Source organism: Halomonas sp. IOP_14 (genome assembly GCF_021021315.1).
Lineage (GTDB): Bacteria > Pseudomonadota > Gammaproteobacteria > Pseudomonadales > Halomonadaceae > Vreelandella > Vreelandella titanicae.
On the sequence record NZ_JAINWD010000013.1, the window covers coordinates 115,344 to 161,306 of the forward strand.

Annotated in this window: 39 protein-coding genes (1 of these 39 cut by a window edge); 15 read left to right on the top strand and 24 right to left on the bottom strand. The window is 54.3% G+C overall.

The features are described 5' to 3' along the window. On the top strand, nt 1-662 hold the 3' portion of the coding sequence (locus tag K7H09_RS11790) for an alkene reductase (protein WP_138799634.1). It extends 439 nt beyond the left edge of the window; 662 of the gene's 1,101 nt are visible here — the last part of the coding sequence; its start codon lies off the left edge, out of view; it ends in the stop codon at nt 660-662. Nucleotides 663-1,162: 500 nt separating this feature from the next. Here K7H09_RS11790 and K7H09_RS11795 read toward each other — a convergent pair whose 3' ends face one another. Beyond that, a complete protein-coding gene (locus K7H09_RS11795; RefSeq protein WP_230804751.1) occupies nt 1,163-1,339 on the bottom strand; it encodes a hypothetical protein in 177 nt (58 codons plus the stop codon). A gap of 457 nt (nt 1,340-1,796) precedes the next feature. Between K7H09_RS11795 and K7H09_RS11800 the strand changes: the two genes are divergently transcribed. Then, nucleotides 1,797-2,978 carry an AAA family ATPase gene (locus K7H09_RS11800; RefSeq protein ID WP_230804800.1) on the top strand — a complete coding sequence of 394 codons (1,182 nt, stop codon included), beginning with the start codon at nt 1,797-1,799 and terminating at the stop codon, nt 2,976-2,978. Between the two features lie 71 nt (nt 2,979-3,049). On the opposite strand, the gene K7H09_RS11805 is transcribed toward K7H09_RS11800, so the two are convergent. Further along, the gene (locus K7H09_RS11805; RefSeq protein ID WP_230804753.1) at nt 3,050-4,162 is read right to left on the bottom strand and encodes an MFS transporter; all 1,113 of its coding nucleotides are present in this window, start codon (nt 4,160-4,162) and stop codon (nt 3,050-3,052) included. A 587-nt stretch (nt 4,163-4,749) separates the two neighbouring features. Between K7H09_RS11805 and K7H09_RS11810 the strand changes: the two genes are divergently transcribed. Together K7H09_RS11810 and K7H09_RS11815 are read left to right on the top strand one after the other, a co-directional pair. Further along, entirely contained in the window at nt 4,750-5,256 is a 507-nt protein-coding gene (locus K7H09_RS11810) for a hypothetical protein (RefSeq protein WP_039858840.1), read from the top strand. Between the two features lie 119 nt (nt 5,257-5,375). Further along, nucleotides 5,376-5,672: a DUF1330 domain-containing protein gene (locus K7H09_RS11815; RefSeq protein ID WP_230804755.1), complete on the top strand. Its 297-nt coding sequence runs from the start codon at nt 5,376-5,378 to the stop codon at nt 5,670-5,672. Between the two features lie 80 nt (nt 5,673-5,752). Here K7H09_RS11815 and K7H09_RS11820 read toward each other — a convergent pair whose 3' ends face one another. Further along, nucleotides 5,753-7,879, bottom strand: a complete 2,127-nt coding sequence (locus K7H09_RS11820) for a TonB-dependent siderophore receptor (RefSeq protein WP_230804757.1) — start codon at nt 7,877-7,879, stop codon at nt 5,753-5,755. Between the two features lie 292 nt (nt 7,880-8,171). Then, nucleotides 8,172-9,371 (bottom strand): Bcr/CflA family efflux MFS transporter, encoded by a 1,200-nt coding sequence (locus K7H09_RS11825; RefSeq protein WP_230804759.1) that lies wholly within the window; start codon nt 9,369-9,371, stop codon nt 8,172-8,174. A gap of 210 nt (nt 9,372-9,581) precedes the next feature. Between K7H09_RS11825 and K7H09_RS11830 the strand changes: the two genes are divergently transcribed. Together K7H09_RS11830 and K7H09_RS11835 are read left to right on the top strand one after the other, a co-directional pair. Beyond that, entirely contained in the window at nt 9,582-10,100 is a 519-nt protein-coding gene (locus K7H09_RS11830) for a cupin domain-containing protein (RefSeq protein ID WP_230804764.1), read from the top strand. 317 nt (nt 10,101-10,417) lie between these two features. Further along, nucleotides 10,418-11,347: a LysR family transcriptional regulator gene (locus K7H09_RS11835; RefSeq protein ID WP_190373893.1), complete on the top strand. Its 930-nt coding sequence runs from the start codon at nt 10,418-10,420 to the stop codon at nt 11,345-11,347. Here the strand turns inward: K7H09_RS11835 and K7H09_RS11840 are convergent. The 4 genes from K7H09_RS11840 to K7H09_RS11855 all read right to left on the bottom strand — a co-directional run bounded on the left by K7H09_RS11840 (nt 11,344) and on the right by K7H09_RS11855 (nt 16,773). Further along, entirely contained in the window at nt 11,344-12,759 is a 1,416-nt protein-coding gene (locus tag K7H09_RS11840; protein WP_190373894.1) for a YfcC family protein, read from the bottom strand. The genes K7H09_RS11835 and K7H09_RS11840 overlap by 4 nt on opposite strands. A 55-nt stretch (nt 12,760-12,814) precedes the next feature. Next, nucleotides 12,815-13,996, bottom strand: coding sequence for a M24 family metallopeptidase (locus K7H09_RS11845; protein ID WP_159176158.1), 1,182 nt, complete (start codon nt 13,994-13,996; stop codon nt 12,815-12,817). 187 nt (nt 13,997-14,183) lie between these two features. Continuing rightward, a complete protein-coding gene (locus K7H09_RS11850) occupies nt 14,184-15,578 on the bottom strand; it encodes a YfcC family protein (protein ID WP_230804765.1) in 1,395 nt (464 codons plus the stop codon). A gap of 70 nt (nt 15,579-15,648) precedes the next feature. Beyond that, a complete protein-coding gene (locus K7H09_RS11855; RefSeq protein ID WP_138801309.1) occupies nt 15,649-16,773 on the bottom strand; it encodes a M20 family metallopeptidase in 1,125 nt (374 codons plus the stop codon). A gap of 172 nt (nt 16,774-16,945) precedes the next feature. Between K7H09_RS11855 and K7H09_RS11860 the strand changes: the two genes are divergently transcribed. Then, nucleotides 16,946-17,881, top strand: coding sequence for a LysR family transcriptional regulator (locus K7H09_RS11860; RefSeq protein ID WP_190373896.1), 936 nt, complete (start codon nt 16,946-16,948; stop codon nt 17,879-17,881). Between the two features lie 133 nt (nt 17,882-18,014). Here K7H09_RS11860 and K7H09_RS11865 read toward each other — a convergent pair whose 3' ends face one another. From K7H09_RS11865 to K7H09_RS11875, 3 genes are all read right to left on the bottom strand, one after another. Further along, nucleotides 18,015-19,529, bottom strand: a complete 1,515-nt coding sequence (locus K7H09_RS11865) for an MFS transporter (protein ID WP_230804771.1) — start codon at nt 19,527-19,529, stop codon at nt 18,015-18,017. 116 nt (nt 19,530-19,645) lie between these two features. Beyond that, on the bottom strand, nt 19,646-22,792 hold the full coding sequence (locus K7H09_RS11870; protein WP_230804773.1) for a multidrug efflux RND transporter permease subunit: 3,147 nt from the start codon (nt 22,790-22,792) through the stop codon (nt 19,646-19,648). Nucleotides 22,793-22,814: 22 nt separating this feature from the next. Beyond that, nucleotides 22,815-23,972, bottom strand: coding sequence for an efflux RND transporter periplasmic adaptor subunit (locus K7H09_RS11875; RefSeq protein WP_230804775.1), 1,158 nt, complete (start codon nt 23,970-23,972; stop codon nt 22,815-22,817). A 130-nt stretch (nt 23,973-24,102) separates the two neighbouring features. Here K7H09_RS11875 and K7H09_RS11880 point away from each other — a divergent pair, with 130 nt between their 5' ends. Together K7H09_RS11880 and K7H09_RS11885 are read left to right on the top strand one after the other, a co-directional pair. Next, nucleotides 24,103-24,876: a response regulator gene (locus K7H09_RS11880; RefSeq protein WP_230804777.1), complete on the top strand. Its 774-nt coding sequence runs from the start codon at nt 24,103-24,105 to the stop codon at nt 24,874-24,876. A gap of 35 nt (nt 24,877-24,911) precedes the next feature. Then, a complete protein-coding gene (locus K7H09_RS11885; protein ID WP_230804779.1) occupies nt 24,912-25,940 on the top strand; it encodes an ATP-binding protein in 1,029 nt (342 codons plus the stop codon). Nucleotides 25,941-26,225: 285 nt separating this feature from the next. Here the strand turns inward: K7H09_RS11885 and K7H09_RS11890 are convergent, their stop codons facing one another. Then, a complete protein-coding gene (locus tag K7H09_RS11890) occupies nt 26,226-26,663 on the bottom strand; it encodes a VapA/VapB family virulence-associated protein (RefSeq protein ID WP_171051213.1) in 438 nt (145 codons plus the stop codon). Between the two features lie 241 nt (nt 26,664-26,904). Between K7H09_RS11890 and K7H09_RS11895 the strand changes: the two genes are divergently transcribed. After that, nucleotides 26,905-28,536 carry an FAD-dependent oxidoreductase gene (locus tag K7H09_RS11895; RefSeq protein WP_230804780.1) on the top strand — a complete coding sequence of 544 codons (1,632 nt, stop codon included), beginning with the start codon at nt 26,905-26,907 and terminating at the stop codon, nt 28,534-28,536. A 16-nt stretch (nt 28,537-28,552) separates the two neighbouring features. Here K7H09_RS11895 and K7H09_RS11900 read toward each other — a convergent pair whose 3' ends face one another. Further along, the gene (locus K7H09_RS11900; RefSeq protein WP_230804782.1) at nt 28,553-31,699 is read right to left on the bottom strand and encodes an ATP-binding protein; all 3,147 of its coding nucleotides are present in this window, start codon (nt 31,697-31,699) and stop codon (nt 28,553-28,555) included. A 751-nt stretch (nt 31,700-32,450) separates the two neighbouring features. Next, nucleotides 32,451-32,858: a GNAT family N-acetyltransferase gene (locus K7H09_RS11905; protein ID WP_230804784.1), complete on the bottom strand. Its 408-nt coding sequence runs from the start codon at nt 32,856-32,858 to the stop codon at nt 32,451-32,453. Between the two features lie 69 nt (nt 32,859-32,927). On the opposite strand from K7H09_RS11905, the gene istA reads away from it, so the two are divergent. Together istA and istB are read left to right on the top strand one after the other, a co-directional pair. Then, nucleotides 32,928-34,109: an IS21 family transposase gene (gene istA, locus K7H09_RS11910; RefSeq protein WP_230804786.1), complete on the top strand. Its 1,182-nt coding sequence runs from the start codon at nt 32,928-32,930 to the stop codon at nt 34,107-34,109. Beyond that, nucleotides 34,106-34,912 carry an IS21-like element helper ATPase IstB gene (gene istB / locus K7H09_RS11915; protein WP_141224426.1) on the top strand — a complete coding sequence of 269 codons (807 nt, stop codon included), beginning with the start codon at nt 34,106-34,108 and terminating at the stop codon, nt 34,910-34,912. The genes istA and istB overlap by 4 nt, the downstream gene beginning before the upstream one ends. 15 nt (nt 34,913-34,927) lie before the next feature. On the opposite strand, the gene K7H09_RS11920 is transcribed toward istB, so the two are convergent. Both K7H09_RS11920 and K7H09_RS11925 read right to left on the bottom strand, forming a co-directional pair. Beyond that, nucleotides 34,928-35,521, bottom strand: coding sequence for a MarR family winged helix-turn-helix transcriptional regulator (locus tag K7H09_RS11920; RefSeq protein WP_230804788.1), 594 nt, complete (start codon nt 35,519-35,521; stop codon nt 34,928-34,930). Nucleotides 35,522-35,696: 175 nt separating this feature from the next. After that, nucleotides 35,697-36,506, bottom strand: a complete 810-nt coding sequence (locus K7H09_RS11925; RefSeq protein ID WP_230804790.1) for a sulfite exporter TauE/SafE family protein — start codon at nt 36,504-36,506, stop codon at nt 35,697-35,699. Between the two features lie 107 nt (nt 36,507-36,613). On the opposite strand from K7H09_RS11925, the gene K7H09_RS11930 reads away from it, so the two are divergent. Continuing rightward, complete coding sequence (locus tag K7H09_RS11930) at nt 36,614-37,453, top strand: AraC family transcriptional regulator (protein WP_022519735.1); 840 nt, start codon at nt 36,614-36,616, stop codon at nt 37,451-37,453. 37 nt (nt 37,454-37,490) lie between these two features. On the opposite strand, the gene K7H09_RS11935 is transcribed toward K7H09_RS11930, so the two are convergent. The 7 genes from K7H09_RS11935 to K7H09_RS11965 form a co-directional block, all read right to left on the bottom strand. Next, complete coding sequence (locus K7H09_RS11935; protein ID WP_230804792.1) at nt 37,491-38,177, bottom strand: TetR/AcrR family transcriptional regulator; 687 nt, start codon at nt 38,175-38,177, stop codon at nt 37,491-37,493. A 25-nt stretch (nt 38,178-38,202) separates the two neighbouring features. Continuing rightward, a complete protein-coding gene (gene ggt / locus K7H09_RS11940) occupies nt 38,203-39,801 on the bottom strand; it encodes a gamma-glutamyltransferase (protein ID WP_230804794.1) in 1,599 nt (532 codons plus the stop codon). A gap of 24 nt (nt 39,802-39,825) precedes the next feature. Then, entirely contained in the window at nt 39,826-41,106 is a 1,281-nt protein-coding gene (locus K7H09_RS11945) for a TRAP transporter large permease (protein WP_230804796.1), read from the bottom strand. A gap of 4 nt (nt 41,107-41,110) precedes the next feature. After that, entirely contained in the window at nt 41,111-41,614 is a 504-nt protein-coding gene (locus K7H09_RS11950; protein WP_230804797.1) for a TRAP transporter small permease, read from the bottom strand. 84 nt (nt 41,615-41,698) lie between these two features. Continuing rightward, complete coding sequence (locus K7H09_RS11955; protein WP_035576900.1) at nt 41,699-42,709, bottom strand: TRAP transporter substrate-binding protein; 1,011 nt, start codon at nt 42,707-42,709, stop codon at nt 41,699-41,701. A gap of 539 nt (nt 42,710-43,248) precedes the next feature. Then, nucleotides 43,249-43,665: a type II toxin-antitoxin system VapC family toxin gene (locus K7H09_RS11960; protein ID WP_022519783.1), complete on the bottom strand. Its 417-nt coding sequence runs from the start codon at nt 43,663-43,665 to the stop codon at nt 43,249-43,251. Beyond that, complete coding sequence (locus tag K7H09_RS11965; protein ID WP_022519784.1) at nt 43,662-43,916, bottom strand: FitA-like ribbon-helix-helix domain-containing protein; 255 nt, start codon at nt 43,914-43,916, stop codon at nt 43,662-43,664. The genes K7H09_RS11960 and K7H09_RS11965 overlap by 4 nt, the downstream gene beginning before the upstream one ends. Before the next feature lie 110 nt (nt 43,917-44,026). Here K7H09_RS11965 and K7H09_RS11970 point away from each other — a divergent pair, with 110 nt between their 5' ends. Both K7H09_RS11970 and K7H09_RS11975 read left to right on the top strand, forming a co-directional pair. Continuing rightward, complete coding sequence (locus K7H09_RS11970) at nt 44,027-44,332, top strand: hypothetical protein (RefSeq protein WP_022519785.1); 306 nt, start codon at nt 44,027-44,029, stop codon at nt 44,330-44,332. Between the two features lie 383 nt (nt 44,333-44,715). Then, nucleotides 44,716-45,024, top strand: a complete 309-nt coding sequence (locus tag K7H09_RS11975; protein WP_230804798.1) for a hypothetical protein — start codon at nt 44,716-44,718, stop codon at nt 45,022-45,024. Between the two features lie 352 nt (nt 45,025-45,376). On the opposite strand, the gene K7H09_RS11980 is transcribed toward K7H09_RS11975, so the two are convergent. Next, nucleotides 45,377-45,963 (bottom strand): DUF808 family protein (locus K7H09_RS11980; RefSeq protein WP_230804799.1); only part of this gene is annotated, 587 nt, incomplete at its 5' end.

Below are 45,963 nucleotides of genomic sequence, written 5' to 3' on the forward strand. Positions count from 1 at the left end.
TGACGCTCGGGGATATAGAACGTACGATTGAGGATTATGCTCGCGCGACCCGTCTCGCTCAGCAGGCAGGGTTCGACGGTGTCGAACTGCATGGAACCGTCGGCTTTCTGATTCCTCAATTCCTGAGTGACAAGTTTAATCTTCGTGATGATGAATACGGTGGAAGTGTCGAGAATCGGATCCGCTTTCCCCTAGAGGTTCTGGAGGCCATGATTTCTGAATGGCGCCCGGGAAGAGTTGGTTTGAAGCTGAGTCCAGCGGTTGGTATGGGAGACCTGCAGCCCACGGCGGCAACGCTGCCGACGTACGAGCGCCTTGTATCCCGGGTTTCCGCATTGAAGATCGCCTATCTCCAGCTCCAGGAGTCGCCCGAGGATTTGACCGGAACGCCGGCCGAGGCGTTGAACGAAGGAACCGCCAGACATTTCCGCCCGTTCTTCGATGGCTCCATAATTGCCAATGGCGGGCTGGACAAGGCTAGAGCTGAGGGGGTGATTGCGTCAGGTACCGCAGATGCAGCAGCGTTTGGGGGACTCTATTTATCTAACCCTGACCTTGTCGAGCGACTACAGCGTGGTGTTCCACTCGCGCCCGTGCCCTCACGAGAAACCTGGTATGGAGGTGGCGCGGCCGGATATGTGGATTACCCACGTGAAACGTGATGGTCGATTCGGTGATGGATTGGACACGGCAAGCCCATGCGTTGGCCGCCATTCATCACACAAACGAGAAAGGTAGCGTAAAACCTCAATCCTATTGAATCAAATAGAAGTCTGAAAATAAACGGGCGAGCCTAGGATCACTAGGCTCGCCCGTTTATTTTCCATATCAAAATCAATAGTTCGCTTTAAATTTTATAACCAGCGCATCAGATGATAAAAAAAACTTTCGCTTGCTGCGAAGACATTAACTCGAGATAAGCAATCTCTTTACCTTCACCGGAACCTCTCTCAACGGATGCTACACCTTAGAAAAGCACCAAGGTAAAAATTTAGGCTGCTTTTGAAATCTTCATAATTCACTCCTTATCCTTAAATAATTAGCCATCTCTCAATAAACCCAGTGACATGTGAGAAATTTAAATCTACATGCCACCGAGTAGTTTCAATGACTTTAAGTCACTTTAGAACACACTACCTACAACCGCCCCTATTAGGTTCGTTCAAGGGTTGTCAGCAAGTACCTGGGAGGCCGGAACATCCCGTGTTCCGCTGTCTGCACCTGTAGATTTCGATTCAGAATAAACAACCCCGTTATCTTCACCCGAGCCTCTTTCAGCGAGTGCTGCGCCTGAAGAAAGAATTAATGCAATGATTAAGGCCGCATTTAAAAGCTTCATGATTTACTCCTTACGTTTAACTAGCCATTCAACCTACTGAGCTGAAAAAGAAACTCATGGCTCGCTTTCTCTCCAACTTCCTACATGTTAGCTAATTAGCTCTTTTAGAGAATAAGGCTTGGTTTTCTAGTCGCTTCATCAGCACATGAATGATAGATTTAAAATGAACGGATCAGAATGCCAAATACTCTTTGTTTCTTGCCTGATCCAGTCTTTCTATATATTTCCGAGAATCTTTTAATATTGAGAAGAAGTGATGCCCGCCTGACACTCTCGTCAGACAGCTCGTACAGAATAAAGGCAACTACCGACCAAAACCCTCGCCGAAATCGCGGACATGAGCATTCTGCCCCTCAAGCGGCACTTAAAATCTCCAATTATCGATGTCTTCTAGTGAGGGTGCACTTGGGGCTAAACTGGTATTTCCACGATGCTAAGAGCAGCCAGCCCCAACGCTATGATCAACACCTTTGCCGTATCCAACTACCGCAGCCTGAAAAACATTGTCTCTCCCCTGTCGAGTCTCAATGTAATGACTGGGCCCAACGGTTGCGGCAAGTCCAATTTATACAAAGCGCTGCGATTATTGGCAGAAACAGCCAAAGGCAATCTTATCTCATCGATTGCTCAAGAAGGCGGGCTTGATAACACCTTCTGGGCTGGCCCGGAAAAACTCACCAAAGACATGAGAGAGGGCTCCACGGCCATTGAGGGCTCTGCCAAGAAAAACAGCCCCCGGCTTAGGCTGGGTTTTGTGGGTGAAGATTTCGGCTACGCCATTTCATTGGGGATGCCCGCCTCTCAGGGCTTTGCGGGCTACCAAGATCCCTCTATGTTCCAGTTCGACCCCGAGATCAAACGGGAATGCATTTGGGCAGGCGATGTTTACCGACCCAGTAGCTGTTTGGTTGACCGCGTTGGGTCTGTGGTCAAAGTGCGTGCTGGTCGTAAATGGCAGGTTTACGATGCCCACCTTAATAGCTACGAAAGCATTCTGAACGAAATCAGTGATCCGGTCGCCGTGCCTGAAGTCCATGCTGTTCGGCAAGCCATTCGTCATTGGCGCTTCTACGATCAGTTCCGAACCGACCCACACTCCCTCATCCGCACACCGCAAATCGGTACCCGCACCACGGTGCTGGATCACGATGGCCACAGCCTAGTGGCCGCATTGCGCACCATACACGAGATTGGCGACCGAAAGGCCTTGTATGAGGCAATTGAAGACGCCTTCCCCGGCGCAACGATTGATTTTGGGGCCGATGCGGGTAACCGTTTTGTACTACAGTTTCGACAGAAAGGCCTGTTGCGCCCCTTAAATCAGTCGGAACTATCAGACGGCACACTTCGCTACCTATTGCTGGTGGCGGCACTGCTCACACCCAGGCCGCCTTCCTTGCTAGTGCTAAATGAGCCGGAAACCAGCCTACACCCGGATTTGCTGCCCGCCCTGGGGCGCCTGATTATCCGTGCATCGCGGGAAACCCAGGTGTGGGTGGTCTCCCACGCACCGCGCCTGGTGGCGACACTGGAGCAAGATCAGGCCTGCAACTCTATCGCGCTGGATAAAGAGTTTGGCGAGACCGTTATCCTCGGTCAGGGATGGCTGGACGAGCCGCCCTGGCAGTGGACGGATTAAGCAGAACGCTAACGAACCGAGGACACTAGCGTTTCGTCTTTTCCATTTAGTTTGCCTAGAAGCCCTTTTCGCTAACTAAAGTGTAGCTGTTGGGGTGCTTTAGATTGATCAAAACGTAGGCTCATCACTATCAGCCCAATAAAAATCACCCCAAGCATCAGCCATGCCTGCTCAAACCCTCCCAGTAAGTCTTTTATCAACCCCGCCGCGATAGGTGCTAAAGAGGCGATGAGATAGCCGATCCCTTGTACCCAAGCAGCAAGCTGGCCCGCTAGCACGGGATCGTCTGAGTGATCCATAGTGATGATCAAGCTTAAGGGAAAAAGGCCTCCAATTCCTAACCCCAGCAGCGCGGTTGCCAACCAAGCCATTGTTTTAGGCATTAGCCCAAGAAGCAAAAAGCCCGCCACCGATAACAGAAGCACCAGCAATAACACCGGGCGACGGTCTTTCATCTGTTGAGCCAGTATGGGGAACGTTAGGCCAGCCATCACCTCAATGGCAGTTAGCCAACTAAGCGCCAGCCCCGCTTGCGTTTGAGACCAGCCTAAATTGATAAAGGTGGGCGGAATCCAAGCCAGAAGGCAGGTATAACCCGCCGTACCTAAACCAAAGAAAATCGCCAACGACCAAAACCGAGGCTGCCGAGCCATCGCTGAAAAAGCGATGCTAACACTGTTGTTTTGACTAGGGGCTGGCAGTACTCGCCTGCGCATCACCCAGCAAACGAGCCCTGCAAGTGCTAAAAGTCCCCATAACGCCAAGGCGCTCTGCCAGCCAATATAATCACTCACCACAGGTGTAATGGCAGAGGCGAGAGCCGCGCCCCCCATGATGGAGGCAATGTAGAACCCCATCACCATCGGGGTTTTCTCGCCTGCCGCCTGTTTTATCACCGCAGGAAGTGCCGCCTGGATAAAGGCTATGCCAATGCCGGCGCCCAGCGCGGCTGCCCATAAGCCTGTATACCCGAAGCCAAACCAGTGTAACGCGTCCGATAAAGCAATCGACGCAAGCGCCAGGGTAATCACGCTATTAAAGCCGATCCGCTTTGCAAGCAATGCGCTAACAAAACACCCTAACCCCATCGCTAGTACCGGTAACGTGGTTAAAAGCGACAGCTGTGTAAATGAAAGACTCACATCATACCGGATTGCCTCAACCAGCGGGCCAATAGCCGCCATGGATGGCCTCAGGTTGAGCCCAATCAGAATGATCAGAAGGATCGTTCTTACCAACGGTATTGATTTCGAATTGCCATTGCACATACCCACTGCCCACCCTTTATCGGCCATTGCTAAAATAAGAATCGGCGCTTACTTTAAAACCTCAGGTTAACTTGAGGTCAAGAGAAATGGAGGGTCGTCGCATAGCCCCTGGGAAGAGAGCATTGAGTGTGGACGAAGAAGAGAAAGAGCCGCTGAATGCCCTACCCCAACAAAGCCCCCCTTCTCAACAGGATTGGCAGGCGCGATAACTTGGCCAGGTATGGCTATGGTATTAATGACGGGTTTGATGGTATTGCGTCAAAACCGTCCCTAAAGAAACGACAGCGATTTATCATCGCATTGCCTATTCGCGTTGGATAACCGCCTGCCGATAACGTCGCTTAGTCCGGTAGCGGCGCTTAGGGCAAGATACGGAGGGTCAACTATACTCCGCCCTAACGTACATGATGTCGTTCCCTTGGCTGGTTTGTTCAGCCTGCCTAGGTAAATCAATGAGTTGGGACCGCATAAGGAGCTTGCCGTTCGTGAATAAAGGATCTTATATGATCGAGTCACTAGAAGAGCTCGAAGCCATTAAACAGTCATGCCGTTCGATGGTAACGAAGAGCTCAAGCCTGTCAGCTGGCACTGCGGTTATACCCATACCAGGCTTAGATATTGGCTCAGACGTCGCCATATTGATGCGGTTAATTCCCAAAATTAATGAAAAATTTGGGTTAACGCCTGAACAGATCGACAGCCTGGATACAGAATCCAAGCTTTTTGTGATGACGGTCATTTCAAATACCGGCAGCAAGATGGCGGGCAAATACATTACAAAAGCACTTATTATGACGCTGCTCAGCAGAATGGGTGTCAAGGTTGCTTCCAAAGGCGTTGCTAAGTTCGTCCCCTTCGTAGGTAGCGCTGTGGCAGGCAGCATTAGCTTCGCCGCCATGAAGTACATGGGTAACAGCCATGTTGAAGATTGTTATCAAATTGCCTTGGCAGCACTGGAAAAAGAGCGTCGGGAACATGAAATCGTGATTGAGTCAGAGCCAGGCGTATAACCCGCCCCTCACTGCCGAGATACTCAGTAAAGCTGAATAGCGGTCTTTCTAATGTGGCTCCGCTAGTGGGCGGTGATATGCTCTAGCTGATTTCTTAACGATTACATCAGGAGAATTTAATGCCCGCTTACGTCGTAATGACCCGCGAACATACCCACAACGCCCAGGAAATGGAGCGCTACAGCGAGAAAGCAAAAGCCGCTCGCGCAGGCCACGATCCGCAACCGCTCGCTTTTTATGGTGGTTTTGAAGTGCTCGAAGGTAGCGCTATGGAAGGTGCGGTGATTCTGCGCTTCCCGGATATGGCTGCCGCCCGCGCCTGGTACCAAAGCCCCGCCTACCAGGAAGCCCGCAAGCACCGCTTCCAAGGTGCCGACTACCGCGTGTTTATCGTTGATGGCCTAACAGAAGCCTAAATACCAAAACGCCCCGCTTTGAATGATCAAGTCGGGGCGTTTTGCCGTTGCTTTACCTCTGGGGTATAGGTGGCATTACATCACCAGCGATAGCTCACTTTCGCGCTGATCTCGCGACCCGGATTATAGTAATCGGCCGTGCTGGAACCGACCACGTGCTGCTCGTCGAGCAAGTTGCTGACATTGACGGCTAGGTCGGCGTCTTTAGTGAGCTGGTAGCTGAAGGCCGCGTCAAACAGCGTTGCCGCACTGCTCTTTGACGTATTGGCGACATCAAAGTAGTAGGAGCCAATGTAACGGGCGCCGAGACCAACGCTCATATCCTGGCTTGGCAAGGTATAGTAGCCCCACAGCGACGCCGTATGTTTGGGTGCTGCGGTGAACTCGTTACCCTCTCTGGCTGCGTTGCTGTCGCGCACCACTTCCGACTCCATATAGGAGTAACCACCGGCCACGCTAAGGCTATCGGTCAACTCAGCCTTCGCTTCCAGATCAAGACCCCGTACGCGGGACTCACCCACGGTTTCCCGCTCGATAACGCCATTGTCCTGTACAACCGAGATGGTGACGTCGTCCCTGGTTAGGTCATAGATGGCCGCCGAAAACAGCGCATTCGTACCAAAGGGAGAATATTTCGCACCAATTTCGTACTGCTCGCCCCGTTCGGGATCGACACCAATCGTGGGTGGTGCGACCGACTCCACCATGCTGACATAGGTGGAAATTTCGTCGGTGACCCGATAGGTCAGCGCACCGCGAAGTGAGGTCTCAGAGAAGTCATCGGAATCGGTAACGCCCGCCATGTTGGTGCTTGAGACATCCATCGAGTCGTTGCGCACACCCGCTGTCACGATGAATCGGTCATAGAAGGACAAATTCTGGGTCAGGAAAACCGACTCGGTGGTAAAGTCCTGCTTGTTACGGCTATAGACGTTCAGGCTACTCGGGGCACCGCTAAAGACGGGGTTTGCGATATCAATGGAGGTCGCATCCCCGTAAAACGAACGGTCTTCGGTGGAAGCATCGCGATACTCGACACCCACGAGCGTGCTGCTGTCGACCTGATCAAAGCGGGCGTCGTATTGCAGGATAGCGTTGCCGATCAACTCCTGGGCTTCGTTGTCCGTTCCAAAATAGTCGCGATCCACCACGCTGCCAACTCGCGCCGCGGAGTCAGTGATATAAACGTAGCCGAAGTCATCAGTCAGGTCGCTATAGCGCAGATTACCCCGCAGCGTCAGCCCGTTGTTGAAATCATGGGTGAGCTGTCCGGTAAGGCTGGTACGCTCGACGTCGTGATAATTAAAACCAGGCTCACCAAAGAACTCGCTGCGATCGTACTCCCGGTCGAGCGGATAACCACCGCTGTTGGGGGTGTCATCACGCTTCAAGTAATCGAAGATAACACTCGCTGAGGTGTAATCTGTCGGCTCCCAGGCCAAGCCACCCATCAGGAAGCCATTGTTGTCTTTGGAGTGATCGTATTCGCGGTCGCTGTCTCGGATGGTGCCGGTAAAGCGGTAGGCCACTGTCTCGTCAGCGTTCAGCGTGTCACCCACATCAACACCGGCTTCTTTTGCGTCAAATGAACCGTAGGAGAGATACCCCTCTCCAAAACGCTCAAAGCGTGGCCGCTTGCTCACGAAGTTGACCGAACCACCTGGATCCGCCGGGCCAAACAGGGTGGAGTTGGCCCCACGCAACACTTCAACGCGTTCGTAGGCGTAAGGCTCTTCGCGTACACCGCGCATTGAGCCTAGCGTAAGCCCGTCACGGTAGGTGGTGGCCTCGAATCCGCGAATTTTAAAATAGTCGTTACGGTCATCGGTGCCGTAATAATCAGTGAGGACGCCTGGCGTATATTGCAGCACTTCCTCGGTGGTAGAGGCGTTGCGCTGCTCAATTTCCTTCTCAGTGACGACCGACACGGAAGCGGGGGTATCAAGGATACTGGTAGCCACCTTACCGCCGACCCATAGCTCTTGGGCCACTATCGAGTTGGCATCATCATCAGCGTAAGCCTGAGCATTGACGATAATGGGAGCAAGGCGATAGCCCTCATTACCTTCACTGCTCTCGCCGGTTTCCTGGGCGTTCCCAATCATGGGAATAGTCACCAGCGTGGTGCCGCACAGAATGGCGGTAGTGGTCTGCTGCCACCGTAACCAACTTGCGTTGCGCCGGACTGTGCTACTGCTATCAGTCATGTTGAAGATCCCTTGAAATGATTAAACCGGCCCTGCTCGCCTTATGGTTTTCTTTTAAAAGGCCGTGAGAGTATCCAAAGGTGGCAGCACCTAGTCAATAGTAATAACACAAATCATAATCATTTATTTTGAACTTTAGTTCATGATTGCAATACACGTATGAGGTCATGCACCAACCGACTACCCGTCCTATATCTGCAGCGCTCGTGTACCAGCGGCATCTGATCAACAAATAAAAAAAGCCCCGTGTTATCCAAAACACGGGGCTTTTGACAAAGGAGTGTGGCCTGGCTCAGTGTGCCTCGACAGCGGCACGCCCTTTGATGATAGAGCGGGCAAGCATCAGATACGCCACCGAGCCACAGGCGGCCATGGCCAGAATGACCGCTTCAAGCGTATGCGGCAACATGGCGGACAATGCGCTCAGCAGCCCGGCGACACCGAACTGTGCTGCGCCCAGAAGCGCTGCGGCCGTCCCGCCACTGGTGGGAAAGAACTCCAAAAAGCAGGCCTGAATATTCGGAGAGATCGCCCCCACCGCGCCGATGGTCAGCATCATGGCGGCGAGGAAGGCGTAAAGCGACCAATCCATAAAGGCAGCCATCACCAGCAATACTATACCCACTGCCTGACAGCCCGTTGCCAACTGCAGGATACGCAGTGACGGTAGCCTGGAAAGCAACACTCGATTGAGAATGTTGAAAATAAGCATCGCGACGATATTCGCCGCAAACAGCATCGAAAAGCTTGAAGGCGACTGGCCGAAATGCCCCTGATAGATAAATGACGCATAGGTGATGAACATCATCAGAGTAGAAAACGAAGCAGCCTGCCAAACGATGAACGGCAGCGCCAGTTTTGTCGACAGTACCAGTTTGTAACGCGCCAGCAGGCTCATCTTAGGGCTTTTCGCGCGCGACACCTTTCCCGGGCCGGTAAACAGCACCCGCACCAGCAACGGCACCAGCAGCACCGCGTATACCGCCAAGGCAAAAAAGATATAGTGCCAGGAACCCAGCGCCAGAATCGCGCTGCCTACGCTCGGAGCGATTCCAGGTGCCAGCACCATGATAAAGCCCATCATCGAGAACAGTTTCGCGGCGTCGCGGCCCGCCACCCGGTCGCGCACCAGCGCCGGCACAGATACCAGGGTAAAACCGGCGCCAAGAGCCTGAACTGCCCGCCCGCCGAGCAGGGTGTTCAAAGAATCCGCCATACCAATGACGATGCTTGAGAGCGCAAAAATCGCCAGCCCGCTCATCAGCACCCGCTGGCGCCCGAAGCGGTCTGAAAGCGCACCGCCGATCAACTGGCCAAACGCCAACGCGAGTACATACACTGAAACGCTCAACGATACCGCCTGCTGAGAAATCCCCAGCGATTCACCAATAACCGGAAAAGCCGGCAGATACGTATCCATGGAAAACGGGCCCAGCATCATGGTCATTGCCAGGCTCAGCACCACAGTGAAGGGCGTTTTAGATTGGGTCATAGAAGCTCGCGGTAAAAGGGCGTAATGATGGACAACATCAACGATATGATACCGACTGATGCTATCAAGGCAATCGAACAGAAAACGAGGGATACGCTGCCGGGCGGTAATTGACAAAACACACAGCCAGTTTGTTATCGGTTAGCGCGGCTATGCAAAAGAGTGTGCTCAAAGCTATTTTAAAAACACACCCCCAACGAGGAGACCAGGATGTCTACCCCTCAGCCAGAACGACTCCATCTCGACAGCGATGCAGCGACCGGCTACCCCAACTCCCCTCTACCAGTGCTGGTTTATCGCCAGGTTCTCGATATCAGCAATGCAGAGGAGCGGGCCGATGCCTTTGAAAGCATGTTCAAACACCACGGTTGGCCGCCTGCGTGGCGCTACCACCTGTATGACTTTGATCACTTTCACTCCACCGCCCATGAAGCACTGGGCATCTTCCGTGGGCAGGCCCGGGCACGGCTAGGTGGCCCTAACGGCCAGGAGCTGATGCTTTACCCGGGCGATGTGCTGGTGCTGCCGGCAGGAGTTGGGCATGCCAGCCTGGAGGCGGACGATGATTTCTGCATGGTAGGCGCCTACCCACCAGGCCAAAAGCCGGAAATAGAGCGCGGTGATCCCGCACAACTTGCAGCAGCAAAAGCCCGAGTCGCTGCCGTTGCCTTACCCGAGGATTCCCCGGCAGGAGGTTCACTAGCGGAGCTGTGGCGGGAAGGCTCTTAGCAGGTGGAAGGCAATTGGCAAGCTCGACGATTAATTAGCTTTTCGACGAACCGGAGCAGTTTTTAACTATTTATGCATAATCTGACGCCTCACCTGAGGAGTTTTAACAATGTAAGTAATATCTTGGGGAAACGACCAATGTAATGTGTGAAATATCATTAAATAGGTCGTCGGAAAAAGAGTACTCTATAGCACCATATATTGCTAACATGGCTTATTCTCTGCATTTATACTATTTTTTTCTACATAAAATCGTGGTTTCTCAGCCAATACAGCAGCCTTTTTCAATAAATAAAAACCAGCACTAAAGGGAGCTCATGGAACTCAGACACTTAAGATACTACATTGTCGTCGCCGAACAACTTCACTTCGGGCGCGCGGCTAAATTACTTAATATATCGCAACCACCCCTAAGTAATCAGATAAAAAACCTTGAAGAAGAAATCGGCGTTCAGCTTCTTATTAGGAATAACAAGGAAGTCCGCATCACGCCAGCGGGTCAGCATTTTCTCGAAGCGGCAAGAAAGTGCATTGCGACGCTGGATAAGGAAATAGCCTTTACTCAAAGAATAGCACAAGGCAAGGAGGGATCTATTTCAATCGGATTTAGCGGTACTATGTCGTTTCACTTGATTCCATCTATCGTTAAAGACTTTAAAAGAAGCCATCCAGGTATCGACATACGTTTGCAACAACTTACCACTCACAATCAGATTGTCGGCTTGATACATGGGACAATTGATGTCGGATTTCTTGTCTCTCCTGTCTCAGACAAACGAATAGACAATATCACGATACTAGAAGAGCACTTCGTTGCCTGTCTTCCTAAAAGCCATTCACTAGCGACCACTAACCAGGAGGTCGACGTAAGTAAACTCAGTAATGAAAACTGGGTGATGACACCCCGAGAAGCAGGGCACGGTTACTATGATGCGATAATGGCTCTGTGTAAAGAACATGGCTTCAAGCCCAATGTCATTCAGACAGCTCAGGAGCAGCAAACACTGGTGGCACTCGTGGCCGCCGAAATGGGCGTTACGCTACTTCCCCACTCGGCCACCTACATAAAAAATGACCATGTGGTGTACAAGTCGATTAATTCAGATGTGCAAAAGGTCAGCTCGATGGCGTGGAATTCCAATTTATTGACTGATACGGCACGTTTCTTTATTCAGTATATTGAATCGAAGATAAATGAAGGCACGATCGAAAAGCCGATCGTGCCTAAAACTTATCTGCTTTCTTAAAAAGGGCCTAGGTTGATGGCCACCGCAATGCTTAGCGCCGCAGCCCCAATGGCTATCCAGATTAATAGCAAAGGGATCACGAACTTAAGCCATTTAAGCCATGGAACCCCACCGATCGCAATACTGGCCATTAAAATTCCCGACGTAGGGGTAATAATGTTAGTAAAACCATCACCAAAGTTATAAGCCAGCACGGCAACTTGCCGGGTCAAACCGATAGTGTCTGCTAATGGCGCCATCACGGGGACAACAATCGCCGCCTGACCGCTGGCAGAACTAATGATGATATTGAACGCCAGATTGAACCCGTACATACCTAGTGCCGCCAACACATTAGGTAATGGCTGAAGTACCATCGCAATCGAGTTAACAATGGTGTCCAGAACGTAAGCGTTTTCGAGCACGACCACAATTGCCCTGGCAAGGCCCACAATTAATGCTGCGTACAGCATTCCTTGCGCACCTCTGATGAACAGATTCACATACTGGTTTGCGGGTACCTTTTCAATCGCCGCCGTTCCCAGGCTTATTACCAAGAACAGCGCGGCCATTTCATGCAACCCCCATCCTAAGTTAAAAACGCCCACTACGTAGCCAATCATACAGGTCGAAAAGTATCCCAATATCACCTTATGTTTCCGAGTAAACTCGGCGGGGATTGTGTTAGCGTTTTCAACCTCTGTGGGGAAAGGTGTAGCGCCCAGCACAGATTTACTTTGATCTTTTGAAACTTTGGAAATGTAATGACAAAGATAGGCGATCGTCGACGCTAAAATGCAGAGGTAGACGGCAAAACGAAACCATAGGCCGCTGAAAATGGGGAGCCCCGCGATCTCTTGACCAAACCCGGTGGTAATCGGATCCAAACCGCCAATCGTGTAGCCTGCATATGCTCCCAGGTAAATAATCGCCACGCCTGCTACCGCATCTAGCTTAAAGGCTCTGGCGATAATGATGCCGATGGGGATAAATGCAATAACAGCCGTTTGTAACGCGCCAATAAACCCCGCTGCCGAAAAAGCGATAGACACCGCCACTATCAACGCATATTTTTTATCCTGCGTTTTCTTGATCAGCTTCATAATGCCAGCCTGAATGGCTCCTGTGTGATCCAGGATGGCGAACGAGCCGCCAATGGTCAGCACAAGAAAGATAATGCTGGCAGAATCGATCAAACCAGACTGTATCGAAAGAAAAAAATCATAGAGCGTGGTGGGACTTGCAGGCAACGCTTCATAGCTACCTGGCACCACCATAGCAGTGCCACTTTCTGTTGTACGCTCAAAGCTGCCTGCTGGAATGAACCACGTCGCTATTGATGCAATCATTAGCATCGCGAACAGGATGACATAGGAGTCAGGTATATTTTTCTTCTTTTTAACAGCTGAGGCATTCGGGTCTATTTTTTTCATTTTTACCTCTCTAAAACTTATAAGGGCAAGGTCAAAGGCCTCACCCTATTGTGAATTAACCAATGATTAGCGACTCGAAGTCTCTGGGAAAGTAAGTGATCATATCCATACCCTTTTCCGTTACCACGATAGTGTCGGAGTGTCGGAAAGCGCCCAGGCCATCGACATACAGCCCCGGCTCAACGGAAAAGACCATGCCTGGTTCAAGCAGAGTGTGATCTCCCAGGTCGAAAAATGGGGCCTCGTGGTTTAAAAGTCCCATGTTATGGCCGGTATGATGTTTAACGTATTGCGTTAAGCCATTATCCTTAAAGTATCGTTGCACCTCTTCCTCTACTTTAGAAGCGGGAATACCTGGTTTAATAGTTCTAAAAGCTACTTCCTGCGCTTCATACATATGATTGAAGAATATTTCCTGTTCTTTTGTTGCTTCTTCAATAAACATGGTACGTTCTAGCTCGCTCTTGTAGCCCCAAACATCGCAGGCCGCCTGCGAGACAACATTGAACCCTTTCTTGAACATGGCGTTCTGGTTTTGCGAATGAGGGAAAGCCGAATGCGGGCCAATCTGACCGCGATAGAATGCATGCGCTGGCGATCCATAGGAACGATAACCTGCGCCCAGGGTTTCGAACATCGCCTTGGTCGCTTCCTGGGTAGCGCGGCTTTCCGCCTCCATTTCACGGCCACCCGCATGGGTATACTTAGTCAGCAGGTTGTGCGCCAAATTACCCCATCGGGCAGACTCTTTAATCAGCTCTATTTCCGTCGATGATTTAATATAACGCTGCTCTTCAACGAGCCCTTTGATAAGCACCTTATCGGCAAAAGTGATCAGTGAAGTAATTGCCGGCCCCGCATAGCCCTTTGCTGACCCATACCCCTCGGCATCAATGCCAACACTTAAAGAACCAAAGTTCTTATCCTGAAGTACCTTTTTGAGATACTCCATCGGATGAGTAATGCCAGGGTATTCAGGGTAATCGTAAGAAGTACTTATAACGGCGTATTCTTGTGCATGCTCTACCTCCATGCGGGGCACAAATAAACTGAAAAAGCCCTGTGCATCCACAATAAGAGCAATCGGCCTTTCTGAAGGGCGGAAGTTAAATCCTGTAAGATAGAAGATATCGGTAACACTAAAAAGCAACGCTGCGTCGCAGTGCTTATTTTTAAGATTAGTTAAAAAAATTTCTTGCCTTGCTTTAATTTCTGAAACAGAAATTTTCAAAATCATGTTGCTAGCTCCTGAGTTAACCACCTCAGGAAGCTACCAGTGCCCTCACGTGAGGGTAAAATACTATATAAATGTCATTCGATATCTTATAAATATCATTAATGGAGAACCAAACCGCTCAACTTGAGCGGTTTGGTTGTTTATTTCCAATGTATTGCATACTAACCGAGCGTATTCTTACGCTTGATTAGAAAGGCCCGTAGTTAATCAACACAGCGGTCACTACAAAGGCGATGCCCACTAGCGTCCAGAGGCATACCAACGGAAACGCGAAACGTACCCAATTACTCCATGGCACTCCGCCCACGGCAAGCACAGACATCAACACCCCCGATGTCGGCGTAATAATATTGGTGATCCCATCACCAAGCTTGAATGCAATCACCGCCGTTTGCCGAGTGATATCAAGCATATCCGCAAGCGGCGTCAAAATCGGCATCACTACAGCTGCCTGACCGCTACCAGAAGGCACCAGGAAGTTGAAAAAGAGGTTGAATACAAAAACAGCGAGCGCACCCAACATGGAGGGAAGCGTACTCAAGGGCACAAAAATTGAATTCACTACCGTATCGAGAATCATCCCCTCGGCCATGAGCACCGTAATGCCTTTGGCAATGCCAATAATAAAGGCACCATACAGCATACCTTTGGCCCCCTTCATGAACATCTGCACAAACTCATTAGGCGAGAAACGAGCGAGTGCAGCGCTTCCTATCCCATTGATCATAAAGATGGCAGACAGCTCATTAACGCCCCATCCCAAACCTAAAGAGCCATAAATAAACACCGCCAGGCAGGCAACAAAGAAGCTTAAAATGACCAGATGCCGACGCGTAAACGTTAAGTTCTCATCATCGGACCCAATGGCTTCAGTGCTAAAGGGCTGATTCCCCATCAAACTACGGGCGGGATCGTCGCTAATGTGTTTGATATACCGACACACATAAGCAATTGTCACTGCCAATAGCACGAAAAATAGCGCCACCCTAAGCGGCGCGCCAGAAAATAGCGGCAGCCCTGCTATGGATTGAGCAATCCCCAGCGTAATAGGATCGAAAACAGCAGCCGCTGAGCCCGAAAAATAGCCCAAATAGACAATGGCGATCCCCGCGATCGCATCTAACTTAAGCGCTCGTGCCAACACGATACCCAACGGAATAAAGGCAATAACGGCATTCGACCCAACGCCAATGGCAGATACCACGCCAAATACAAAAGACACCACAATCGCGAGCAGATATTTACGCCCCCGGGCTTTATCAACCAGGCTTTTGATACCCGCATTGATCGCACCGGTGGACTCCACCACAGCAATCGCACCGCCCATTACCAGAACTAAAGCAATTAGGTTTGCTGAGCTGATAAAACCGTTCTGAATCGAAAGAAAAATGTCGAAAAAATTAAGGCCACTAGACTCCACCAGATGAAAACTGCCAGGAATAACCGTCGGCCGCCCCTCTGTGGTTCGCTCAAACTGGCCCGAGGGAATAAAGAAACTCAATAGCCAAGCCACCAGTAATAACCCAAACAGAATCACAAAGGCATCGGGCATGGCCATTCTTTGTATTGATCTAGTTTTCACGTTGAAATTTCCTGAATATTTTTTCATATAGTTATTTATTTAACGCACTGACAAACGGCTGAATGGCGTATCAGACCTGCCGTATCAACGCCGCCAGGATCGCCGCACGCGGTACAATTGAGGCTATTTCAATGTGCTCATATTCCGCATGGGGGGCAGCGCCAGTTGCACCCAGCCCATCAAGGGTGGGAATACCTTTGGCTGCAGCGAAATTGCCGTCGCTTCCTCCACCTACCGAGGCTTCCGTAAGCTCAATGCCGAATGCACCGGCAGCGTGCTGGGCAAGTTCAAACAGACGAGCCGTAGCATGTGTTCGCTCCATCGGCGGGCGCGTCATGTCACCGCTAACGGTTAGCGTTACGCTGGGATGAAATGGGGTACTTTGATAAATGGCATTGTAGAGCCGCCCGGCTTCTTCCAGCGTCGTTACCCGAACATCAATACCTAACTCAGCTTCCTCCGGCACGACATTAAGTGGGCCACCGCCACGTACCATCCCAACATTCACTGTGGTTCCCAGGCCGGGGTCGGCCAGACTATGTAAGTACTGAATCTGGTGGGACAACTCCTCAATCGCACTCACCCCTTCTTCAGGGTTATTGCCCGCATGAGCTGCTTTACCCGTTATATGCATGTAAAAGCGTCCAGAGCCTTTACGTGCCGTTTTCAAAGCGCTGCCATTAGCCGTGGCAGGTTCAACAACCAGCACCACATCGCTCGCAACCGACTCCTCCTCAATTCGTTGTCGCGAGGTAGGGCTACCTAACTCCTCATCACTGGTACATAGAAAACGAATACGGGCATTGGGAAGCGCATCGAGTTCAACGAGTGCTTTGACAGCCCAAATGGCTTGAACAATACCTGCTTTCATATCCAAAATGCCGGGACCGTAAAACTTGTCCGTCTCACGGCGGATAGCGAGCCGGCCGATATCCCAAACCGTGTCGAAATGCCCCAAAATAAGAATCTGACGATCCCCCTCTCCTAGCGTGAAGCCAAGATGATCGCCCTTTTCAGTTTGTGGGAACGTTTCCGCCTGACATTGGAGCCGGTCTTGAAATAACTGGCGCAACATTTGACCACAGGCGTCCACTGCGGCTTTATCATTGGATGGCGATTCAGCACGTACCAACGCTTCAATATCATCGAGAATAGAACGCTGATGCTCTTGCAGATAAGTGTGAAGGGTATTCATATAGCCTCTCGAGTAAGAATGACAGCCTCTAAACAGCAGCAACCCAGAACAGCGTTGTGCTATTAGGCGCACGGTCAGTATGTGAGGGGCATAACAAGGAAAGAATAAGAAGCGCGCAGCCGAATCGTTGCGTTCAAAGCAACGGTTAAGAAGCCGGTGAAGGATAGAGAGAATGGTGCAACAACGCATAGACCAGGGAATTACCGAACATCGACTGGCTTACCTTTACGAGGTTGCCATGCAAGGAGGTGTTAGAGCGGCTGCCGAGTCAGTCGGCGTTAACCCTTCAGCCATTAGCCGGCAAATAGCACTGCTTGAGCGTCACCTGCAAATTCCCTTGCTCGAAAAACAGGGAAGGAACGTCACGGTGACCCAGGCGGGAAAGCTACTGATCGAGCACCACCGGGAAATGCTGTATCGGCGGCGTCAATTAGCCGAGACATTGCAGGATATGCGCCACTTGCGTCGAGGCAGTGTCAGCCTACGGGTCGGGCAGGGTATGATCAGTGAATTTGTGGAAGGGCCTCTCCAACAGTTCAGTGCAGATTACCCTGATGTGTTTGTCGATATTCACTCTGGCAACATGAGTGAAACAATCAACATGATGCTGCGGGGCAAAGTGGACATGGCGATCAGCTTTGGTCCATTAGGCGATCCTCCGGTCATGGTTCGCAGTTTTAACCGCGGCCCCATTTGCGCCATAGTGCCGCCACATCATGCTTTGGCAGGCCTTGAAGCCATTACGCTTGAAACCCTGGCCCCCCAGCGATTGATCTTTATGGCAGAACAATTCGGCATCCAACAGTACATCAATGAAATGTTCAGCAGCCAACACCTAGCCCCTCTGCCCGCTTACCAGTGCAATCATTTTTCAACGGCTATTGCGCTCGCAATATCAGGGCTAGGTATTGCCTTCATGACGCGGCAGTCTGCCCGCCCATTGGTGGATCGTGGTGATATCGTTGCGATCCCTGTCGAGCACCCTTTATCGCATACCGCTACCTGCCATCTCATCCGTAGCCAAGGAAGAAGGTTCACTCCTGCCGCTGAACACCTATGGAAAGTACTCGCGAGCTCAATGCAATCACAGTCTGCCGGGAAGCGCTGAGCTTAAATCAGGTAGCGGTTAAATTTGGGGAGTAATTCGCGCCCAGTAATGCCCCCATATGAAACTGCCAAGGCAACCCGCCACGCTTACCTTAACAGCTAACACCGGGGCTAGAACCACATGGATGTACCAGTCACTCGTGCGCACCCACCTTGTCTGGGTGGCTACCCAGCATCAGAAAAACCACCACCGACAGCAAGGCGATGAGAATCGCAGCAGCTGTTAGCAAGATCGAGTGCGTGGTGGAGAATGCCGCCTTCGCGGCCATGATGAGTGTATCCGCCTGATCTGCAGCCAGTCCTTGTGCCACAACGATGCTGTCGCTCATTGAGCGCGCTGCCTGTGCACCGAGGGCTGGCTCCAAGTGTGGCGGCAGTACAATAGTGCTGGTATAGACGCTCGCCATGAAAACCCCGAACAGGGTAATGCCGAGCCCGCTGCCCAATTCGTAGCCAGTGGCTTCCAAAGAGCCTGCAGCCCCTCCTTTACTGGCATCCACGGCCCCCATAATGGCAATTGAGGAAGCGGTCAGGCCGATGCTCAGGGTGAGCCCCAGCGCGGCCAAAGCTGTTGGCACTGTCCAGTCAGGCGTGTGGAAGTCAGCCTGCGCCAAGTAGCCCAACGCTGCTGCCGCTAACGCCATCGACATACTGGCCACCAGCCGTAAACCGAACCGGTTGGACAGGTAGCCTGCAACAGGGCCACCAACTGCAGCGGCCGCCATGATCGGCACCATAACAAGGCCGGCCTGCAGCGGCGTCTTGTCCAGCACATATTGCAGCTCTTGCGCCAGCGTCAGTTCGACACCTGCCAGTGCGCCGGAAGCCACTAGCGCCATCACCATGCCAGCGACAATGGCCGGATGGCGAAATAGCGATAAGTCCAGCATCGGCTCCGCCGAACGCAACTGGATACGTGCAAACCAGGTCAGCATCGCTAGTCCCAGGAAGAGCACCAACCCTGCACGCCACAGCGGCTGCCCCGCACCCACCCCAGACTTGATGCCGTAAACCACCGAGATGATACCAACAAGCAAAATCAAGGCCTGACCGAAAGCCCATTTGCCTGGAGTCGTAGCCTCGTGGCGGGGCAGCAGCGCATAGGCGACCGGCGCCACCACTAGCATGATGGGCACATTGATGAGGAATACCGAGCCCCACCAGTAATGTTCCAACAAGACACCACCAGTCAATGGGCCAACTGCCGCGCCTGCGGCCCCAACCGTTCCCCATAGGCCAAGCGCCATCGCACGCTCGCGCTCATCTTCGAAGGTTTTGCGGATAACACCTAGCACACAAGGCATAATCATCGATCCGCCAATGGCGAGCAGCACTCGAGCACCGATCAACATGACGGGTGTCGTCGAGAATGCCGCCAGTAGTGACGCCACCCCGAACACCAAGAGTCCGGTCAGCAGCACACGACGCGTACCGATTCGGTCAGCCAGCGTGCCCATCGGCACCAGCAGGCCCGCCATCAGCAGCGGATAAATATCGATGATCCACAGCACTTCGGTGCCAGTGGCACCTAGCGCCGGCGTCAGTACAGGTATAGCGACGTGCAGGATCGTCATGTCGATGACAACGGGCAGGAATGCCAGCATTACAGCAAACAGAACTAGCCAACGTTGTGGGATAGCAGAAAGCATTAGCCACTTAACTCCTAGATAATGATGTCACTTCCAACGCTGCCACTGAAAAGGTGTCTGACACAGGGGACGCCGACAGCGTTAGCACGATAGGCGGAATCAGTCGGCGCATGGCATTAATGCTCTATATCGTTACCGGGTTGTAATGATGAAGGGCGACGAGCCGTACGCCAGCCACTAACGCGCTCCTGAAGACCTATCACGAAAACGAAGAACACCGGGACGAAGAGAATCACCAGAAGCGTTCCGCTAACCATGCCGCCGAAAACGCCCGTGCCTATCGCATGCTGGGTTTTGGCACTGGCGCCAAACGCAACCATCAACGGCACCACTCCCAAGCCGAAAGCGAGTGAGGTCATAAGGATCGGACGCAGGCGCAGGCTGGCGGCTTCCACCGCGGCCTCCATCAGCCCCTTACCTTGCTCACGCAACTGTTTTGCGAACTCAACGATCAAGATCGCGTTTTTCGCAGACAACCCGATCACGGTGACCATACCGACTTTGAAGAACACATCGTTAGGCAGGTCACGCAGCAACATAGCAGCCACCGCACCCAGCAACCCCAGCGGCACAACCAGGATGACCGACAGCGGAATGGACCAGCTCTCGTAGAGAGCGGCTAACACCAGAAACACCGCCAGGATGGATAGCGCAACCAGCATGGGTGCCTGAGCAGCGGACTGGCGCTCCTGAAGGGACTGCCCCGTCCAGGCCACTGCGAAACCGGGCGGAAGTTGCTGCGCCAGACGCTCCATTTCAGCCATGGCATCACCAGTGGAAGCCCCCTTCGCCGCACTGCCGGAAATGCTGGTGGCGGGATAGCCCAGGTAGCGCACCATTTGTAGCGGTGTTTCGTCCCACACCGGAGTCACCACCTCTGACAGGGAAACCATGCCCCCCCTGCTATTTCGCACATGCAGCTTGAGCACGTCGTCGACCTGCATGCGTGCCGACGCATCCGCTTGCATAATCACCTGCTGCATCCGGCCCTCATTCGGGAAATCGTTAATGTAGGACGACCCCATCGCGGTAGACAGGATTTCGCTAATGTTGGCGAACGACACGCCGAGCGCTTCGGCTTTCTGGCGATCGATGTCAAGACGAATGCTCGCCCCTTCCGGAAGGCCGTCGGAATAGACGTCACTAACTACCTTGCTCTGCGCCGCCAGTTCCAGCAGCGTCGTCTCGGCAGCCTTAAGGGCGGCCGGCCCCTGGTTGCGGCGATCCTGCAAGAACATCGTAAAGCCGGACTTGGTACCCAATTCATCAATGGCCGGCGGCAACATACTCATCACCGTCCCTTCGTTCAATTGACTCATGGCTGCCTGAGCTCCTTCCGCTTCACTCGCCGCCGTGGCACCGTCGCGCTTCCCCCACTCCTTTAGCGTGGTGAACGTCAGCGCTGTATTCGCGCCAGACCCAGAGAACCCGAAGCCCAAAATAGACATATTGCCGTCCACTGCAGGGCGCGCCATGACGTACTCCTCATACGCCTTGACGACATCCAAGGTACGCTCGGTGGTCGCATTGGCAGGTAACTGGATACTGGTCATGAAATAGCCTTGATCCTCTTCCGGCAGAAAAGCCGAAGGCAACTGGCGGAAGGCGAACACCAGCACACCTGCGATGACCACAAACACCAGCATGACCCGACCGCTGCGGGCGACCAGTCTCCCCACACGCGATTCGTAACGGGCGGTCATACGTTTAAGCGCCCGGTTGAACATACCGAAGAAACCGCCTTTGTCGTGGTGCCCCGGTTTAATGGGCTTGAGAAGGGTGGCGCATAGCGCCGGTGTCAGCGTCAACGCCAGAAACGCCGAGAACAGAATCGAGACCACCATCGCCAGCGCGAATTGCTGGTAGATCACACCGACCGAGCCACTCGAGAAGGCCATCGGGATAAACACCACCGTCAATACCAGGGTGATGCCCACCACCGCGCCAGTAATTTCCTTCATCGCCTTGATGGTGGCGTCCTTTGGCGACAATCCCTCTTTGGCCATGATGCGCTCAACGTTCTCGACCACCACGATAGCGTCATCGACGATGATGCCAATCGCCAACACCATGCCAAACATCGTCAGCACGTTGATTGAGAAACCTGCCAGCAGCATCACCGTGAAGGTCCCCAACAACGCAATCGGCGCGACCAGTGCGGGAATCAGCGTGTAACGGATGTTCTGTAGAAACAGCAGCATCACCAGGAACACCAATACCATCGCCTCGATAAGGGTATGGATGACCTTCTCGATAGAAACCTTAACGAACGGGGCCGTATTAAAGGGAACCGATGAGCTCATGCCCGCGGGTAGCGCCTGGTTTAACTCAGCCAAACGCGCTTGCACACTTTCCGACGTGCGGACAGCATTGGCACCGGGTGCCAGCTGTATGGCTGCCGCCGTCGCTGGCTGGCCATTCTCACGATTGGAGAAGCCGTAGGATTGGGCGCCCAACTCGACTCGCGCCACATCGCCCAACACCACTTTGGAGCCGTCGACATTAGCGCGAAGTACGATAGCGGCGAACTCTTCCGGCGTGCTCAATTGCCCCTGTGCGGTCAACAGCGAGGACACCTTTTGGCCGGGTAAGGCCGGAGACGCGCCGATGCTGCCCGGCACAATCGGTGCGTTCTGCTCCGTGATCGCGGTCGAGAGATCATTCACCGACAAGCCGAAAGCAATCAGCTTCTCCGGCTCTATCCAGATTCGCATTGCCTGCTCAGCACCGAACAGCTGCACACGACCGACACCATCAATGCGGCGCAGCTCCTCGACGATATTGCGCGCCATATAATCGTTCAGGGCAATCTCATCAAAGCGCCCATCCTCGGAATTCAGACCTACGATCATCAGAAAACTGGATGACGCTGACTCGACGCTCAGCCCATCCTGACGAACCGCCTGGGGTAACCGAGGCTCGACTGCCTTGAGTCTATTCTGCACATCCACTTGGGCCAGTTCCGGATTTGTCCCTGGCTTGAAGGTGGCGGTGACAGAGGCCGACCCTGAAGAGTCCGCCGACGATTCGAAGTACAGCAGATTCTTGACGCTGGACAGTTCTCGTTCGATGAGACTGAGCACGGCATCGTTCATGGTCTGCGGTGTGGCGCCGGGGTAAGTCGCAGTGATGGTCACCGAAGGGGGCGCTACCGAGGGGTAGTGAGCGACCGGCAGCTTAGGAATGGCGATCACGCCCAGCAGGATGATAAACAGCGCGACCACCCACGCAAAGACTGGGCGCTGGATGAAGAACTGAGGCATTGCGGAGACTCCTGAAGCTTAATTAAGAAGATGCCACTGAAGCCTCAAGAGGCGATGACCTATGCCAATCAGTCGCGCTGACTTCGACACCATCAGAAAGTCGCTCTATACCCTCGACGACAACCTTCTGCCCCTCTGTCAACCCCGTCTTAATCCGATAATTACCGTTCGCCAATTCACCAAGCTCCACTGAGACCATCACCGCCTTGTCGCTGTCACCAATCAACCACACGTAGGGCTTACCGCCGATGCGCACCACGGACTGTTGCGGCACCGTCAACGCGTTGTCATAGCGTGCGTAGGGCACGCGGGCGCGCACAAACATACCGGGCAGCAGGCGTCGATTGGGATTGTCCACGAGTACACGCAGTAAAAGGTCACCCGTGCTGGCATCCACATTGATGCCCGAAAAAAGAATGCGTCCGGTGACATCGTAGGGTGTACCGTTGCTTCCGAGGATGGTGACCGGTAAACCATTATCTAGCGAAGGTTGCGCCGCCATCGCATCTTGAAGCGATTCAAGTGAGGAAGCCGAACGCTGAACATCGACATAAACTTTATCGATCTGCTGAACACGGGCCATGGGCGTGCTATCGCTGCTGCCGACAAGCGCTCCCACCGTTACCAACTCTTGATCAATTCGGCCAGAAATGGGAGACGCCACCGTGGAAAACTCTAAGTCAAGGCGGCGACGTGACAGCGTGGCACGCGCTTGAGCCACCTCAGCAGCGGCCTGCTGACTTTTGGATACGGCGTCGTCATAGGCCTGGCGGCTCACCGACTGCCCCCTGACCAGCGACTCCAACCGAGCGGACTGCGCACGGGCATTCGCAAGCTCGGCTTCGGCTTTCTGCAAAGCGGCTTCTGCCGTTTCCACTTCCGCTCGAAACGGCGCTGGGTTGATTTCGAATAATGGCTGCCCCGCACTCACGTCGGTTCCCTGTTCGAAAAGTCGACGTTGGACAATTCCGCTGACCTGCGGACGAATTTCCGCCACTTGAAAAGGAGCGACCCGGGCCGGTAAGTCTTCGGTCAGCTCCAATCTAACGGGTTCCAAGGTAACGACAGACACTCGGGCAGAAGACGGCGTTACTTCTTGCTCAACTGGCCCGCAGGCGGTTAGCACGGTTAGCAGCAAGGCACAGAGGCCACCATTGCGGTAAATATGTCGGATCGTCATGCATCTTCCCTTCAGGCATCGTTCTTTCAGACCTAGCTCATTGAGAAATAGGTAAACATTTGCCTAGCAATAAAATTGAAGGGGACTATATCGCTATAGCGTGGTATTAACGTCGACGGTATGTGTAGATATGATGGAGAACACAATTAATGTTTCATTAGGCACTTTTATGTCCACGACTCAACAGTCGCCAAATTCTTCTTCTGGCCTGCAAGCACTGGTTCTCATCGCCGAAGACGAGCCTGAGATCGCTGATATTCTGCAGGCTTACCTGAAACGTGCGGGCCTCCGAACCATCTACGCAGAAGATGGACGTAAAGCATTAGATATGCATTTGTCGATGAAACCCGATCTCGTCTTACTTGATGTAAAGATGCCTAAAATGGATGGTTGGCAGGTGCTGTCAGAGGTTCGCCATCGGGGTAAGACGCCCGTCATCATGCTGACCGCGATGGATCAGGACATCGATAAACTCATGGGCTTGCGTTTTGGTGCCGACGACTATGTCGTCAAGCCGTTTAACCCTGCCGAGGTCGTCGCACGCACTCAGGCAGTGTTAAGACGCACCATGGCTGATGCTAGCCATCAACCTCTTGTGCTCAGGGTTCCGCCTTTTGAGATCGACTTGGAACAACACGAAGCCTTTGTTCAGGTGGGAGGAGACTCGCACAGCCTTGCGTTAACGCTCACCGAATTCAGATTGTTGACGCACCTTGCACGCGCGCCCAAAAAAGTTTGCACCCGCGCAGAGTTATTGGCCGCCTGCCTGCCCGAAGGTGAGGCGCTTGAGCGCACTGTCGACAGCCATATCAGCAAGCTGCGTAAAAAACTGGAAGACGTCGATGTGAGAGGCATACCCGTTGGCATACGCGGCGTTGGGTACCGGCTATGGGGAACAGAATGAAACTCATTGGATTGAGCCGGACAATCGCGTTGACAATGGCAGCAATGGCTTTTGGGATCACACTGTTAGTCGTGGTGACCTCTTATGTGTTCTATTTCATTACCTTCCATTTTTGGCAGGGGTCGATTAACGAACCCAACATGTTCCCGTCGGGGCTAGAGTGGGCTTGGCTCGTTGGCACTACGTTGGTTGGGCTGGCGTTCGCCGTGATAGTGGGTATTCACTTGGCACGTCGCATTCTGGTACCGCTAAACTCCGTCACAGAAAGCATGCGTCGCGTCGCGCAAGGCGACCTGGACGCACGCGCCACGACGGGTGATCGCTCGTTAGGCGAGGCCGCCGTTTTGGCAAACGACTTCAATGCCTTGGCAGACCAATTACAGCGAATGTCCAAGGAAATGACGTTCTGGAATGCGGCTATTGCCCATGAGCTGCGCACGCCCGTTACTATCTTGCGCGGCCGCCTGCAAGGCTTGGCTGAAGGCGTATTCCCCCCCGAAAAACCCCAGTTTCAAAGCCTCCTTACCCAAATCGACGGTATGGCACAACTGATTGAAGACCTTCGCGCCGTAAGCTTGGCCGAAAGCGGCCATCTGAACCTTGAGATCAAGAAATGCGATCTTTCTACTGAAATTGAATCAGTCGTTGAATTTTGTAGACATGCCCTAGATGCATCAAATCATTATCCAACCCTTGATCTGCAATCTGGCGCCGTGTATTGCGACCCTGTCCGTATTCGTCAGGCATTGCTTGCGTTGCTGGAAAACGCTCGCCAGCATGCATCCCCAGGGACACTCATCATCCAAACGCGCCAGGACGACGGCCGGAGTGTTTTGCGTGTTATAGATACCGGCCCAGGTATTCCTCAGGAATATGCTTCTCAGATTTTCACGGCATTCCGGCATGCGCGGGACGCTGACAGTGGTATGCCAGGAGACAAGCGAGGAAGCGGGCTAGGATTGGCGGTAGTCGCGGCGATTGCACGAGCCCATGGTGGCGAGGCTAAATGCTACCCCTCTGATGAGGGTGGCTCTTGTTTCGAGTTGCGCTGGCCTTCTCAATGACATAGCGCGTTTACCCTCTTGGCGAACTACTAAGAAAAAATCCTTCGTGGTTGCCTGCTCGCGCAATTGGCGCTGCTCCCAGAGATACACGAGCCGAATAGAGTTCATATTCGGCTCATAGGTTAGTCAGAAAGCTAACTGGGATGGAGAAGTATAGGTGGAGGGAAATCAGGGGAGAAGAGTGGATTGTGAAGAATGGATTGAGAGCATGCTGACGTTCTTACTCGCGGTTACCCGGGAACGCCGAGGGCGCCCCCAGGTTTAGAATCAGCATACGGCTAAGACTCAACTCCAGCTGCCTGTGCCACCGCCAGCGCCGGTAACGGTGGAGACGGCACCCGACTGGAAGTGGCCCAATAGATTACTGTCGCCGTCGAAGAACAGAATGCTCAGATAGACTGGCGTACCCTGAAATTCGAAACTTACCGTATCACGATAGAGCCGTTCGAGATCTTTGGTATAGACATCCCCAAAGAGAGCGCCGCCGCCCGCTGAGGAGATGCCGCCAGCATTGCCATCGAAGGACTTTCCATCGGTGATGTTAACCTGAAACCTAAGATAGAAGATCAGGCTGGCTACGCTGCCGGTAGCAGGATAGGCCTTCTCGGAAGCCATCAAAGCGTCGGCAACGTCATCGATCTGCTCAGGCTCGAGTTTTTCATGCATGGCAACACGAAAGTCGTGGGCGATCAGTTTTTTATCAATGGTTTGAGGAGCATTCATGGTTAGATACCTCATGCGGATGTTGTGAAATCGGCGGCCGGTCATCGACCGCGGCTTACCTGCCCTAAGCATTTCAGCTTAGATACTGCGCAGTCACAGCATCAGCTCGGCATCACCAATATTGCTAACAATAGCCACACGAAGTACAACGGATCACTTCGGTATCAGCTTCTCTTGCGCCCTTGGCAGCAACGAACTCTTGGAAGATCCTGGAGCAAACGACTGCATAAGGAGAATAACGATGGACACTTCAACGCTTCGGGTTGCCATTATCGGCGGCGGCGTCTCTGGCCTGTCACTGGCCTACTACCTTCAGAAGCTCGGTGGCAAAGCAGCCCAGCAGATAGAAATCACCCTATTCGAGCGCAAAGCCACGCTTGGCGGCAACGCCGAAACGGTGTGGGTCGACCTCGGCAATCGGCGGCAACCGGGCAAGCCCGAGTCGCCCTATCGGCGCTGGGCCGACCTGGGGGTCAATGATGTCAACTTGGCCACCTATCATCGCCTGCGCACGGTGCTTAGCGAGATCGGCGAGCTAGAGCGCATGAAGCCGCTAGAGAATACCGAGAGCTACTTCAGCCGTGACGGAGCGATAGCCCTGACCGATGATAGCGACCTGGCCCGCGGTGTCAGCGACCCCGCCCACGAGCTAAATCAGGCCGAAGGGGGCAAGCTAGCGCCGTTGATCACCGTGGTGCATCAAAGCGCCATCGACCTAGTGGAGAGTGGACGCATTACGCCCCACTATACGGTAGATGACTTCTTCGACAGCTGTGTCGCCACGCCCGTCGAGATGCTGGCAGCCGCAGCGGATCATTTGAAAATCACCATCGACTGGCAGGACCCGGCGCTGCCAGCTCGGCTGGAACGCATCCGCCACACCATCTACTATCCACGCATATCGGCCATGTACTTCGCCGACGATCGCGGCCCGGGCGGTATGCCACTCCAAGCTCCCTTCGAGTATTACCGCATTCAGGAAGGTGGCTCGCCCCCGGACCGCCGCTACTTCGAGCATGGCTCCCAGCACTGGCTTGAGGCCTTGGCCGCTTATATCGCCAACCCCGAGACTCAGGGCCCAAGAGTCAAAATCCTGCGCGGCATCGACGTAGAGGCAAGGCTCTCGCCCCAAGGCGCAACGCTAGCCGAGCGTACCGCTTCAGGTGAACGCCGCTGGCAGGCAGATATTCTAATCATGGCCACCCATGCTGAAGATGCCCTGCCGATACTGACCTTTGGCGACGGCCTGACTGAGATCCAGCAAGGCCTTCAGCATATTCTTGGCAAGGTGCGCTACACCCGCAGCTTCAGCGTCTGTCACACCGCTGCAGCCCGCCTGCCACCCAATCGCAACCTATGGCGTACCTACAATATCGAAGTACGGAACCCTGAAGACACCTTCTTCCCCTACCGTATCGACTATGTAGCCAACCGCCACCAGAACGATGCAGAGAACAGTGATTACAATCAGGCAGGCCTACCGCAGTACTTCGTCTCTCTGGTGGATGATCTCAACAAGATTCCCCACCGCGAGATGCTCGAGCGGCGCCCTTCGCCCCTGAACGACTCCATAGCCACCGATCCAAACGAAGCTGGCTACCGAGACCGCTTGCCGCCACTGGGCAGCGCTCTGGAAGCCAAAGCCTGGACCCTGTTCAAGCACAATGTACTGGATGCCAACTGCCTGGAAGCTCAAGCGGAAATCGAGCGCTATAACCGAACCACCGCCCAAGGACGCTACGAGGGAAACCAGAACGTATGCCCGCTGCTGTTCGCTGGCGGTTGGGCGCGCGGCGCGGGCCTTCAGGAGCAGTGCCTGGAACAGTCAGAGCATCTCATCGCCCTGCTGCTGGGGGATACCGGATCAACGTAAAGATAACGCGCGACGACTAGTAACGGCTGGCAGCCAGACAAGGCATCGTCATCAGCAGACCAGCCGCTTCGCCCTGGCGCCAGCAATCCCGTAAAGCTTCCAGAGCGCTAGACTCGCCGTTCTCTTCGCAGCTCTCCAACCAAACAGCGTGAGCCTCAATCAGCGCTCGGTGATGCTCGCCCCAGGCACAGGGCTCCGCCGCCATCAGCTGGGTCAAGCGCTGAGCATAGTGGCGGGCTGCGGAAGGGCGATGGTCAAGCAAGCTAACCTCCGCCGCCGTGACCAAAAAACGGTAGCCGTTGTGCCCCACGCAGCCAGCATCCAGCAACGCTTCACCCTGTTGCAGCGTCTCCAAGCGAGCCTCTGGATCCTCTTCCAACAGCGCCCGAGTGCCGAGCACCCAAGGGCCAATAAAGGCCGTCAGACGGTGCTGTTCCACCAACTGCCAAGCACGCTCGATACTGGCTCGCGCCTCAGCCTGTCGTCCGGTGATCAGCTCGATACGGGCACGGCTCTCCAACAGAAAGGCCTCGAAGCGCCCTGACCCCAGGCCGCGAGCCACTGCCAGCGCCTGTGTGACCTGCTCGTCGGCCGCATCGGGATTGCCCTGGGAAATCAGAACCCAGGACGCCGTTAGCCGAGCCACCACTTCAGCACGCCGATTGCCAACACGCTTGCCCAGCTCAGCAGCATCGAAACAGTCGGCCAACGCCGCCTCGGTCTCGTTAGCATAAAGACGAGCCGTACCCAGCATGAACAAATTAGAGGCTTCTAGGTCAGCGTGGCCGTGGGTTCGGCAGAGTGCCACACAGTGGTCGAAAAGCTCGTAGGTGCTGCGCATCTGCCCCTCGGCATAATGCGCATCGCCTAGCCCACTCAGGGCCTGGATTTCGGTATGCACATCGCCACCCAATCGGGACTGCTCCAGTGCCCGAGTGTGGTAGGCCCGGCTGGTGGCAAAATCGCCCCGGGGGAAATAGAGATTACCTTTTAGATAAAGCACTTCAGCTAGGGGCAAAGGGTCTTTCAGCATCTCGGCCAGGGGCAACAGCCCATCGAGTATCGCTTCTTCTGCCTCTAGGGCATCGAGCATGTTCAGCACCCGGGCTAGCCAAAGATCCGCGGTAATGCGCTGACACTCCTCTCGGGCGAACGTGCGCGCCGTCTCGAAGTGCTCGCGAGCCGCCTGGATGCGCCCGGTCGCCATCGCCACCTGGCCTTGCAGCAGCACTAATCGGTACTCATCCTTCGGCGCATAATCGATGGCTCGGCATTGTCTCAGCAGCGCCATGGCTTCCTCATGCCGATAACGCAGCATTTCCGCTGCCACCGCCTCCAGGAACGCATTCGGTGCTTCCAGGGAACGTGCACGGTGAAGATGGCGAGCACGTAGCCCCAGTTCCGTTTCACCATAGAGCTCGGCCAGCCGGAGATGCAGGCGGTCGCGTTGTATTTTTGGAATCCCTTCGTAGATGCCCTGTAGAATCAGGTCATGCACAAAGCGATAGCTCCCCTCTTCCAGCGGGCGTACCAAACTGTAGCGCTGGGGGAGTTCAGGTCGATAATCGGCCTGCCCCACCACTTCCTGCAGCAACGCTAGCGAGAAGCGCTGCCCCATAACGGCGGCGACGCACATGGCCCGACGATCCAGGTCGGTGAGCTGATCCAGCTTGGTCTGTACCAGATTAGCGAGGCTGGCTGGCAAGCTGCAGTGGGGATGAAACAGCAGCAGTTGAGTCAGAAACAGCGGATTGCCCTGGGCCTGAGTGACAAGGCGGGAGGCATGCTCGGTGGGAACCGCTCCGAAGCTGGCTACCAAGGCCTCGGCCTCTTGGGGGCGCAATGGAGGAAGTTCGATCAGGGTTAGCGGCGACTCAGGCAACTGTGGCCTTAGACGGGTCTCTAGTGGGTCCTGCTCTAAGCGTGAGGTAAACAGCCAGATCACCGGCGCTTCCAGGGTCTCCTGGAGTAGCCCAGTCAGGGTTCCCAGCAGCGCCTCATCGGCCCAGTGAAGGTCTTCCACCACCAGCAATTGGGGGCGATGAATAGACCGCGCCAGGAGAGTGTCGCGCAGTGCCAGAACCAAACGCTGGCTGCGGGTCTCCGGGGTCATGGCCGCATAGAGACGCTGCGCATCCTCTGGCTGAGCCAGCCCCAGCAAGGGGCGCAGCAGCATGGCATGATCCACGGGCAAACGCAGCGCCGAAAGGCGAGCGAGCAGGCTCGCTTCGTCTATCGTTTCACCTTTCGTCTCATCGGACGTTTGAAGCAGCGAACGAGTCAGCTGCATCAACGGGCCTTCATCGGCACGCGTGCCGAAGTCCAACACCTCGGCCTGATGATGATCGGCATGCGCCGCCGCCATCTCGGCAAACTCGGCACTGAGACGCGTCTTGCCGATGCCCGCCACGCCGCGAATATAGATCAGATGGCCAGCCTGATAGTCACAGGTACTCTCTAAAATGGCCTGCAGCTGCCCCAACTGCACCCGGCGCCCCACCAGTTCGAAGCGGGCCTCCTGAGATTCGTCTCGGGGATGGCGGTAGCGCAGCCAATCCCCGCCTTCATCATCGAAGATAAAGCGTTCCGCCAACTGCACCGCCACCCCGCGCTCAACCCAAACACCGCTCCGCTCCTCCGCTATCGAAGGGGGCGTAGCGGACGGCCATTGGCCAGCCTGGAGATATACGACCTTCGCCACCCCCTGTTCCACCAGGGTCGCGGCGCACAACAGGCCCCGCTGGGCATCGCTACGGTAAGCCCGGGGCAGCCCAAATAGGGCCGTCCCTTCTTCCGCCAGGCTGCCGCCGAAATGCTGAACCCAGGTCGCCAGGGATGGCTGGTCAGCCACCACGGCATGCAATTGGATCAAGACACGCGCGCTTTCCATCTCCTCGCTATCAGCGGCAGGCACAGCGGCGGCCTCTTCCGCATCCACTGACAGCGCCTCAACCTCGACGCCGTAGATCTCAGCCAAGTGGCGAGCGGTGCGATAAAGCACCGCCCGCCCACTCTCGGCCCGTTTAATCGAAGCAATAGAAACGCATAGGCGCTGGTCGAAGCAGTACTCGGCCAGCGCCTCCTGACTAAAGCCCAGCCGTTTGCGGTGCTGCTTCAAGCGCTGGCGATCCAGCCGCAAACGCCCATCTTGGGGAGCGATCATGATTGCCTTCCTTTCTCGAACACGCGGGAAATGTCGACCATGGCACTGCATCACGCTTTACATGAAAAATCGGCGTGCAAAGACTGGCTAGCTTTTGTGCAAGCCTATGGTTTTTTAGTATTAGATGGAACTAAGCCTAGCAGATTACGAGCTAGTGCAGAGCAGGCGGCACTAGTTTTGAGGAAAGATGAGCAGAAATACATAGACCTACCACCTCGCCCATTCAGCTCACAGGATGAGCCGATTATGGTTTATATTCGGCTCATAATATAGCCAGATACTAATTGGAATTTGGTAGAATAGAATCAGTAGCAGAAAAAGCTTGATGCAGCTATGGCTGACGGTCATGCGTAGCGTTAAAACCAACATTAAAGAGGCAATTAGATAGCCAAAAGACTCACCCCGTTTGTTATTGCCTATGATTTTGATGGTACTGAAGGCCGTTACTACACGATTTATCTTCTCGGCTGGCTCCCACTGGTGCTGTCCATTCTGGAGGTAATCCTGGTTATTCAGGGGCCTTCCAGGCCAGTCCAGGAAATCGGCGTATCGCATAAGATGATTTACGTTCTTTACGTGCAGATTTTACATATGCTGACGTGCGGGCATTCGTGGATTGGGTCATTGAACGCATACAACTTGCCGAGCCACGGTGGCAAATTAGCAACATCATTTAAAGGTTTGCGCTCGCCCCCCTGCTGTCCGGCATACGGCCTTTACCTAGGCAGAGCGATGCTTCGCAACGTGGGTACTACAGCTCACGGCTCCACACCTGACCGACAAGATCCTTACCGAAGCTGTGATGGGGCGTTTCCTCAACCAGTTCGAAACCCGCCCTTTCATAGATTTTTCGCGCACCAATAAGAACGCTGTTAGTCCACAAGATGATTTTTTTATAGCCAGCTTGACGGGCGAACCTTAGGCATTCATCGACGAGACGGCCACCTATTCCAAGACCCCGGGCGCAGGGATCGACATAGAGTAACCGCAGCTTTGCGGTCGCTTCGTCCTCCCTAACGACGAACACAGAGCCAACGATGCTTCCCTGCTTCTCGACGACCCAGCACCGTTCCCATTGCGGGTCATAATCACGCAGATACTTGGCGACGATGTCTGCTGTCAGTGCTGTCGACGCCGGTGCTATAAGTCCGTAAATCATCAAAATAGATTGTCCCCCCGACCCGCATGACCTTTCCTTGTTGGTGACCAAACCACAAGAGATCGCGCCATGCTAAGCCGAGAGGACTTTCTCATGATAAAGCAACTTCACCAGCGAGGCGCCCATCTCGTGGACATTGCGCACCAGATTGGCTGTTGTGAACGCACCGTGCGGCGCCATCTAGCCCGTGAGGAGGCGCCCACCGGGCGGCCGACCAAGCTGCGAGCAAGCAAGCTGGATCCCTTCAAACCCGTCATCGATCAGTTGCTGGCCGATAATGTCTGGAACGCCGAAGTGATCTTCCAACTGATCCGTGAACAGGGCTACACCGGTGGCAGCACCATGGTGCGACGCTATATCCAGCCCAAGCGGTCGTTGCGGCCCAGCAAGCAGACCGTCCGCTTCGAGACCCCGCCTGGTTTCCAGCTCCAACATGACTGGGGCGAGACCGAGACCGTTGTGGCTAGTCAGCGCTGCAAGGTCAATTTTGCGGTTAATACCTTGGGCTACTCACGGCGGTTCCATGCCTGGGCGGCCCCTAGCCAAGATGCCGAGCATACCTACGAGGCGCTGGTACAGGCCTTCCGTTATTTTGGCGGCGTACCGCGCACCGTACTGGTCGATAATCAGAAGGCTGCTGTGCTCAAGCATGACCGGGACCACCGCGTGATCTTCAACGCTGGCTTCCTGCAACTGGCCAACCATTACAGCTTCGCGCCCAAGGCGTGCCGCCCGCAGCGCCCGCGCACCAAGGGCAAGACCGAGCGTATGGTGGGCTACGTAAAGCAGCACTTCTTCCAGCGCTATCGCCAGTTCGAGAGCTACGCCCACTTGAACCAGCTGCTCCAGCTGTGGCTGGAGCGCGTGGCCGATCAGCGGCCACTGCGGCAGTTCCGGCAAACCCCGACAGAGCGCTTTGCCGCCGAAGCGGAGGCCCTCCAGGGGCTCCCGGCAACCGACTTCGATACCCGCTACCACGACCTTCGCCAGGTCGGCTGGGACGGCTACATCGAAGTCCGTGGCAACCGCTACAGCGTGCCCGACGGCTATTGCGGCCAGGCGGTGGTGATCCGGCTCAGCCTGGACGATGAGCTAACGGTGTACACCGCCGCCGGTGACTCCATCGCCTATCACCGCCTACAGGCCCCGCAAGCAGGTTGGCACACCGTGCCGGAACATCATGCTGCCCTGTGGCAGCAGACGCTCTCCGTGCAGCAGCGTGACCTGAGCGTCTACGAGGAGGTGCTGTGATGGCCCTGGAACAGCTACTTGATCGCCTGAAGATGGAGCACCTTCAGGCGTCGCTCGACAGCCTCTGTGAGCACGCCAGTAAGCAAGACCTGAACTACCGCGAGTTCTTGGAACAGGCCCTGTTGCAGGAATGGGGCGGGCGTCATCAGAAGGGCCTGGAGTCCCGTCTGAAGCAGGCCCGACTGCCGTGGATCAAGACCCTGGAGCAGTTCGACTTTAGCTTCCAGCCCAGCATCGACCACAAGATCGTGCGTGAGCTGGCTGGCCTGGGCTTTGTCGAGCGTAGTGAAAATGTCGTGCTGCTCGGGCCGCCTGGCGTCGGGAAGACGCACCTCGCCGTGGCGTTGGCGGTGAAGGCGGCAGAAGCCGGCCACCGGGTGCTGTTCATGACGTTAGACCGGCTGGTCAGCACGCTGATGCGTGCCCGCCAGGAAAACCGCCTGGATCGACAGCTCCAGCAACTGACGTACCCGAAGGTGCTGGTACTGGACGAGATGGGCTACCTGCCGATGACGCGCGAAGAAGCCAGTCTGTTCTTCCGCTTGATCAACCGGCGTTACGAGCGGGCCAGTACGATCCTCACCTCGAACAAATCGTTCATGGACTGGGGCGAGATCTTTGGCGACCAGGTCATTGCCACGGCTATCTTGGATCGGCTACTGCATCACTCGACCACCCTGAACATCAAAGGCGAGAGCTATCGACTGAAGGACAAACGACGTGCTGGCTTAGTGACGACACCGACGACGAAGGAGGACACCACCTCAAACGAACCTGACGCCGTTCCGATAAAAGAGCACTGATAAAAACGGGACAATCTAGAGTGATGAAAGGCGGACAAACGTCATTGGCGTCGACAGTGCTTCATATTCACTGTTCCAGCCGTACTCCTGGGCATATAGAACCGCCTGCCGATGGACGATCCATCCCATATCGCCCGGCTGCGGGTCGCGCAGCATGTAACTCGAATCTGTATCGCCAAGCAGGCTCTCAATTTGATGCATCGCCTCGATCAACTGGTTTTGCTCAGGCTCCGAAAGCCCCTTGAGCATGGCAACAACTTCGCGCTGCGATGCATCACTCAACGGCAGGTAAGTTTCCCGCCCATGATCAGTCAATTGCAGTTGCGCCGCCCGGCGATCGGAGGGCAAGGGAATCCTGGTGATGAGCCCCTTCTTCTCGAAGCCTTTCAGCACCCGGCTCACGTAACCAGCATTGAGCCCCAGCTCCCGGCAAATATCTGAGCTGGTAAGCATCGGCCGATGCGCCAGCTCATACAGAATGCGAACCTCCGTTAGCGAGAATGGGCTTTCCAGCAGATGCTCGTGCAGCACACCGATCTGACGCGTGTAGAAACGGTTAAAGCTTCGCACCGTTCCGGCTCGCTCATGCAAGCGTTGTTCTGCGGCCATGAAGAGGCCTCCAATTAGTTGCCTTAAGCACATAATTAATTGCTTTTGGCAACTATGTCAACAAGATCTCATAAGAAACTACTGACAAAATAAACGAAGCTCACTCGACTGCGCGACGACCTGAATATCAAGCGCCACACATCTCCCAAACAGACATCTCCCAAGCAAGCAACACTCAATGAACAAAAACCATCACCACAAGCACCATGGTCAGCAATAGCAGGTACACCCTGGCATGAAGACGGTCAGGAATGCGTCCGATCCAGGTCGATGCCAGGCGGATTCCGAGCCATGAGCCCACTGCGAGTACCAGCAAGGCGCGCAGATCCACATAACCGGCATACCAGTCCCCCAACGCTGGGTGATTTGCCGACAGCAACACATACGTCGCGGTGCCACTCACCGCCATGGGCAACGACAACGGATTGGCCATGGCAGTAGCTGCCGTCATACTCGCGCCTCTACGGCGCATGAGCGGTACGGTCATCACGCTGCCGCCAACGCCCAGCAAGGCGGCCACCGCACCAATCAATGTCCCCGTCATCGCCGTTACCCCACGCCCCATAAGACGCACATCACTCCCCGCCTGATGCAGAAAACCGGGTCGCAGAATAGCATCCGCAATCGTAATACCCAGATAGCCGATAAACGCCCAGCGCACCCACTCCCCGCTCAACGACACGGCAGCCGCCGCGCCAAGCACGGCGCCCACGGCGATATAGCCGACCAGCGGACGCACCAGGTGCCACTGCACGGTCTGCCGTAGATGGTGGCGCCATGTGGACAGGGAAGCAGCAAATACCATCAACGCCGTCGAGGTGGCTACCGCGATATGCATGGCCGCCTGACCGATACCACTATCCGGCCCATGGGCGGAAATCAGCAGGGTATACAGCAAGGGAACCACCACAAACCCACCACCGAAACCGAACAACACGGTAGTCACTCCCGCCAACCCGCCACAAAGCAGCAATACGCTATACACCGGCACTCTCCTGATGAAACCAAACAGCAGGCACTATATGCTGGCGAGGATTGGCTGACATTCGTCATTCGGACAACCATCAACGCATTTCAGCCAGGTTAACGCTAATGCTCAATACGCCTCTTTCAGATGTGGATCATGTAGCACGGCCCGTGGTGGCCATCGGCACTGACTACCGCCCCGGCACCCTCCTCGACTTTCATACCCATCGCCGTGCCCAGTTTCTCTATGGCATGACCGGCGTGATGGAAGTTAATACGGATGATGGCACCTGGATGGTGCCGCCATTCAGCGGCGTCTGGCTACCTGCGGGCAAGCGCCACCAAGTGCGCATGAACGGGGTGAGCACCCGAAGCCTGTATATCGAGCCCCACGTTGCGCCACGCACATCGCGCAACTGCGAGGTGCTAGTCGTGACGCCTCTCCTGCATCACCTGTTGCTGGCTTCCGCCCACATCCCCGCGCTCTATGACGAAAACGGCCGCGACGGTGCCCTGGCGCAACTACTCCTATACGAGCTGGAACAGGCTCAGGCCCTGCCACTGTTTGCCCCCCTGCCCCATGACCTTCCGCTCGCCCGCCTGTGCAGAGAGTTCCTCGGCCAGCCGAGCATTCACACTCTTCCTGAGGAGTGGGCGCGGCAGTTACATTGCAGTCAGCGCACCTTCAATCGCCTGTTCCGTCAGCAGACTGGACTCTCTTTTGGCCGATGGCGCCAACAGGCCTGCCTGATGGCAGCAATTCCCAGGCTGCTGTCTGGCAGTTCCGTTACCCGAACCGCACTGGAACTCGGCTACGACAGCCCAGCCGCTTTCTCCAGTATGTTTCGCAAGGTGCTCGGTCAATCTCCCAGCGCTTTTGTTCGGGCGGCTAGTCGCCCGCCGGAGGAAGGCGGCGGTTCTGGCTTGGTTTGCTGTCGTAAATTTATGCAGCAGATGGGCAAGTAGATGAGGTATTCGGAGCCCTGCAGATAGTCCTTGTCGCTTATTTAATCACCCGGGACTCAACACATAGATAGGAAAGTATTACCTCGACCGCATGGGCACGCCGCTCAATCAACCAATCCGGGTCAGCCAGATCCTGCTCGAAGATGATGGATAGCGTGTCGCGTTGATTGATGTGAATGATTGATAGCGAAAGAATAGAAATGTAGAGCTGGGTAGGGTCTACAGCCGAGCGAAATAACCCTGCTGCTTCCCCTCGCTTTAGGGTATCCCGGATCATGCCTACGAGCGGCGTCGTTTGCTGGACGACTTTGCTCGATTTGCGCAGCATGCGCCCACCCAGCAAGTTCTCATTGCGCACCAGGCTGGTGAACTCGGGATGCTCGGCCATATGATCGAAGGTGAATTCGACCAGCGCGCGCATACCTGCAACGGGCTCGAGATAGCTTAAATTGAGTGCCTGCTCCTTGGCGCGCAACTCCTCATAGACTCGTTCGAGAACAGTCAGGTAAAGACCTTCCTTGTCATCGAAGTAGTGATACACCATGCGCACATTACAATCGGCTGCACGCACGATACGTTCCATGCGAGCACCATCGTAGCCGCGCTCGGAAAACTCTTGAGTCGCCGCTTGAAGCAGGCGCTCGCGTGTTTCATGAGCATTACGGCGGGTTTTTCCCCGGGTACGGGCACTCTGTTTCACATCGAGCGTATCGCTTTTTGTCATGTACACATCCTTGTTTCTATTGGTGCTATAGCCCTAACGCGATGCCATCGCTGCGAGGGTCATGAGCGGCGTAAAAGCCTTTCGCAGGGTCGATAACGACCGCGCCGGGGTGGCCAGCCAGGGCACTTTGTGCGGGTAGCGGGCTCATCTGATGACCACGCCGGGTCAATTCAGCGAAAATAGCATCTCCCGCATCCTGCTCAAGTTTTAGCGTGTCACGTCCATCGGAAAAGGTTCGCCCCAGTAGGAAGCGCGGAGCTTTAAGCGCACTGAGCGGATCCATGCCATAGTCTATCAAGCGCGTCAGCACGGCAGCGAGGGTTTGCGGCTGTCCATCTGCTCCTTGAGTACCGTAAAGTAAACGAGGCTTTCCATCGACACGATACATACCCGGGTTAAGGGTATGAAAAGGACGCTTTCCCGGGGCAATCACATTCGGATGAGCAGGATCAAGACTGAACGCGGCACCACGGTTATGCCACAAAATCCCCGTATCACCGACACTGACACCACTGCCCCAGTCGTAATAAATCGTCTGCAGCATGGAGACGGCATTACCGAAACGATCAGCTGCCGCTAGATAAACCGTATCGCCATGCTGATAAGCGAAGGGCCAATCCAATGCTTTCCCCGCCTCCACTTTTGCCGCTTCAGCATCAAGATGGGCAGGCGATAGCAACTTTTCACAAGGCACCGACGCGAAGTCGGGATCAGCCAGGTAGCTATTACGATCCAGGAAAGCACGCTTTACCGCCTCCACCAGCAGGTGGTAATAATCGGCGCTGCCTTCTTTGATCCTGGAGAGGTCAAAACGCGCCAGGATACCCATTATCTCTAGTGTCGTCATACCCTGGGTTGGGGGGCGATGGGCCAGCAGCTCGCCACCCCGATAGGGCACCGACAGCGGCGTTTCTATTCGTGCTCGGGTAGCCGCCAGATCAGCGCCGGTGAGTGGAGACCCTGCCGCTGCCAGTCCCGCGGCAATTTTCGCCCCCAACTGCCCTTCATAGAAGTCCCGGTAGCCGTGGGTTGCAATGGACTGCAGCGAGGCGGCCAGCTGTGGCTGGCACAGCTGTTCACCGTCACGGGGAATCTTCCCGCCTGACATAAAGAGCTCTCGTACGCTGGGCATCATCGACAGGTCATCGCTGCGAAAATCAAGCCAAAAGCGCTGCGATGGCGTCACGGGAAAGCCTTCTTTCGCTAGCTGTATCGCTGGTTCTAACAGCGCTGCCCAGCCCATTTTTCCGCCACAGCTCTGACGGGAAATCTCATGCGCCTGCCCCCAGGTATCGACCGTGGCAGCCGTCGTTAACATGGAACCTGGCCCTCTCGCAGGGAGCTTGCCAGATAATTTCAGGTTGGCTTTTGGCGCCTGACCAATGCCTGACAGGGTTTGCACGCCACCGTTTGCATCCGCAATGATCATGAAGGCATCGCCGCCAAGCCCGGTAAAATGCGGATACGTCACTGACAGACAAGCCCCCATGGTGATGGCAGCCTCAACCGCATTGCCTCCTTGACGAAGTACCTCACGACCCGCCTCTGTTGCCAACGTATGTGGACTGGTCACCACCCCCTCATGGGAATGCGCCAGCGCTGATGAAGTTAAACTAATAGACATTGCTACCATCCTTATTCTGGCTGTTTAGCCGCCATACACCACACTGGGTAGCCACATACTGATCGCAGGAATATAGGTCAGCAAAATCAAGGCAAACAGCGCAATGCCAATAAAGGGCAAGGCACCACGTACCGCCTGGACGTAATCGACGCCGTTGATAGTGCCCGCCACAAACAGGTTGAGGCCAAATGGCGGCGTAAACATACCAATCGCCCCATTCACGGTCAGTACTGCCCCTAGGTGGACAGGGTCAATACCAACGCGCATACCCACGGTGTAAAACAGGGGGGCGAGAATCACCATGATGGAGGAAGCATCGAGGAACATGCCGGCAATCAGTACCGTCACATTGATCAGCAGGAAGATATGGTACGGATTCTCGGATAACGACAGGATAGCGTTGGCCAACATGGCCGCTAGCCCATTACTGGAAAGAAACCACGCCAGAACCGAGGCAGCAGCGAGAATAATCATTACCTGAGCCGTTGTGGTCGCCGCTTCAATCATGCTTTGGAATAGCTCTGCAAAGCTCTTCTCACGATAAATCAGGGCTGAGACCAACAGGGCATATACCACTGATACAGCGGCGGCTTCAGTGGGCGTAAAGATACCCAGATAAATCCCACCCAAGACGACGAGAGGCACACCCAACCCCCACGAAGCATCTTTGAATCCTGCTAACACCTCGCCCCAACTGGGCGGTTTCATGGGGGTGACACCGTCCTTTTTGGCGCGGTACCAACAGTAAGGCAATAAGCATGCTGCATATAATAAACCGGCTCCCACCCCCGCCATGAACAGCGCACCCACGGACACCCCAGTGACAGCCGCGTAGACGATCATTACAACCGAAGGGGGAATGATGATGCCCAATGAACCGGCAGACACCAGCACGCCAATCGAAAATTGACCGGAATATCCTTCCTTGCGCATGGCCGGATAGAGCAATGAGCCCACCGAAACCACCGTGGCCGGGCTAGATCCGGAAATAGCGCCAAAAAACATACTCGCTGATACCGCCGTCATCCCCATACCACCGGTAAAGCGTCCTACCAACAAGTTGGCCAAGCGGATGATACGCTGCGATAACCCACCCGCGCTCATCAAGCTACCGGTGAGAATAAAAAAGGGTATCGCCATCAATGGGAACTTATCCAACCCGGCAAACAATCGCTCAGCCACGATCGCCAATGGAATATGGCTAAAGCTCCCCATCGCCACCGTGACGGAACCCGCCAATGCAATAAAGATGGGCGTTCCCACTAACATCAAAACAGCTAATAGCACCAGGAATGTGATGACCATATTCTTATCCAATTTGATCAAGGTGGGCAGAGGCTTGCTCTCGACCAAGCAACGTCTGGAAGAAATGCTGGGTAAAGCGAATACCCATTAAAAGAGCGCCCACCGGAATGGCCAACTGAACGATCCACATGGGCGCTTGTAGAGCAGAACTCACCTGACCAAACCGATGGGTTTGCTCGGTTAACTGGAAACCGTAAACCACCAGGAAAAGGCAAAAAGCGATAGAAACCGCATGAACTAGCAACTCTATCCATTTCGCCATGAGGGGAGGACTAAACCTGCGTAGAATATCGATCCCAATATGAATCCCTTGCCGTGCAGCAACGCTCGCGCCAAGCAGCACCATCCATACAATTTGGTAACGCACCAGCTCCTCAGCCCATGCAAAACCATCGTTAAACACGTAGCGTGCAATGACGTTGGCGAAAAGAATGAACGAGGCGGACAAAATCAGCAGGCCAATCAAAACCTCCTCGGCACGCGATATTAGGCGATCAAGTTTGCGCATAGCGGACTCCACCAGCGATGAAAACAATGGGGAAGGAAAGGGCTATCGGGATCACCGATCAGCCCTTTAATGGGTTACGCGCTACTATTCGGCATCAGCAATGGCTTGCTGGAATTCCGCCATTAGATCTGCGCCAATTTCATTGGCAAACTCATCGTGCACCGACGCTGTCGACTCTCTGAAAGCCGTCAGTTGGGCATCATCCAGTGTGCTCACGTTAGTGCCACTTGCTTCGATAGTGGCAATGTAGCCCGTTTCACGGCGGGCGGTTTCTTCACGCTGGAATGCGGTGGTTTCACGTGCAGCGTCCGTCAATAGCGCCTGATTCTCAGGGCTTAAGCTATCGAACCAACTCTGGCTAAACAGAAATGCATAGGCTAGATAAGCGTGGTTGCTGATAACCACATCCGACTGCACTTCATAAAATTTCATTTGTGTAATCGATACCAGCGGATTTTCCTGGCAGTCGACAATGCGTTGCTGCAGCGCGTTGTAAGTTTCACCGAAGGCAATCGGTACCGGGTTAGCGCCCATCGCTTTAAACTGTTCCATGATGATAGGGCTTTGCATCACGCGTACCTTTTGGCCTGCGAAATCCTCCGGGCCATTAACGGGCTGGTCACAGGTAAATTGCTTGAAACCACTTTCCCAAAAAGTAACCCCCTTCAGACCCACCTGTTCCACAGTCGCCAATAGATCATCACCGGCCTGCCCATCAAGAACGGTGTGGGCGATATCGGGAGAAGGGAACAAGAAAGGCAGATCGACGATCTGCATGGCGGGAACGAAGCCCGATAACTTGGCGGTCGGAATAATCGCTGCTTCCACAGCCCCCATCTGCAACTGTTGGGTGACTTCGACATCATCACCGAGTGTGTTATTAGGGAAAATTTCTACTGAAATCTCACCACCACTACGCTCAGCCACCATGTCCCTGAAGCGCTCAGCCGCCAGGTGCTGTGCGCTATCTTCAGGCAAATCATGGTGAAACTTGATATTAATATCGGCGCTTGCCATACCAGTATGTGCCAAAGCACCCAACGCGAAACTACAAGCGAGAGCCTTCAGCTTCATATTCTTAAATTGCTTTTTCATGGTGTGATCCTTGCCATTGCGCCCATTCAGAAAACACTCTTCATGGAGCGAGCTAAGTAACTATTTACTTACTTAAAGAAATAGCAATTATCATGCCACCTTGAAAAATGAGAGATTCTGCGGGTTGTTGAGCGTACCGACGCATAAATTCGCACCAACTTTGTGCTGAAGGACTCAATATGGTGCGAATTTATTCGGGGCCTGATGCCACCCATCAAGCCATCGTCCTCTTAGTCAATTCTTGGCAGGATCGGGCCGGAAGCTCTTTGCCGCCCGGCAGTTTTTGAACAGCTTTTGCATCGAGGGCTTGGGGGTCGAACAGAGCGCGCTACTTGAAGGCTTTGAGGCAGCGCGCAGTTACTCCGTTAAAAAGACGGCCAGTGGTGCTATTCCCAAATATACATGAGCCGATTGCATCATCTATTCAGATCATCTTATGAGCCGAATAAGGTTTATATTCGGCTCATGGGCTAGTCGGAGGGTATGTTGGGGTAAGAAGAATGGGTTAAGCAATTAAAGTGCCCAGCAGACCGCACCAGTTAGGCTTCAAAAGGGTTAATGACGTCCACATTGGCTGCCTCAAAAGGAGCCATATCTCTGGAGGCGACTTGATAGCCTTGTGATACGGCAATAGCAGCAATGTAGCCATCCGGCACAGGAAAACCACGCCCGGCGGTTCTGGCTGTCACGGCTAGCTCTGCATACTTGCGAGCGGCGTCAACGTCAAAGGACAAAATCCGCCCTCTGAACAACTCCACAAGGCCGCCCAAGGTCTCGCTCAACATGTCCTTGCGCTTCCCGTTGGGCAGCGCCGCAATACCAAATAACAACTCTGCAAGTGTGACACTAGACAGGTATAACGTTTCAGCCGACTGCTCATTAAGCCAAGCTCTGACGGCTGGATCAGGCTCGGGTTTCATCGCCTCGGAAACGACATTGGTATCCAGAACGATCATTCAAACCTCATCGGTTCAGCAGGCGTCTTGTCACGCACCTTTTCAAAGACCGCTACGTCTTCATTGGTCAACCCGATCTTGCGACCCAAATCAGCCAGGGCATCACCCATTTTGAGGCGACTTTCTGGCCGTGTGATCTCTTCCAGGATGGCCCGCACCTCAGCCTCGGCGCTGCGGTGATTCTGCTTGGCTCGCGCTTTTAGTGCATTGTGTACTTCGTCAGGAATGCTTCTAATAGTCATCATGCCCATAGCCCAAACTCCTATTGCATGTGGTAAGCGCAGCTGCGCTCCAACTGCATTCAGTATAGTATACTGGATGCAAAAGGAAAGCACTTGCAACTCTGCTTTTCAGAAGTAACGTGTACTTTAAGGATATTTTGCAACCGCAAAGCGATGCCTGCATAACTAATCCCGTGGAGAACACTCCCGCACCAATTGCTGACATATTTGGTCAAGAGGCTGCTTTTGTGGCCAAAAGACAATCAGATTATGGTCACACCGGCTTCTTTGCTGAGCGGGTACTACTGATCCGCCAAAACGGCTATTCATTACTGACTATGAACCATTGCATCAGGTTATTTCATGGCATGGGGAATGTCTGCCATCCTCAGCAGCCAAATACAGAAAGGGCAGTCACTTGGACTGCCCTTTCGTTTTATGTGTGAAGCGGGAATACGTAAATGAAAGCACGGATCAGCGCTGACCTTCAGTGCGCAGCTTTGCCACTTCATCTAGCGCCAAGCCTATCGCTTCAGCAATCTGCTCATCACTCTACACCTCACGCAGCCAACCCAATAATGCCTCGCTGCCTGGGCGCTGAGGTGCGCCTTGACGTGTGTATAGGACAATAGCATCGTGCTGAGGCGATGGGTGTCCGGAATCAGTGAACCACTACATAAAGCAGTTTAGTGTCGTAAGGTTGGCGCGGATCCTTGTGTAAACCAACTACTCGCTAACCAATGAAATCGGATGGGCAAAAAGTTATTATCCAGCTAAATAATTTTTCTACCGAATTCATGCACTTTTATATCCTCTCACTGGACACTCTATGCATAACCTATGGATTCCCGTCGTCGCCATTTTCGTCGTTGCTGGCCTGGTATTCGGTAACCAGGCCTATTCTGAGGCCCAGCGTGATGCCCACATCGCCGCGACTATATCTGAACGCCTCGACAGCCAGGCACCGGCCGAAATTTCCCACTTGACGCAAGTCAATAAGGGCTATGGGGTGTGCGGCGACTATGAGCTTTCAAGCGCCGAGTCCGGTCGTTTCTACTACAATCACGCCACCAAGCGCCTAGTGTTGGGTACCGATGCTCCGCTGAATCACGACAACTGCGAGGGCGTCTCTGACTGACCCCTTAGAACCTGTTCACGATCTTTTCAGCAGTAAAGTGATTGCGCACAAACCCCATGCCCCTCCTCACGCAGCGCTTTTCTATGCCGCTGCTTTAGTGGCCCTTTTACCCCTCGAAACTTCCACCATATTCTCTCGGGACAAGATCAGCCTCTTCGTCGCCCGTCCTGATAAGGTTGACGATCATTTGCGCGACCAATGACAGTGGGTGAGCTATCGAAGTTGCCCCAACCTCTTGCTCCTGTGCGGTGCTCAGGCCTGACGAGAGGGACAGCCAACAGAGTTCAATGATCCGGCCATAGCAGCGCTCTGAGCCGTTAGAAAGCTCCACCGGAAACACCCGGCGTAAACCTTACTCGACATGCGCCTTCTTAACAGGAAGTAGGTGCACCACGCCCACCACTACCGAGCCCACCAAAAAGCCAATCACCGCAGAGCACAGTGTATTGAAGCTCCAGCCCAGCGTGCCGCCCAGGGCACCGGTTGCCTCGCTAATGCCAAGCTCAATATGGTGTACCCACTCATAGGGAGCGTTGAACCAACCCGTACCATCGGCACCTAGATTGGCCATCAGTATATGCCCACCCACCCAGAGCATGGCGACAGTACCCACGACCGAGATGGTCGCTAGCACCTTAGGCATGGCTGTCACCAGGCCACGGCCCAGTGTCTGCACGCCCGAACTATCCCGCTGGGCGAGCCTCAGGCCGATATCATCCATCCTGACCAACAGCGCCACTACTCCATACACCAGAAGTGTGATGACAAACGCGACCACCACCAGGCTAACCATCTGCGACCAGAACCCTTGATGGGACACTGTTGAAAGCGCGATCACCATGATTTCGGCGGACAGAATCAGGTCGGTACGAATAGCGCCACCCACGATCTGTTTCTCGGCCTCCGGTCCCTTTTCTACCGCTGGTTTGTCGTCGTCAT

Coding starts and splice junctions, on each gene's coding strand:
- K7H09_RS11795 (WP_230804751.1), bottom strand. CDS start 1,339: ATGAAGCTTTTAAATGCGGCCTTAATCATTGCATTAATTCTTTCTTCA.
- K7H09_RS11800 (WP_230804800.1), top strand. CDS start 1,797: ATGATCAACACCTTTGCCGTATCCAACTACCGCAGCCTGAAAAACATT.
- K7H09_RS11805 (WP_230804753.1), bottom strand. CDS start 4,162: ATGGCGGCTATTGGCCCGCTGGTTGAGGCAATCCGGTATGATGTGAGT.
- K7H09_RS11810 (WP_039858840.1), top strand. CDS start 4,750: ATGATCGAGTCACTAGAAGAGCTCGAAGCCATTAAACAGTCATGCCGT.
- K7H09_RS11815 (WP_230804755.1), top strand. CDS start 5,376: ATGCCCGCTTACGTCGTAATGACCCGCGAACATACCCACAACGCCCAG.
- K7H09_RS11820 (WP_230804757.1), bottom strand. CDS start 7,879: ATGACTGATAGCAGTAGCACAGTCCGGCGCAACGCAAGTTGGTTACGG.
- K7H09_RS11825 (WP_230804759.1), bottom strand. CDS start 9,371: ATGACCCAATCTAAAACGCCCTTCACTGTGGTGCTGAGCCTGGCAATG.
- K7H09_RS11830 (WP_230804764.1), top strand. CDS start 9,582: ATGTCTACCCCTCAGCCAGAACGACTCCATCTCGACAGCGATGCAGCG.
- K7H09_RS11835 (WP_190373893.1), top strand. CDS start 10,418: ATGGAACTCAGACACTTAAGATACTACATTGTCGTCGCCGAACAACTT.
- K7H09_RS11840 (WP_190373894.1), bottom strand. CDS start 12,759: ATGAAAAAAATAGACCCGAATGCCTCAGCTGTTAAAAAGAAGAAAAAT.
- K7H09_RS11845 (WP_159176158.1), bottom strand. CDS start 13,996: ATGATTTTGAAAATTTCTGTTTCAGAAATTAAAGCAAGGCAAGAAATT.
- K7H09_RS11855 (WP_138801309.1), bottom strand. CDS start 16,773: ATGAATACCCTTCACACTTATCTGCAAGAGCATCAGCGTTCTATTCTC.
- K7H09_RS11860 (WP_190373896.1), top strand. CDS start 16,946: ATGGTGCAACAACGCATAGACCAGGGAATTACCGAACATCGACTGGCT.
- K7H09_RS11865 (WP_230804771.1), bottom strand. CDS start 19,529: ATGCTTTCTGCTATCCCACAACGTTGGCTAGTTCTGTTTGCTGTAATG.
- K7H09_RS11870 (WP_230804773.1), bottom strand. CDS start 22,792: ATGCCTCAGTTCTTCATCCAGCGCCCAGTCTTTGCGTGGGTGGTCGCG.
- K7H09_RS11875 (WP_230804775.1), bottom strand. CDS start 23,972: ATGACGATCCGACATATTTACCGCAATGGTGGCCTCTGTGCCTTGCTG.
- K7H09_RS11880 (WP_230804777.1), top strand. CDS start 24,103: ATGATGGAGAACACAATTAATGTTTCATTAGGCACTTTTATGTCCACG.
- K7H09_RS11885 (WP_230804779.1), top strand. CDS start 24,912: ATGGCAGCAATGGCTTTTGGGATCACACTGTTAGTCGTGGTGACCTCT.
- K7H09_RS11890 (WP_171051213.1), bottom strand. CDS start 26,663: ATGAATGCTCCTCAAACCATTGATAAAAAACTGATCGCCCACGACTTT.
- K7H09_RS11895 (WP_230804780.1), top strand. CDS start 26,905: ATGGACACTTCAACGCTTCGGGTTGCCATTATCGGCGGCGGCGTCTCT.
- K7H09_RS11900 (WP_230804782.1), bottom strand. CDS start 31,699: ATGATCGCTCCCCAAGATGGGCGTTTGCGGCTGGATCGCCAGCGCTTG.
- K7H09_RS11905 (WP_230804784.1), bottom strand. CDS start 32,858: ATGATTTACGGACTTATAGCACCGGCGTCGACAGCACTGACAGCAGAC.
- istA (WP_230804786.1), top strand. CDS start 32,928: ATGCTAAGCCGAGAGGACTTTCTCATGATAAAGCAACTTCACCAGCGA.
- K7H09_RS11920 (WP_230804788.1), bottom strand. CDS start 35,521: ATGGCCGCAGAACAACGCTTGCATGAGCGAGCCGGAACGGTGCGAAGC.
- K7H09_RS11930 (WP_022519735.1), top strand. CDS start 36,614: ATGCTCAATACGCCTCTTTCAGATGTGGATCATGTAGCACGGCCCGTG.
- K7H09_RS11935 (WP_230804792.1), bottom strand. CDS start 38,177: ATGACAAAAAGCGATACGCTCGATGTGAAACAGAGTGCCCGTACCCGG.
- ggt (WP_230804794.1), bottom strand. CDS start 39,801: ATGTCTATTAGTTTAACTTCATCAGCGCTGGCGCATTCCCATGAGGGG.
- K7H09_RS11945 (WP_230804796.1), bottom strand. CDS start 41,106: ATGGTCATCACATTCCTGGTGCTATTAGCTGTTTTGATGTTAGTGGGA.
- K7H09_RS11950 (WP_230804797.1), bottom strand. CDS start 41,614: ATGCGCAAACTTGATCGCCTAATATCGCGTGCCGAGGAGGTTTTGATT.
- K7H09_RS11955 (WP_035576900.1), bottom strand. CDS start 42,709: ATGAAAAAGCAATTTAAGAATATGAAGCTGAAGGCTCTCGCTTGTAGT.
- K7H09_RS11960 (WP_022519783.1), bottom strand. CDS start 43,665: ATGATCGTTCTGGATACCAATGTCGTTTCCGAGGCGATGAAACCCGAG.
- K7H09_RS11965 (WP_022519784.1), bottom strand. CDS start 43,916: ATGGGCATGATGACTATTAGAAGCATTCCTGACGAAGTACACAATGCA.
- K7H09_RS11975 (WP_230804798.1), top strand. CDS start 44,716: ATGCATAACCTATGGATTCCCGTCGTCGCCATTTTCGTCGTTGCTGGC.